This window comes from Pleomorphomonas carboxyditropha, assembly GCF_002770725.1.
Lineage (GTDB): Bacteria > Pseudomonadota > Alphaproteobacteria > Rhizobiales > Pleomorphomonadaceae > Pleomorphomonas > Pleomorphomonas carboxyditropha.
Genome location: NZ_NQVN01000001.1, coordinates 725,140 through 779,358 on the forward strand (window position 1 = coordinate 725,140; position 54,219 = coordinate 779,358).

The window sequence follows — 54,219 nt, forward strand, 5'->3', positions numbered from 1 at the left end:
CGCCGTGCCCTGGAGGATTTGATCATCCAGGCTGCCCGCAGCCCTGACGTCGGCGATATCACGATCCTTGCCCATTCCATGGGGACATGGCTGACAGCGGAGGCTCTGCGTGGGATCGCGATGCGCGAAAAGACGATCCCGGCGAAGGTCCGCAACGTCGTGCTGGCGTCGCCCGATATCGATGTCGACGTCTTCCGCCGTCAGCTCATAGAGATGGGACCGAAGCGGCCGCAGTTCACCATTTTTGCCTCGACGCGCGATCGTGCCCTGGAGGTTTCGAGATGGATCTCTGGTGGCGTCAACCGTGTCGGCGGTATCGATACCACCGCTTATACCGACGTGCTGAAAAGCCTTGGGATCACAGTGATCGATACCAGCACCGTGCGTTCCAAGGACGCCCTCGGTCACAACGCCTTTGCCGATAGTCCGGAAATTATTGGGCTCCTTGGGAAACGTCTGGCTGGGCAATCCCTCGAGGGCGGCCAGGTGACATTGGCCGACCACGTCGGGATGGCGGCAATCGGCACCGTCAATCTGGCCGGGTCCGCAGCGAGGACGGTCGTTGCGGCGCCGATGTCGGTGGTTAGCCCCGAAGCGCGAAAGATCTTCCAGCGGGAACTGTCCGGGGCGTCTGGAGGCCTAGTCAATGGCGAGATCGCCTACTGACCGTAAGCGAGGTTTTGTCCTTCGCTTTTTACGATAAAGGGAAATCGGCAATGAACGTCACTTATGATTTTTCCGGTTATATTGTACGCTTTACTGGCGCTGCCAGCGGTATCGGGCTAGGCGTCGCCCAGGGAGGAAGCGCCGAGTTCGTTCATCTCGATGTGGCCTCACAACGAGAGATGGATGACATCGTCACCAATCTTCTGCCAAGACCGGCGCTCGACCATGGAGCGCCGGAATGAGGCGGCGGCCATGCAGAAAACTGTCGAAGATCGATGACAAACATACCCGACAGCATCAGGTGCTCGGCACGCGGATTCCTCTTGCGGCATTGATTCATGCCGTAGCCGTTGGGGAGCACCTGAACTTTCGCCATGCCGCCGTCGCTCTTGGCGTCAGCCAATCCTCGGTCAGCGAGCGTATTCGCGCATTGGAGGAAACGCTGGGCGTGCGGTTGTTTGAGCGAGGACATCGAGGGGTGCGGCTCACTGAGGCTGGACGCTTCTTTCTCGTGCATGTCGCCGATGGAATCGAGCAGCTCGACTATGCGGTAAAGACCGCCGGCATGATCGGCGGCGGAGCGTGCGGACGCATCCGCATGGGCGTGCCCACGACAATCGCTACCGGCTTTCTGGCGGAGTTGCTGCACCGCTACCGGAAACAGTGGCCAGGCGTGGAGTTGGAACTGTTCGACGGTCGAGCCCGAGACGCGATCTTTCTGGTGCGCGACGGACGGCTCGACGTGGCCTTTGTGGCGGCGATAACCGAAGTCCCCGATTGCCACTCGCGGCCGCTTTGGACAGAATCCCTGTTCGTCGCCATGTCGGACAACGACCCTCGCGCGGATGCGAAAGGCCTGTTCTGGCGCGATCTGTGCGATGATCTCTTCCTGGTTCGCTATGATGGGACCGGACCGCAGGAGCATGACCACATCGCGCGCAGGTTCGCCGAACGGGGCCTTCATCCGAAGGTGCAGCGATGCGACGTGGATCGCTGCATGCTCTTGTCGATGATTGCCGCCGATTATGGGGTTACGCTGGCCAGTGAGGCTACCAGCCGGATCACCATGTCTGGTATCACCTTCATCCCCATTATGGACGAACCGGAGCCGATCACATTCGGGGCCGTATGGTCGCCACACAATAACGGCAAGGCGCTTCGAGGGCTTCTGGACATCGCGCGCAAGCAAGCCACGATCTAGGCTGAAGCGGTCCGCCGCGCCTTGGCGAAACCGCGATCCGTGGCGATGAACCGCTCCAGCATCGGCACAATCAGCTTCACGGGATCGGTCACAGGTTGACCGGTCTCGCGGGCCAGCACCTCGGCATAGTCGGCAAGGCTGCGATGGAGTTCGGCAGGCAACTCCACCGTGATCTTCACGGGCTTGTCGTCGGGCAATGGCCCCAGCTTCAGTTTCGTCATCATCAACCTCCTGTATTCTCGAATATCAGGTCGCGTGTCACAATGACCCTGACTGGGAAACCCGGCCGGATGGTCAACGTCGGTGCGACCTGCAACTGGCGCTGGATGATCTGCTGACCGGCCTGATTGATGGTGTCCTGCGCGCCGTCGCGAATGGCCCGGATCAGGCGGTCCTCGTCGTCGGTCGCCAGCTCCGTGCCGACGGAAAGCAAGGTCGAAAGCCCAGCCGCTTTCATCAGATCCCACCAGTGATAATCGACGCCATCCTCAAGCCCGGCATAGCCGGACGCATCCGCGCCAGGCTGGCGCTCGAGAACGATGGAGCGGCCGCCCGGCAGGATCAGGCGATTCCAGACCAGCAGCACCCTGCGCTGGCCGAAGGTCACGCCGTCATCGTATTGGCCGATGATGCGCGTGCCCTGCGGGATAAGGAGAAGGCTGCCGGTCGGACTGTCGTAGACATTCTCCGTGACCTGGGCCGTGATCTGCCCCGGCAGGTCCGAGCGGATGCCGGTGATAAGCGCGGCCGGTATGACGGCCCCAGCCTGAAGGATATAGGGCGATGCCGGCGGCACGACGCGATCGGGCGCGACAGTGCGCCGATCGACGGGGCCATTGAGGAAGGTCGCGTGCCGGTTCTGCGTGCCGGTCGCGCCGGTCTGCCCGGAGAGACCCAGGTCGGCCATGCCGGGTGGAGCGGCGCTAGCAGGGGTCCCCGTGCCTGGTGCGGTCTGGAAGAAGACACGGCTTACGCGCGCGGCTTCTTCCTCGGCGAGACGGCGCTGCTCCTCGGGATCGACGGCTGGCGTCGTCATGACGGGCGGCGCAACCGGCTGTCCCCTGTTCTGCGCGTCGAGGATCGGTCGGCCGAGGTCGCCGGGCAACGCGGGGCCGAGTATTGGCCCGGTATAGTCGCGCGGCAGACCGGCGAGGCCGTCCGCCGTGGGCCGGTTCTCGGTCGAATAGAGTTCTTTGCCGCCCGGTCCCGCATCGCGGGTCTGGAGCGCGTAGATCAGCGTCCCACCGATGCCGAGAAACGCGACCGCGCCGACGCCAGCGAGCATCTTGCGGGACAGGCGCGTGACGCGCGGGGCTTCCGCGCGAAGCCGCATCGGTGCGGCATTGGTTTCAGTGTCGGTCATTACGATGGCCTCCCGTCCGTGCGGACAATCCTGACGGTCTGTTGCTGCTTGCCGCCGCCAAGGCGCAGCTCGGCCGCGCCGAACAGACGGTCCACGATCAGGACGTTTTGATGGATGCGGCTGTTGGCGATCTGCGCCTCGCCGTCCGCGCCAAGCACGAAGATCGGCGGCATTTCGCCCTGCACGATGCCGCGCGGAAACTCGACATAGACCCTGCGGCCGTCGTCATAGACCGCGACGGGCTTCCACGGCGGATTGTCGCCGGTCAGGCCATAGCGGTAGTCGCGCGTTGCGACGGCCGGAATGATCGGCGTGGTGGGCACGGCCTGGCGCTGGCTGGCCGGTGGCTGCGGATAGGCCCAGGCGACGGAAGGCATATAAGGCTTCTCGCCGGATCGCAGCTCGAGCAAGTAGGTGCGTCGGTCGGTCGTCACGACAAGATTGGTCGTAATGTCCGGCCGGCTCGGCTTCACGAGGATATGGACGCGGCGCGTGACACCAGAACCGGATTCCGTGTCGCCGATAATCCAGCGGGCCGTGTCGCCGGCCGCAATCGGCCCCGCGCCGGTCAGACTCTCGCCCGGCTCAAGCGCAATGTCGGTGATCTGGCCGGGCGCGGCATAGACCTGATAGAGCGCGCCTTCGCTCCACGGATAAATCTGGATGGCGTTGTAATAGCCTTCACGGCGCGGCTGCACGCGGGCGGCGGCATTGGCGTTCTCGACGCGGCCTGTCGCGGTGCTGGCGGTCTGGCCACCGCGCGCAACGGTCCAGGCGGGCGGAATATGGATCGGCCGCGGCCGGTCGTCGGTAACGGCCGCGGGGATAGCCGGCAGCGGCGGCACGTTGGCGTCATAGCTGATCTGCGGCGGCTTGTAGGTCGCGCAACCGGCCAGTGCGGTCGCGGACAGCATGACGGCGGCAAGCGCGGGTTTATGGAAAGCCTTGCTCATTGGCTCATTTCCCGCGACCACGAAATTGCGTTGACGTAGATTCCGAGCGGATTGCTCTTGAGCCGGTCGACGTCGCGAGGCGGCTGGAGTACGATGGTCAGGATCGCGGTCCATCGCTCTGTCGAGGCGAGCTTGCCGTCTTCATAGTGCTGTTCGGTCCAGGCGATGCGGAAGCTGTCGGGCGAGGCGCGAATGACGCTCGACACCTCGACGGAAATCTGTTGTTTGCCGACTTTCGTGAACGGGTCGTTTGCCCTCGCGTAGTCATTGAGCGCCGCCGCGCCGCGATCCGTCGTCCACTCATAGGCGCGAAGCCAGTTCTGACGGACAATGATGGGGTCGGACGGAATGCTTCTGACCTGCTCGATAAAGCGGGCAAGGTGCCACGCCACTTGCGGGTCGGTCGGGCGATAGTCGGCCGTTGCCGGCGCGATGGCCTGCGCCTGGCCGAGCCGGTCAACCTGCACAACCCAAGGCACGACGGTTCCCCGCGCGGTCTGCCAGACAAGCGCGGACGCGAGGCCAGCCGAAAGGATGAGAGAGCCGAACGCCATATAGCGCCAGTTACGCGCCTGGACGCGGGCCGAGCCGATACGCTCGTCCCAAACCTGCGCGGCCTTCTGATAAGGCGTTTCGGATTGCGGGGTCTTGCCGTAATGCACGGCGGGTCGCTTGAAGATGCTCATGTGCGGTCGCTTTCAGAGAGGTTGACGGAAGAACCGGAGGCGTGGCTGTCGCCGGAGCGGACGGCGTGCGCGGCGGTCTGAACGGCATGGGCTGTCTGGCCGCCCTGTCGCATCCGCTGCGCCCAGCCAGGCGATGCGCCAGCGGCCGGCGCGGATGCCGACGTGCTGCCGGCTGATCCTGCGGGCGGCGTGCCGCCCGTCGCGCCGAATCCGGCCTTCACGCCTTCGGAGAAACTGGATTTGACGCTTGCTGCCGCCCGGCGAAGCGGTGACGTGGCCGCGCTGCCTGCGGCACGTGCGACGCCGCCCAGGCCGGATGCGACGCCTGCCGCGCCGGACTGACCGAACGAACCAAGGCTATAGGCTGCGGATGCTGCGCCGGCTGCGGTTGCGCCGCCGCGCACGGCGGCTGCGCCTGCCTTCGCGGCAAGTCCGGCCGCGCCGCCTGTGGCAAGTGCTGCGCCGCCAACAGCAAGTCCGGTGCCGACTGCTGCGCCCGCGCCAAGCTGCGGACCTCCGCTGACAAGGCCGGAAGCAATGCCGGGGCCGAAGATGCCCAGGCCGACGAGCGACAATGCAGCGAGCACGACGGCCATGGCGTCGTCGATGCTCGGCGTCTGGCCGCCGAAACCAGCCGTGAATTGCGAGAACAGCGTCGAGCCGATGCCGACAATGACGGCGAGCACCAGAACCTTGATGCCGCTGGAAATCACGTTGCCAAGCACGCGCTCGGCCACGAAGGCGGTCTTGCCGAACAGGCCGAACGGGATCAGCACAAAGCCCGCCAGCGTGCTCAATTTGAACTCGATCAGCGTCACGAAAAGCTGGATGGCGAGGATGAAGAAGGCGAGGATGACGAGCGCCCAGGCGAACAGCAGGCACGCGATCTGAATGAAGTTCTCGAAGAACGCAACCCAGCCCATAAGATCGGAAATGGAATCGAGCAGAGGCCGTGCGGCATCGAGGCCGGTTTGCGCGACCTTGCCCGGCCGCATCAAATCCTGCGCGGTGAAGCCCGTGCCGGATGCTTTCAGGCCCAGGCCGGCAAAGCTGTCGAAAACGATCTTCGCAAGGTTGTTCCAGTTGCCGATGAGATAGGCGAAGACGCCGACGAACAGCGTCTTCTTCACCAGCCGCGCAATAATGTCGTCGTCCGCGCTCCAGCTCCAGAACAGAGCCGCTAAGGTCACGTCGATGACGATGAGCGTGGTCGCGATGAACGCGACCTCGCCGCCGAGCAACCCAAAACCGGAGTCGATGTAGCGGGTGAAGGTGCCGAGGAAATTGTCGATGACGCCAGCGCCGCCCATGCGTCACCGCCCTTCGCTGGTGTTGGAAGCGGGCGCGGCCGGCGCGCGCGTGCGGCCGAGAAAGCGGTCGCGAGTTTCGGCCCATACGCGCAGGCATTCCGCGTCGCTGGCGGCCGTTGCCCCAAGCTGCTGGCACCGGCGCCGCCCTTCGCGCAGCGGGTCGCGGTCGGGCTGGAGAAGACGCGGCGGCGATGCCGGCGCGTCCTCCTTGCGGGTCATTTCGATGGCCGTCGCCGTGATCGCGATGGCCACGAATACGATAGCGCCCAGCCGGGCCAGCATCTTGCCGTCCATGGCTGCGCCCTCAATTGCCGTTATTGAACATCTGCGCGTTGCCGGGCGTGTAGCCGCTGCCGGGCGTAAGGAAGCGGCGGCGTTGCTCGCGGCCCTGTTCGGCCGCCGCCGTCCGTTCGGCTTCGGTCAGCGCGCCCGCCCGGCCGTTGGCTGCAAGAAGCGCCACAAGGTCGGAAAGCTGCTGCGATTGCAGGGCAAGGATTTGATTGCCCGCTTGCGTTGCCTGGAGAGCGCCGGTTGCCGACTGGCTGCGGCCGACAAGCTCCGACATTTGCGTGCGGTTGCTGTCGATGTTGCCAACGACACCGGCCTGAACGCGCATGGCGTCCTGCAAGCCGCCGACCGTGTTTTTCCAGCGGGCGCGGGCGTCAGCGACGAGTTGCTGGTTGCTCGCCGACATGGATACGTTGCCGTATTGCTGCTGGAACGCCTGGTCGATCTGCTGGACGTTGAAGGCGATGTTCTGCGCCTGGTTCAAAAGCTGCTGCGTCTTCTGAACCGATTGCTGAATCTGCTGGAGCGCCGAATATGGCAGGCTCGCCAGATTGCGCGCCTGGTTGATGAGCATCTGCGCTTCGTTCTGGAGGCTGGTGATCTGGTGGGTGATTTGCTCCAGCGAGCGCGCGGCGGTCAGCACGTTTTGCGCATAATTCGACGGGTCGAACACGATGATGGCGTGCGCGGGCGTCGCGATCATCGACGACACGACTAGCGGCGCGGCGAGCATGGTCGCGGCCATGAAGACGGCGCGCGAGCTGAAAGGGCGAATGGTCATGATTGGGTCTCCTTTTCGGTTTGGGGGATGAGCGTCGGGAAGCCGGGGAGAAGATCGACGGCCCAGCCCACTTCGCGGGCCGCGAGCCACGCGGCGAGGAAACCGTCGCGGCCGTGATCGGCCACGATCTGCGCAATGAGCGTCTGGTCGGTTTTCGAGGATGCGGCGCAGAGCGAGAGGCCGACTTCGGACAGGCCCAGTTCGAAGAGGCGATTACCCCTGCGGCTTTGGCAGTAGTAATCCCGCTTCGGCGTCGCCCTTGCGAGGATTTCTATCTGCCGGTCATTCAGGCCAAATCGCCGATAGATGGTCGTGATCTGCGGCTCGATGGCGCGTTCGTTCGGCAAGAGCAGCCGCGTCGGGCAGCTTTCGATGATGGCCGGCGCGATAGCTGAATTGTCGATGTCGGACAGGCTTTGCGTGGCGAAGATAACGCTGGCGTTCTTCTTGCGCAGCGTTTTGAGCCATTCGCGGAGCTGGCCGGCGAACCCCTCGTCGTCGAGCGCAAGCCAGCCTTCATCTATGATGAGAAGCGTCGGCCGCCCGTCGAGCCTGTCGCCGATGCGGTGAAACAGATAAGCCAGCACGGCGGGCGCAGCCCCGGTGCCGACAAGCCCCTCGATCTCGAACGCCTGCACGTCGGCCGCGCCCAGGTGCTCGGCCTCGGCGTCGAGCAGCCGGCCATAAGGACCGCCGACGCAATACGGGCGAAGGGCTTGTTTGAGGTCGTTGGATTGCAACAGCACCGCAAGGCCGGTGATGGTGCGTTCTCCGACCGGCGCGGAGGCAAGCGATGTCAGCGCCGTCCAGATGTGTTCCTTCACCTCCGGGGTGATCGTGACGCCTTCGCGCATGAGGATGGCCACGATCCAGTCGGTCGCCCAGGCGCGTTCATAGGTATCGTCGATCCGGGCAAGCGGCTGGAGCGATACGGAAACGTCCGAACCTTCGGTCAACCCGCCGCCCAGGTCGTGCCAGTCGCCGCCCATGGCGAGCGACGCGGCACGGATGCTGCCGCCGAAATCGAAGGCGAACACTTGGCTGCGGTCGTAACGGCGGAACTGCAAGGCCATGAGCGCGAGCAACACGCTCTTGCCTGCGCCTGTGGGACCGACGACGAGGGTGTGGCCCACGTCGCCGACATGAAGGGAAAACCGGAACGGGGTGGAGCCTTCGGTCTTTGCATAAAGCAGAGGGGGCGCACCGAAATGCTCGTCCCGTTCCGGCCCCGCCCACACCGCTGAAAGCGGGATCATGTGGGCGAGATTCAAGGTGCTGATAGGTGGCTGCCGGACGTTCGCGTAGGCGTGGCCAGGAAGCGAACCAAGCCATGCGTCAACCGCGTTGACCGTCTCCACCATGGCGGTGAAGTCGCGGCCCTGGATGACCTTTTCGGCCATCCGCAATTTCTCGTCGGCAATCCGGGGATCGGCGTCCCATACCGTGATGGTGGCCGTGACGTAGGCCATGCCCGCCACGTCGGCCCCCAGCTCCTGCAAGGCCATGTCGGCGTCGGCTGCCTTGTTGGCGGCATCCGTATCGACGAGAACGGACGCCTCATTCGTCATGACCTCCTTCAAGATCGCGGCGATGCTCTTGCGCTTGGCGAACCATTGGCGGCGGATGCGGGTCAGCAGCTTGGTCGCGTCGGTCTTGTCGAGCAGGACCGCGCGCGTGCTCCAGCGATACGGGAAGGCCAGCCGGTTCAAATCGTCGAGCAGGCCGGGCGTCGTCGCGGTCGGAAATCCGATGACGGTCAGGACGCGGAGATTCTGGTCGCCCAAGCGCGGCTCCAGCCCTCCGGTCAACGGCTGGTCGGCGAGCAGCGCGTCGAGATAGATCGGCGTTTCGGGAACGCGGACGCGATGCTGGTTGGTCGAAACTGTTGAGTGCAAATAAGTCAGCGTGGCGCTGTCGCTCAACCAACCGCACTCCGGCATGAAGCCGTCGAGCAGCGCCAGCACGCGGTCGGTGCGGTCGATGAAACCGCGCATGACTTCATGGGGGTCGACGCCCGATTGCTCGCGGCCCTCGTAAAGCCACGTCTCGGCGCGGGCGGCTTCCTCGGCCGGGGGCATGTAGAGAAAGGTCAAGAAATAGCCCGACACGAAATGCGCGCCGGCTTCCTCGAACGCGGCCTTGCGCTCGGCGTCGAGCAGCCCGGATGCCGGATCGGGAAAGGTGCTGTCGGGATAGGTCGCGGCTTCGCTGCGCTGCGCCTCCACGAAAATCGCCCAGCCCGATCCGAGACGGCGGAAGGCGTTGTTGATACGGCCGGCGACGGCGACCAGTTCGGCCGCGACGGCGGAATCCAGATCGGGACCGCGAAACTTCGCCGTCCTCTGAAAACTCCCATCCTTGTTCAAGACGACGCCAGGGCCGACAAGCGCGGCCCAGGGCAGATAGTCGGCAAGGCGACTGGCGGTGCGGCGATATTCGGCGAGGTTCATCATGGACGCGCCCTCACGCTGAAAGGTTCGCGGGGATGCGAAGATGCCGCCGCCCGACTTCGACGAATTGGGGATCGCGCTTCGCCGCCCATACGGACGCGAAATGACCGACCGCCCATATGGCGAGGCCGACCAGCCAGAGGCGCAGGCCGAGGCCCACGGCCCCGGCCAGCGTCCCGTTCATGATGGCGATGGAGCGCGGTGCGCCGCCGAGCAGAATATGCTCGGTCAGCGCCCGGTGGACCGGGACAGTGAAGCCCGGCACCGCGTCGAGCTGTTCGAAACCGCCCGCCATCAGACGAGCGCCCCGCCGCCGAACGAGAAGAACGACAGGAAGAAGCTCGATGCCGCGAAGGCGATGGACAGACCGAAGACGATCTGGATGAGTCGGCGAAAGCCGCCCGAGGTATCGCCGAAGGCCAGTGCGAGGCCGGTTGCGATGATAACGATTACGGCGATGATTTTTGCGACCGGCCCCTCGATGGATTCGAGGATGGATTGCAGCGGTGCTTCCCACGGCATTGAGGAGCCGGACGCATGGGCGGCCGGTGCGAACATGGTGCTGATGGTGAGCGTGGTTACGGCGGTCGCAACGAGGCGATAGCCGCGCGAAAGCGTGTGGATCATGAAGGGTCTCCTGTGCTGGGGTTGGTGGCTGGGGTGATGCGGTAGTCGCCGTCCGGGCCGAGCCCTTCGACGCGGGCGAGTTCGGCCAGCCGGCGCGCGGAACCGCGCCCGGAGAGGACGGCAACAAGGTCGATGGTCTCCGCGATCAGGGCGCGCGGGACCGTGACGACGGCCTCTTGAATGAGCTGTTCAAGGCGGCGGAGCGCGCCGATGCCGGAGCCGGCGTGAATGGTGCCAAGCCCGCCCGGATGGCCGGTGCCCCACGCTTTCAGAAGGTCGAGGGCTTCCGCGCCGCGCACCTCACCGATGGGAATGCGGTCGGGGCGCAGGCGCAGCGAAGACCGGACCAAATCCGATAGCGTCGCCACGCCGTCTTTCGTCCGCATGGAGACGAGGTTTTCGGCGCGGCATTGCAGCTCGCGCGTATCCTCGATGATGACGACGCGATCCGACCCCTTCGCCACCTCGGCGAGCAGCGCGTTGGTGAGCGTGGTCTTGCCGGTCGATGTCCCGCCCGCCACGAGGATGTTGGCGCGGGACGCGACGGCCGCGCGCAGCGTCGCGGCCTGGTCGGCGGTCATGATGCCTGCGGCCACATAGTCGTCGAGCGTGAACACCGCGACGGCGGGCTTGCGGATGGCGAAGGTCGGGCCGATGACCACGGGCGGCAATAGCCCCTCGAACCGCTCGCCGCTCTCGGGCAGCTCGGCCGAGACGCGAGGGCTGCGGGCATGAACCTCCGCGCCGACATGGTGGGCGACCAGGCGCACGATGCGTTCGCCATCAGCGGCGGACATCATCTCACCCGTATCGGCCAGCCCTTCGGACAGCCGGTCCACCCAAATCCGGCCGTCTGGATTCAGCATGACCTCGACCACGGCCGGGTCTTCGAGATACCGCGCGATGGCCGCGCCGAGCGCGGTGCGCAGCATCCGCGCGCCGCGCTGGATCGCTTCCGGTTTGTGGTGAGTGGCAGTCATATCGGCCCCGTTTCCTGACGGGGCGCAACAGATGGTCCCCGCAACGGGGTCGATTAAAAGAGCCTGAAATCGGGCCTATTCAACAACTATCGAAGAGGGTGCGGTGATCGGCGGCCATCGGCGGCGAATAGGATGGATTGAATATTCAGGTATGGTCTCGATCCGTCTCGCACTGATCTTGCGATGGACGATCTTGAAGCGAATCGACATCGCGCGACAGCTCTTTGAGGAATCTGTCGCCGGTCGCCAGACGCCGGCCGAGCGACTGCATGAAGCCCTCGAACCGTTCGGCTCCCTTCGCGCGGGCGGAGGCTTGCGCGCTCTCCGGCAGCGGCGGCGTGGAGGCAAGCCAGATGCGGATGAACAGCGAGACGGTCTCGCCGAGCACGGCGAGATCTTCGTCGAGCGTGTCGATCTGACGGCCGAGCTTGTCGAGGCGGCGCGACATGGCCGCTTCCAGCCGATCCGACGTGTCGCCGGACAGGAAGGATGCGACGGCGGCCTCGACGATGGCGGACTTGGACACTTGCCGGCGCAGCGCCAGCGCCTCGACCTGGGCGAGCAAGTCCGGGTCGAAATAGACGTTCATGCGGGTTCGGCTGGTCATCGGCGTGTCCTTCAAAGCTCGATGCCGTCGCCGGGGTCGAGCGAGGCTTGCCGCGCCACCGTCCGCATACGCGAACGCATGGCGCGAGCCTTGGCCGCGTCAACGTCCGGTTCGTCGTCCAGCAAATCGAACTCCTGGTCGGGCGGGTGTGGCAGCGCAACGATTTCCTCATGCTCGGGCAATTCCGGCTCGCGGCGGATGCCGGCATTGTCAGGATCGCCCTCGCTCCCACTGTTTGCGGTCGTGTGCGTGGCCTTTGCTGCCGTCACTACGCGGCTCGACCAGTCGTCGGATGATGGGTTTGGCGCGGACGGAACGGATGCCAGATCGGGCGGCGGTAGGAGGCGTTCCTGAAACCGTGCGTCCTCGAAGTAGCGCGCCTTCTTTGCCCGGATCGGCGGCGTGCCGGCGACCATGACGATTTCCTCGGTCGGCGGAAGCTGCATGATCTCTCCGGGCGTCATGAGCGGCCGGGCAGTCTCCTGTCGCGAGACCATGAGATGCCCTAACCACGGCGCGAGTCGGTGCCCAGCGTAGTTGGTGGAATCTCGTAGCTCGGTCGCGGTGCCGAGCGCATCGCTGATCCGTTTCGCCGTGCGCTCATCGTTGGTGGCGAAGGCGACGCGGACATGGCAGTTGTCGAGGATCGAGTTATTCGGCCCATAAGCGCGTTCGATCTGGTTGAGCGACTGCGCGATCAAAAAGCTCTTGAGGCCGTAACCGGCCATGAAGGCCAGCGCGGATTCAAAGAAGTCGAGACGACCGAGCGTCGGAAACTCGTCGAGCATCAAGAGCAGGCGATGACGCTTGCCGGACGTATGCAATTCCTCGGTCAGCCTGCGCCCGATCTGGTTGAGGATGAGCCGGATGAGAGGCTTGGTGCGGTTGATGTCGGAGGGCGGCACAACGAGGTAGAGCGTGACCGGCTCCAGGGTGCCGACCAGATCGGCGATGCGCCAGTCGCAGCGTGCCGTTACACGGGCCACGACAGGATCGCGATATAAGCCCAGGAACGACATGGCCGTGCTCAACACGCCCGACCGCTCGTTCTCGGACTTGTTCAGCAGTTCTCGCGCCGACGACGCGATGACGGGATGGACGCCGGCTTCTCCGAGATGCGGCGTGTCCATCATCGCGCGTAAGGTGGCTTCCACCGGACGGCGTGGATCGGACAGGAAGTTGGCGACGCCTGCCAGCGTCTTGTCCTTCTCCGCGTAGAGGACATGCAGGATCGCGCCGACAAGCAGCGAATGCGATGTCTTTTCCCAGTGGTTTCGTTTGTCGAGGCTGCCTTCGGGATCGACCAATATGTCTGCGATATTCTGCACGTCGCGGACTTCCCATTCACCCTGCCGCACCTCCAGCAGCGGGTTGTAGGCCGAGGATTTGGCGTTGGTCGGATCGAACAACAGGACGCGGCCGTGCTTCGCCCGGAAGCCTGCTGTCAGAGTCCAGTTCTCGCCCTTGATGTCGTGGACGATGGCCGAGCCCGGCCATGTCAATAAGGTGGGAACGACCAAGCCGACACCCTTGCCGCTGCGCGTCGGCGCGAAACATAGGACGTGTTCCGGCCCGTCGTGGCGCAGGTAGTCGCAGTCGTAGCGGCCGAGCACGATGCCATCGGGGCCGAGCAATCCGGCGGTGCGGATTTCCCTGTCCTCCGCCCATCGCGCCGAACCATAGGTCGCGACGTTTCGGGCTTCCCGCGCCCGAATGATCGACATGAGGATGGCGGCGGCTATGGCCGTGAGGCCGCCCGACGCCGCGATGCCGCCGCCCTCGACAAAGATCGAAGGCGCATAGGCGTCGAAAGCATACCACCACCAGAACAGTGCAGGCGGATAGTAGATCGGCCAGCCGGCCAACTCGAACCATGGATTGCCGAGTTGGGATTGAAAGCCGAGCCGCCAGGCGGTCCATTGCGTCGCCGCCCACGTCGTCACCACAACGATGGTGAAAACCACGGCGATCTGACCCCATAGGATTCGGCCTCCGCGCATACGGACTCCAGTCGGCAAAAGAGACGGAGCCGATCAGAGAGTAGGCAAAATCGGGACAGGCAACAGGAAAGATGATGCGGGAGGGCTGCCGGATACTATCGGCGGCAAATAGGACGGGTTGCGTCAGGGCAGCCGCCCGCGCTGGTGTCTTACAAGGATGGTCGAAACGAATCGCGGAGAAATTCAGCCGGTGCGGACTTGCCGGGCCATTTCGCTGGCAAGGGTGAGCAGGTTTCGGAGGGCCGCGCCTTGATTGAACGGCGACCAGATGGCCGAGAATGCAACTGGCTCGGGCTCATCCGTGATGGACAAGAAAACAACGCCTGATGTTTGCAGAAGCGACGTTGCCGCACCCGTGACGGTGATGCCGAAGCCTTGTCCGACCATCGACAGCAGCGTGCCGCGCTCGACATCGAAACGAAGGATCGACGGCGCCGACCAGCGCCCGGCGAGGCGCAGCACGATATGGTCATGCACCTGCGGCCCGGTGCCGCCATAGCGGACGAGGAAGGTCTCACCTGCAAGGTCGGCCCATGTGACGGTGGACTGTCCGGCGAGTGGATGCCGCTCCGGCAGCGCGGCCAGAAGCGGTTCGGTCCAGATTCGCCGGGCATGGCAATCGGGCAGTTCGGGCCTGCCGGCTACGAACACGATGTCCAGCCGGTCGGCGCGAAGCTGCATGACGGCATCGCGGGCCGTGCCTTCCGTGATCTCGACTTCGATGCCTGGATGCTCGGTGCGGTATCGCTCGATCAACTCTGCGAGGAAGCTACCGGGGATGAAGGCATGAACGCCGAGGCGCAGGCGGCCGCACTCCCCCGATGCCGCCATGCCAGCCGTTTTCACGGCATGGTCGATTTGATCGACGCCCACCGCTACATGCTCGACGAAGCGGCGACCGGCTTCCGTCAGCCGGACGCCTCGCGCATGGCGCTCGAACAACAGGACACCAAGGTCTTCCTCCAGCGCCTTTACGCGGGTGCTGACGCTCGACAGGCTGACGCCGAGCGCATGGGCCGCATGGCGAAAATTCAAATGCTCGGCGACGGCGAGCGTCTGTATCAGCGATGGCAGGTTGATGCGTGAGCCGAGCATAGATGCCCGACCAGTTGTGCGAAGATGACGGGGTTGCTGAGAGCCGATGACCAACTCTTCCGAACTCCCTCATCTCAAGACACTGAGGTTGGCCATCGGCACACTCGCCTAGCGCTTCTTGCCGCGTTGGACCGTGGCGGCAATGCAGTCGGCAATGCGACCCGCTAACGCGGCGGGAAAATCATGGGCCATACCCTCAAAGAGCACGAGTTCAGCGCCGGGAATCGCCGCAGCAGTAGCTTGGCCTCCACTCACGTCGCATATCGTGTCCTTTGTTCCGTGAATGACAAGAGTCGGGACAGCTACGCCACGCAGCATTTCAGTTCGATCCCCGGATGCGACAGTTGCAACCGATTGGCGTGCAGTGGCGAGTATGTCATGGTCACGATCCCATGCCTGCCCTGTGATATTTGCAATCTCCTGCGGCGGGGTCGGATAAGCTGGCGATCTAACCTTAGGCGCCCTACGAATAGCCTGTTCGATAGCTTCTTCCCGAGTGGTTGGCGGCGAGTCGGTAAAAAGGGCCTGTGCTTCAGGATGCATCAGACCGACACCTTTGCCTCCCGTGCTGAACATCATCGAAGTAAGTGTGCGAACACGAGCTGGATGCTCGATGGCCATGGTCTGTGCAATTGCTGCGCCCATGGATGCTCCGACTACGTGCGCCGCTTCTATGCCAAGAAAATCGAGTAGTCCGACAGCATCGGCAGCCATATCGGATAGCGTGTAGGAGACAGAGGAAAGGTCTCCGGCAAACGCCGCTGCGAGATCGGGCTTCGGCGCGTCGTGCAGATGAGTCGAATGACCGGAGTCCCGATTGTCAAAACGGATGACATGAAATCCACGGGAGACCAATTCATCTAGAAATCTGGTGGGCCAGTGCACAAGCTGTCCGGCAAGTCCCATGATGAGTAGAACCGCAGGGTCGCCTGCGTTTCCTCGCTGCTCATAGGCGATGTCTATGTGCGCCGGGCCTACAGCCTTAGCAATCTGTTCGTTCAACATTCCTCATTAGTCCTACGGTTCGAGTTTAGTGGTGAGATGCTTATCCAAGGCCGCCAAGGCGCGATCTAGATAGCGAATGAGATCGGGGGTCCAACCCGCAAGGTCTCTAGGAGGGTCGGCTATTCGTAACCGTGCTAGAGCGCTAAGAACCTCTGCATCACCGTCCGCGAAAGACTTCATCAGCGAACGCGCCTGCGAAGCGAGCGCGATTGTTCGCTTACTCGACGGACGCTCACCGCCGCTCATGCAGGCGCGGAGTTGGTCTGCTAGAATCCGCCACTGCGATTCGACATCGCTATCGTTCGCTTTCTTCTTCCGTCGGCGTGCATGGACATGCCTCTCTACGCAAGACATCGCGTCTAATGTTGCGAGCAAGTCGTCAGCGCTAACTTGCTTCCCCGACTGTGTGATGCTGCGAAGTCGATCACGCAGGCGTACAATGCGATCGACTTCCAACTCTACTCGGTTCAAGTGTGTTCGCAGGAGATCGGCAAGTATGGAGCCGTCCTCAATCGCCTTCTTGATTTCTTCAAGCGACATTCCGAGCCCGCGAAGTGCACGGATTCGGTAAAGTCGCTCGACACCGGCTTCGTCGTATAGGCGATGATCGCCGCTGGTGCGCTCGGCTGCGGCAAGCAGTCCGGCTTCCTCATAGTGATGCAAGGCGCGGACGGTCGTGCCCGTGGCGCTTGCCAATTCGCCAACGCGCCATCGACGACTCCGCATGCATGCCCTCCAATCGCTTTGGACGTTGGGCAGGATACAACCTCACGTCACGTGAGGTTCAAGCCTTTTTTTGAGTGGCTAGGGAGGGGCAAGTCTCTACCTAAAGTGCCAAGCCCCGAGCTTTCCCGAGCTGCCAGGACACTGATCCGCCCTGCACGACGCCCATGACCTCCCGGCCAAGCTGGCGGTCGATGACCGGCCGCCACGGGATAAGGGTGAACTCGTGGCTCTTCTCCACGACGGCGAACTTGCCGCTGGATAGCTGCACGGTGCCGGTGAACTTGCCGCTCACGCTCTCGCCGTCCGTGGCGGCACGGAACGGCAGCGCCTTGCTCGCGGCGATCTCCGCGCCGACGCTTGCAACCTCGCGCTCGCGCAGGGTGGCGAGAAGATTGCGTCGGTAGAAGATGCGGCCGTCTCGACTGCGGGTCGCGTCGCCCTGTTCGATATGATGTTCCCGGCGCTGGTTCATGGCCTCGCGCACCTGTTGCCCGAAGCCGGCGGGAGCGAGATCCGATGCGTCAGGCGTAACCAGCCGCCGGTCGAGCCAGGTCGCACCATCGGACCCGATCTGGCTTTCCAGATTGAATGTCGAGATGACGCGAATGCTGGCCTGCCGATTGCGACCGGCATCATATGCGGCGGCGCGGCTCTCAAAATCTTCGGGGATACGCCACTGGTCGGCGTCGATCCGTTCGACGATCCCGGCCCGACGCAGCGCCTCCAGCCGGCGGACATGGGCATCGACAAAGCCCTCATAGTCGCCGCCCGGAACGCGCCCCTCGAACTTCGCATGCTCCAGATGGCGGCTCGGGCGATAGACGCCATCCTCGACAATGGCGGCAATGGTCCGGTCGGACGGGCGCTGCGTGGTGTCGGCCGGGCCGATCTCAACGATGCTGCCGATCCGCGCGTCTTCGACGCGGGCCGGGTCGATGCCGGCGAAATGATGCGTGCGGCCGTCGATCCCATCCACCACGACGGTCAGGTTCTCGCCCAATTCGTCAGTCAGATACTTATCCACGACGCGGCCCACGATTGGCGTCTGGGGCGACCCGTCATGGATATGGAAGGTCATGGGATCGCGCTCCAGGCCATCGGCCTTCAACGCCTTGTGCATGTTGCGGATGATGTCGCCGCGCTCGCCCAGTCCGCGCAGGGTCGATTCCATCTGTTCGCTCAACTCCCAGACGCCGGGCGCGTGTTCCGTGGCGAGGCCCATCTGCTCCAGCTTGCCCAGGCGGCGCAGTCGCAGCGTCCGGTCGAACTGGCGGCGTGGGTCCTCGGGTTCGCGGCGCAGATCGAGGAAGCGGTCTTCGGCTTCCTCGGTCATCGCCCGGTCGATGCGGGTGAAACGGTCCTGATCGATCTCGGCCGAGAGTTTGCGGGTCTGCTCGATCTCGGTCACTGGGCCGAGCTCGAGCGTCGCAAGCTCGCTCGCGCGCTCGCGGATGCCGTTGGCGAGATAGTCGCCGTTGACGACAAGGTTCTCGCCGAGGTCGTCCTTGCCGCGCACGATGACATGCACATGGGGATGGCCGGTGTTGTAGTGGTTGACCGCGATCCAATCGAGCTTCGTACCAAGGTCGGCCTCGATCTGGCGCATGAGATCGCGGGTGTGCGCGGTCAGATCGGTCAGGTCCGCGCCGTCCTCCGGCGAGACGATGAACCGGAACTGGTGCCGGTCCTCCTTGCCGCGATCGAGGAAGGCGTCGCCATCGGCGCGGTCCTCGGTCGCCGAATAAAGCTGGCCGCGCTCGCCGTCGCGCGAGGTGCCGTCGCGCTGAATGTAGCGCAGATGGGCGGCAGCCTTGCCGTTCTTCCCAGCCTGCTGGACGTAGCGGGTTTTGACGACGACGCGGCGTATTCCCGGCGCGCTGTGCCGCCAGCCGCCCGACAAGGTGCGGGCGCGAACGAAGGCCGCGCCACGGCCTCGCCGGACGCCAGGACCGCCGGACGCTTGCGCGGCCTTGCCACCCTTGGCGGTGGATTTCGCGGCCGTGCGTGAGCCGAGACGCGGCGCGTATTCGGGATGGGTATTGCTGTGCTGGCGCGCGAGCTTCTTCGCCTGGGTCAGGAAGCTCTTGGCCTTGCCCGCCTTCGGCGTGTCGGATCGGATGCGACCGGGCTTGGGCCGGAAGCGGTTCTCGTCGTCGGCGTTCATGGCTGCGCCTCCGGCCAAAACCCCGGGAAATCGCGCGATCGGCGGCCATGGTGCCAGTATAAACCAAGCAAAGCCAAGGCTTTGCGCAAGATCACGGCTCGCGCCATCCAAAAACAGGGTGCCGCTCGCGGCTCCCCTAACCAGTGTGCAGACAACAACAATTTCGAGAACATTGGCGACGTGGTGCCATGTTCCTTTATCTTGCCCTCCGCTCCTTCGATCCCTTCTGCCCTTTCGGCCCGGTATGCCGCTAAGCGCAAACCTGCCTGCCTGCACACCGGAACGAGCGCCGCCGAACGCGGGAACGCCACCTTCATGGCGTATCCCCGACGCTCGCGCGGGCAACAAAAATGCTGCCGTCTTGCGGCTCCGTAGCGGTCTGATCGCGCACCGGAACGGTCGCGCGAGCATCACCGGATTGCGTCTCGGACAACGGCATGATGGCGGCCCAGCTGTCATTCGGGCGCACGATAAAGAGCGGTGCTTCGCGCCAGTCGGGCGGCGGTGCAGCCTGGCGAGCTGGTGCATCGGACGCCGCCACGCCGCCAAGGATCGGCGCAAGCGTCGCGACATAGGCGCGGGTTTCGGCGGGCAGCGGGCGGCCGGTCGAACGGTGCTCGTCATAACGGCCGGGACCAGCGTTATAAGCGGCGAGCATGGCCGGGACGTTGCCGTAGCGATCCCACATTTCACGCATGTAGGCCGTGCCTGCTAGGATGTTGTCACGCGGTTGGTAGGGATCGCGGCCGAGCCGATAGCGGACGCGCAAGCTGGCCCATGTGTCGGGCATAACCTGCATCAATCCCATCGCCCCGGCTGACGAAACCGCGCGCACGTCGCCCGCGCTCTCGGCGCGCAGCACGGCGCGAATCCAGCGTTCGGGGATGCCGAACCGCTGCGACGCCTCCGCGATGTGGTCCGCATGGGGATCGGCGGCAATCAGGAGCGCGACCGACGCGGATTGCGCGACCACGACGCCCGATCCCATGCAGACGAAAAGCGCCCCGGCGAGCAACAGAAAGGCACAACGCCATGCCGCCCTGTCTCCACCACGACGCCAGCCTGCCAGCGTGCTCGCTTCGGTAAAGGGTGCGCGCGAAGCGCCGGCCGGGGGCCGCCCTTGACCTTCGCTGCGCGCGCCGGCCGTCTGGTCGTCGAGCGGGACGAAGGGATGAGACGGATTTCCCGCGAACAAAGGGATGGGAGGAACGCGCACCGATCAGCTCCGGTCCTCGCGCGCCTTCGGTCGTTTCCACGCCAGCCGGAAGGTGCGCCCCTCGTCGTCGGCCTGGAACAGCGCCGGGCGAAACAGCGCGGGGAAAAGTGGGCTGTCGATCTCCAGGGCGATGTAGTCTCCGGCGCGTTCGCCGACACGTTTCCACGCGCCGCCAATGTCGGGGCCGTCCTCGTCGTCGAGGTGGATGCGATAGGCCGGCGCATTGTCGGCGTCGCTCGGTTCGGTTTCGACAAGCGTGATTGCCTCGTCGATTCCGAACAGCCTGACGCGGCCGGCGTAGCCGTTGGCGGTAGGTTCAAAGATATTGGCAGGCATTGTCAGTCTCCTTGTTGGTGGGGGAAGCGCGAAGTCAGTGCGTCGGCGCGCGCCACTCGTAGCGGCCGACGCCTTCCTCATCGGTCCAGAGCGGGACTGCCCGACCGATGACGGAAGCTGTGGGGATGGGTCCGAAGTAGCGGCCGTCGAGGCTGTCGCGGACCTCCCAATTCAGGAGGAAAATTTCGCCGGGAGCGACGGTGCGGCAGCCCTGCCAGACGGGCAGATCGCGGCCGATCCGGTCGCGCTCCAGCGCCTCGGCCATCTCGATCCCGTCAACCGTGATCGCGCGGCCGGCGCGGCAAACCCGCTGCCCTGGCAGGCCGACGACGCGCTTCAACAGAGGCACACCGCGCCCGACATAGCCGCGCCCGACCATAAAGGTGGCGAGCGGGCCGGGTGGCATGACGGCGACAAGATCGGGCACCTCGATCCGGGCGGCCGGCTCGACGGTGTAGAAGCCGACCGGCGCGCTGGCGGTTGCGTTCCAGATGAGTTTCGTCGGCGTCTCGACCGCGCTTGCGGTGGCGATGCCGAGAACGGCCAGCGCCGTGACGGCGACATAGCGGCGGCGCGTCACGGGTCGATTCTCCGACGCCCGATCCATGCCGCATGTCGCTCCGGCGTGTAGTCGCTCGGCTCCAGATTGGCAGTCAGGCGGTTGTGCGCGTGCCGCCAGTAGTCCGGCGATACGTCGACCGGATTGAGGCCGAGCGCTTCCACGGCGTCGATGACGGCAAGCGCGCGCTGCACCTTCGGCCAGCCGTCGAGCCGCAACAGGATGTCGCCGCCTGGCCGGACGAAGGGCAACGTCTGGAACGGCTCGCCGCGACCGATAGCGCGCACGATGTCGAGCCGGGAAATGATCGTGCCGTGCTCGCCAGCCGCCCAGCGGACGAAGGCGAAGACGCTGTTCGGCGCGAAGCCGACGACGCTGCGGCGGCGGTCGATGATCTGTTCGTAGCTCTTGCGGCCGAACCGTATCCACTGCTCGACCTTGCGCTTATCGAAGGTCAGCTCGACGAGTGTGGTGAATGGCGCGGGTCCGTCCAGCAGCGGACGCCCGTGCATGCGGCGGGGAGCACTGCCGGTCATGTCGGATCTCCTTCGGAGTGTGAAAACTCACGCGCGAGAAGGCCGCGCAGCATGTCGGTGACGGTGATGCCGCGCCGGAAGGCCGCGACCTTGATGCGGCCGCGTAGCCCCGGCGTGATGTCGATGGTCAGGCGGGCGGTGAACGCTTCGCCGGCGGCTTTGCTGTCCGGCGGCGCGTCGGCCGCCTTGATCCAGCTTTCGGGATCGCGCGGACGCGAGGCGAAGCGAGACTTTCCGGGCGCACGGGTCATGGCGCGGTCCTCCCGATGCGCAGCCGGCCAATCTCGGTGGCCAGCGCCGCGATCTCGCGTGCGGCGGGGCTGTCGCCATCGATCTCGCTGGCAAGCCGGCCGGACCGCGCGGCGTCGGCGAAGACGACGCGCTGGCCGATGGTCGTGGCGAGCAAAGGCGGGTCGTGTTCGGCCAACGTCTCGGCCGTCTCGCGAGCGATGACGGTGCGTGCGCCGCAACGGTTGAGGATGAACCGCGCCGCCAACTCGGGCCGATAGATCCGCGCGTCCCTGAGCAGCGCCAGCATCTCGGCCGAGGCCCAGCCGTCGAAGGGGGACGGCTGCACCGGGATCAGCACCAGATCGGCGGCGAGCAGCGCCGAGCGCATGAGACCGGCGACGCGGGGAGGCCCGTCGATGACGACGACATCGGCGTCACGCGCCAGCTCCGGGGCTTCGCGGTGCAAGGTGTCACGGGCTAGGCCGATGACACTGAACAGCCTCGGCAGGCCCTCATGGCTGCGCGTCTGCGACCAGTCGAGCGCGGAGCCTTGCGGGTCGGCGTCGATCAGGATGACGCGCCGTCCCTGAGCGGCCCAGGCTCCGGCGAGATGGAGCGCCAGCGTGGTCTTGCCGACGCCGCCCTTCTGGTTGAGGAGCGCGACGATCATGGCGCACCTCGCCGGGTGGCACCGGCACCACGGATCGCGTGCGCGCGCGTCAAAGAAGAAGAGTTAGATTCTCTGTTAGATTCTTCTATAGAGTCCCGCGCGAAATTTGCGCCTAATGTCCCGATACTGCGTGCGCCTAATGTCCCGATAGGATTCACATGCTTGTCCACAGGCACTGTGAATTGTTTTTCAGGGAGAAAGCGCAGCAATTCACGCCCGTCCTCCCATTCGATCTGAAGGCAATAGCCGGGTAGCGGCTGGCGGTTCGCGATCCGGCGCAAGTCGAGCGCGAAGTCGGACGGCCGTGCCGCGCTGCCGGATTTTTGGTGAAGGTGGGAAATCTCGAACGCCCAGCCCTCGGGCTGGCGACCGGCGTGCTTGCGGGCGACGCGATATAGCCAGCGCTCGATGCCGCCGGTCAGCCGGAAATAGGCCGGGTCGATGGTGAGCACCAGCGAGCGGTCGATGACGCTGTTGTAGAACCATTCCGGCAGGACGAATTCCATGCCTTCGACGCGGCCGCCGCGCGTCGTCATCTCCTCCCATTCGTTGATCCAGGAGAATTGACGGCGACGCCAATGCTTGCCGTTGCGGATGGTGGTGGCGATGACGGTGGATTGCAGGCGCGCGAGCGCCGCCTTGAGCAACAGATAGTCGCGGTTGCCCGTCGCCCGCCCAACGGCGCGCAGGAGCTGATAGGGCATGAAACGAAAGAAGCGCGACGTGCGGAAGCCGTTGTTCTCGGCTGCGACAATCTGCGAGGCGGCCCAGATCAGGACATCGGCATCCCAGATCGTCGCCATGCCGTGCTCGGGCATGGCGAGCACCTGCACCTCGACATCGGCCGCTCGGTAGAGGATTGGCGCGGTGCGCGGCCGCTTCGCCAGCGAGAAGAAGGGCCGTTCCATCAAGTCGCGCTGGTCGCGCGGCGCGGCGTCGCCGGTCGCGACCACGAAGGGGTCAAGGCGCGTGCGTTCGCTGGCGTCGCTTGGCTGCGCCGGGACATGATCGTCGTCGCGCAGCATTCAGAGTTCATCCCGCTCTGCGGGTGTCAGCGGGCGCGCGGGAAAGACCGTGCCGGCGCTCTTGTCGCGGGTGGATTTGCGCGTGCCGATTGCGCTCCAGGCTTCGAGATCGCGCACGGCGTAGAGGACGCGGCCGCCGATCTTGCGATAGAGCGGTCCGGTGCCATAGGTCCGGTGTTTCTCAAGGGTGCGGAGCGAAATACCGAGAAAGCGCGCGGCCTCCTTGGTGCGTAGAAGTCGCGGTGGTAGGTCCGCGTTGCGAATGGCCATGGGATCACCTCGGATTCGTCAGACAGGCGGCTGTCGGAAGCGACAGCGGGCTGTGGCGAACCGTGGCGGAGGACCGGCGGCCTGTAGCGTGCCGCATTTAAGCCTATGCGCTGGCGGCACCCCTGCTAGGGCGACTATCAGGCCGAAAAAGCCGAGAGATTTCAGCGTGTGATTGCGCGTTGCGCGGAATTGGTCGAGACAATCGCGCGCGGGTCGGCTAAATGTGCCAACGGAGCAGACGCGCTGCTCCGGGGGCGTAGTAACCCCTGACTAGCGGTTGGTGCCGGCCGTGACGGCACCACACTCCTTGACCCTATGGTCGGGGAGCCTGTGGCGTATACAACAGGCTCTCCGAGCTAAAGGCCATGGGGCCGTCTAGTCACGGTTACTAACTCCCCGATCACCAGGAGTCAGAGAGTCTTATCTGCGGGGGCGTACCGCAGGCGCTCTCCTGAAGGAAGGGGAATGACGATGCGGGTTCCCGTTGAACTTGATCCCGATGTGGATGACGTGGCGCCGACGGGCGATGGGATCACCACATATGACGAGCGGCATTTCGTGACCTATCTGCGGCTCCTCGACGCCAAAGCTGAGGATGCGGAGTGGAAGGAAGTAGCTAAGATCGTGCTCCACCGCGATCCGGTCGCGGAGGAACTGCGCAGCTATCGGTGCTGGCAAAGCCATCTCGAACGTGCGCAATGGCTCTCGCGCGAGGGCTACAAGCGGATACTGGAACAGGCAGCCGCCAACAAGGCGTGATGCCGTGGGGCTATCGCTTGCCGACTTTGACCGGATAGTGCAGCAGGAGCCGATAGCCGCCGCGCATCATCCTGATGCCATGCGCGACGAGGCGACGCGCCTTGTTCTTGCTCGGGTCACTTTCAAAATCCTCCTTGGTGCCGCGGAAACCGAGCAGGACTTCCGCGATAGTTCGGTAGCTCTCGCCTCGCAGGTTCGCATCCAGCGCGCGCAGGGACAGGATGTGCCATTCCCGGAGTTGCTCGGGCAGGATACCGATGGGCAGGCCAGGTGGTCGCCGGGCCAGGGATCGCCAGAGCCGCCGCGTGGCGTGGATGCGAAGCTCCAGAAATGAATCCAACGGCAAAGTCACGGCATAGAAAGCCGCCGTATTCGGCACCGCATCGGACAGCCAGAACTGGTGAGTGATGTCGTCTATCTGCCACACGCCGTGCCAGCCATCGGCCGCGCGGCGCAGGTTAAGGCCGGCGAGATGGGCGAGCGTGACCATCGGCTCAGTCTCTGCGTCCTCTTGTTCGGCAGGCGAGAGCTTGATCGCTTGTGGCTGGAGGCGTGGAGACCAGAACAGGGATAGTTGATCAGGCGATGCGTCGGGGTCGCTCGGGAAATCGCAACCCCCAGCGTTGCGCAAATCTCTCCAACTGCCTTGCACCGGGTTTTCCGGTCAGGGCGATGGTCTGGAAATCATGCCGATATTCGTCATTGCGACGAAGATATTCCCAAGCGAAACCGGCAGCGGGAAGATGTCTGATGTCCCCATAGGCTGCCGGTGAACGCCAGTCGATGCGTAGCATGGCGTTTCCTCCGAATCGTGGGCATCCAGAAGAGGCCCGAAAGGGAAGCCTGCCGGATTTGGGGAGCTAACTGTAGTTGCTTTGATACGGAACCTTGTTCGAGTAACCCGATCAGTTTATTAGTTATTTTCTTCTTAACCGTGCTTAGCCTGCTTCGCGAGCCGGGCATAGCCCGGCGAGCGGCGGCTATGTTTTGGGCATGGCCGCGCCGCCGATCCGCAAAGCCGGATCGGCGGAAAAATGGTGGAAGCGCAAAGCCTGAAAAGCGGAAAGCCGTAGAGCCGGTTTTCCGGCTCTACGGCATGACGGTCATCGCGTCTTCAATCGCTGCATGCCCTCGGCCAGCGTCCAGAGCGCGCGATTGAGGGTCACATTCTGGTCGATGCCGTTGATGGGGCGGGTCTGGCTGCGGCGGATGCGGCCTTCGGCATTGCGCCGCTGCCCATGCAAGCCGCCTCTTATCATGTTCTCCTGAATGGTGTTGTAGGTCATCCAGAGGCTTTGTCCGGCATCCTCGCGGCGGCGCGGCTGGATGATCTGATCAGGGCGGACGGGGCTTTCCTCTTCGCCGTAGCGGGCGACAAGGCTGGCCTCGGCCAGAACGCGGCGCTCATCTTCGCCAAGCTGGATTTCCTTCATGGTTTCGCTGGCGTTGATCAGGCGCGGGAAGTCCTCGGCAACGGTATAGACGCCTTCGATAATGTCATGCTGGATATTGCCCTTGTGGGGGACGCGAACGTCCTCAAACCGCTCGCCCGCCACAAGGCTGTTGGTGCAGACGAAACGCAACATCCCGGCAAACATCTGGTAGCTGCTGGTTCCGTCATGGGAATTGACGATGATGACTTCCGCCGCCTCCTGCTTGCCAATGCCGTCATCGCGGCGCAGGCGCAGCATATGTTTGGCGTGGCCGTGGCGGCTGCCGTCACGCGGAACGGACTGCACGGCGAAGAACGGGAACCATCCTTCCCGCCGCAACCCCTCCACGATGTCGATGGTGGGGACATAGACGTAACGCTCCGAGCGGCTGTCATGCGCCTCGCGGGCGAAGATGGACGGGACGTGTCGGTAAAGAGCTTCGTTGTCGAGCGCTTCCCGCCCGGTGATCTGATGGGAATTGCGGCCGAACCGGGTGGCAAGGTGATGATAGGTCATGATCTTGATCCTTATGGGTCTGGGTTGGAGCGCAGCGCTGCGCTGCAACCCTGGCCGTCGCCGAGACCGGGGGGTGCAAGGCGCAAGGGGGCCGTGACGGAGGGGGATCACCCGGCCTGCACGGAACGAGGAACGAAGTGGAGGAAGGCTGGGGATACCGTCACGGCTCCCTTGCGCCGCGCCAGGGGGCGGCGCCCCCAAGCAACAGCCCGGCCAGAGTGAAGCGGTAGCCGGGGAGAAGATCCGATCGGGATACGTCAAGTCTGAAAACCGGAGAGCCGTGAATCCCGATCTCCGTATTCCCTGACAGGCGGCGGCCATGAGCAAAAAAGAAGCCCCGCTCGGGTGAGCGGGGCTGTTCCGGGGGCCGGTCTTAGTCGCCGTTGCGGCGGGACCAGATGAGGTTGTGACCGCTTCCGTCTTCGGCTTCGACCAGGCTGGCGTAGATCGGCGCCGGGAAGCTCGGATCGTCCAGCTTGACGGAGAGGTATTCGCGCTGCGTCTCGCGGGCGATCTTCTTCCAGGCCGCGCCGAACTCGGTGGCGCCGGCGAAGATGCGGAAGTCGGGGCCGCGCTCGCTGTCGCCCTCGGTGGCGGTGAACTTGGCCTTGACGTTGAGGGTCAGGGTCTTGACCGAGCCAGCGAAGCCCGCGCCGTTTTCGTTCTTGGTGAAGGTGCCGATGGTCGCCATTGTCGTATTCCTTTTCCTGTCGGGTCGCACCATTGCGACCTCGATGGTGGTCGTGAAACCGGGGACGATCGGCCCCGCACCCCTCGGGGCTGGAACGGAGTGGAGGGCGGCCGGCGACGGCTTTTTTGCCTCGCGATGCAAAGCCGAAGGCGGCGGAAAAAAGTTGGCGACGGACGTTGCGGGAAGACGAGCGAGACGCCGCTTCAGCGGCGGCGGTCTTCGGTCAGACCGTGCCAATCGAGGACGCGGATGGAGCGCCCAAACAGGTAATCAAGGGGAATACGGCAATGGCGCCCGTCCCGCGCCTCGCCGGGATCGGGGATGCTTGCGTGGTTCTGTGGCCGCCGTCTTCCCTGACCCGACCGGCAAGGCCGTTCGCCTATCGCCAGCGGGGGCGACAGCGGGTGCGGCTTCGGCTGACCTTCGCCGATGCTGCCGTATCCGGTATGGCCGAAACATCGCGTGCGGGACGTCTGCCATGCCTGTGCCAAGCGGATGATCCGAGCTTCCCAGCGCTGATCCGGCTGCCAGTCGATGCGGACGGACAGCCCAACCCCATCATAGGCTTGCCATGGCGACCATGACCGGCCTTCCGATACAGCCTTGCTCAACCGGATGGGGCTATCTGCGAAATGGCCGACGCCACCCTTCGCGTTATGGGATTGAAGCCGAATGGCGGAAACGCGCCGACGGCGTGGTTCCGGCGAAGCCGAAAGCCCGGCCCGAAGGGCAACGCCCAAACCTTATCGACATTTCCATGTATTGACACTGTAGATACGTTCACCCATATTGCGGTCATGGCAAAAACTCGTCTCGCCCCTTCCGAATCTACCCGCTCCGCGTCTCCTGCCGTCGCGGCCCGCGCATCTACGTCCGAGGCCAAGGGCAGCATCAACTTGCGGATCGAGACCGACACCCGCCAGCTCATCGACGATGCGGCGGCGGTCCTCGGCAAGACGCGCACCGAGTTCATGGTGGAGAGCGCGAGGCGACAGGCGGTCGATGTGCTGCTCGACCAGCGCCTGTTCACACTCGATCCGGAACGCTACGACGCCTTCATGCGGGCGCTCGACAATCCGCCTGCACCGGGGCCTAAGCTCAAGGCTCTGCTACGCCGGACCCCGGCATGGCAGAAATAGACGAAGCGGCGGACGATCCCGAATTGCCGCTATCGCCTCCTGTTCCCCTGGCTGCTGAACACGATCTTTCCGAGTTCGACTGCGGCGAGCCGGTGCTGAATGACTGGCTGCGTCATCGGGCCTTGAAGAACGAAAGCCGGTTCTCGCGCACATACGTCGTGTGCGAGGGCAATCGGGTCGTCGGCTATTTCTGCATTTCAGCGGGATCGGTCGAACGGGGAGCGGCTCCCGGTAAGGTGAGGCGCAACGCCCCGGACGTGATTCCGGTTTCGATCATCGGTCGGCTGGCTGTCAGTCTTGACCATGCGCGCAAGGGTCTCGGCGCGGACCTGCTTTCGGACGCATTGCGCCGGATCGCGCTGGCCTCGCAAAGCATCGGCATTGGGGCTGTGATGGTCCAGGCCAAGGACGATGCCGCCAGACGCTTCTATCTGCGCTGCGCGGAGTTCATCGAATATCCCGAGGACAGCCGGACGCTGTTCCTGCCTATCGAAACGGTGGTCGCGGGCTTCGGCTAGGTGCCCCTCTATCTGGCGGGCTGGCCGACGCCGCTCGCCAGCCGCGCCAAGGCGGACATGCCCGCGAAACCGCCTCCGACGACACAGAAGATTTGCCGCCAGATGTCGGACGGCACGGCTTCCTTGGTGACGCCATGGACCAGCGCATAGCCCGCAACGGCAGCGGGGGCGGCGAAGATCAGCGCGACGATCAGGCGGACGATGGGAATGCGAATCGTCTCGAACAGCACCGCCAGAACGCCGAAGGCAATGCCTGCGGCGAACAGGCCGACCAGTCCCGCGCCGATCAGGCCGGAGCCGGTCTGGTAGGCGAATTGCGCGGCGGTCAGACCAAGCATGAAAGGCAGCGCATAGACGGCGAGCGTATAAGCGATGACACAAAGAAGCGCGACCAGCGCTACGCTCATGAACATGACTGCGACCATGATCTTTACCTTTGTCCTACTGCACCGCCTTTCGTGCAATCGTTACGAAAACTGCTGCGCGCTCTAAAGGTGCCTCTATGTCCTTCATCTGTCGAGGTCATCCGGCCGCGCGGGGTAGCCGCGCGGCCGGATTTTTTTCCAATTGAAGGCCGGGACCGCTGACGCGATCCCGGCCGGTGCTTCATTCCGCCGCGACGGTGAAAGGCTCGTCCTCCACGGTTTCGGCGTTGTCGGCCTCCGGCAGAACTTCGGCCTCCATGGCGGGTGCCTCCTGCTGCGCGTCGGCCAGCCACGCAGGCCGCTCGGTGCGCAACAGAGGCGGAAGCCATCCGGTTCCGGCCAGAAGCCGTTCGGCGGCTTCGGCCATCTCCGGCTTCTTCTTGCCCGCGATACGCTCGGCTGCCTCGTCGCCAAGGGGTTCGCGCACGGCGGCGAGGATATGAGCCTTGGTCACGCGACCGAGATAGGCCCGCACGGTGGGCGTCCAGTGCGCCGTCATGTCAAGCGCAACCGCCGTCGCCAGCCTGTCCGCCGTTTCGTGGGCGCGGCGCTTGTGCTGCTCCCACGGCACCTTGACCGCATTGACGGTCTGCGCGGCGCAATGGGCGAACAGCGCCATGACGCTGGCATGGTCCAGCCCGGCAATGAAGCCCCAAAGGTCCGACACGTCGCGCGGCATGTCCGCCGCCCATCCGGCATGACGATCCGCCAGCGCCTTCGCCGCTGCCGTGTCCTCGATCCCATCCGCATGCCCGCCAAGGCTGGCGCTGATCGGACGGATTTCGAGGCAATGCGCTTCCCCGCTACCACGATAGAAGGTCTGCGCGGCGAGCGCATGGGTGACAGCGATCAAGGCCATGTCCGGCTGCTCACCAAGGGCGAGACGCAGGCCAAGCGTCCGGTGGGCGGTCAGGTCGCGGATGAGAAGGTCGGAAATCGGCTTGCCGTCTTCCTCCGCTTCCTCGTCCTCGATGTCGAGCGCGGAAACATGGTTCCCGTCCTCGTCATACTCGCCGTCCTCTCCGATGATCTCGCCATCGCCGTTAACGCGAACGCCGTCGATGATGGTTTCGCCGTCCGCGCCTTCTTCTTCCTCCGGTTCCGGGGCCTCGTCCTCGGGTCGGATGAAACCGCGCTCGATGCGGACGGCGCCGTCATGGTTCAGAACCACGAAAACCCCGCCGCGCCCGATCTCGTCGGGATCATAGGCATGGCGCAGCCCGTCGATGCGCTCGATCTCGGCTTCAAGCTCCGCAAGGCGCTGATCCACCTCGGGCGGCAGGTCCTCGTCCGCGTCCTGCCATTCCGCCGACAGGTGCTCAAGTTCCTCTTGCGCGGCATCGTAGGCGGCTTCCTGCTCCTCGGATAGCTCCACCCCCTGCGGATAGGTGCGGCGCATGCCATGGGCGTGGGGCCAGTCGATATAGGCCGAAACCCATTTCCATCCCTCGGCCTCCTGAACCTCGGCGGCGATCCGTTCCAGCTTGTCGAGGGCAAGCCGGTCCAGAAGCGCTGCATCCTCGTAGAAGCCGCCGCGATCCTCGGTGAACAGGTCGCGGATGATGTAGCCGCCCGCCTCGGTATAGGCTTCCGGCCCGACAAACACCGCGCGCCGATCCGAAGCCGCCACGTTGCTCGCGGTCAGATCGCGGCGGATGATCCACGGTTCCTTGTTATAGGACAGGTTTTCGTAAACCTGTTCCTGCCGGTCGTGATCGTCGGTGATGGCGAACGCCTGCAACTGGTCCATGGTCAGCCCGCCGTCGCGGTAAATCTGAATGAGCTTGGGGCTGACGGCTCCAAGGCGAAGCCGCTGCTTCACCACATGCGCGCTCGTGCCGAACCGGGCCGCAATTTCCTCCGCGCCCCATCCGCGATCTTCGGAAAGCTCGCGGAACTTCTCGAACTCGTCGGCAGGGTGAAGGTTTTCGCGGTTGACGTTCTCGTCAAGGCTGATCTCGGCGGCATCATTCGCCGTGTCGATGACGCAGCGGACCGGCTCGGTCTTTTTGATCTCCTTGCGCTTGGCGCGCAGAAGCTGCGCCAGCCTGCGGCCTTCTCCGACGCTGACCAGATAGAAACCGGTCGGCTCGCCTTCCGCGTCAAGCTCCGGCTCCACCACAAGGTTTTGCAGGATACCCTTGGCGGCGATGCTCGCCGCCTTCCCCTCGATAGACGCCTCGCTGTGCGGGGTCTTCCGGGCGTTCTTCGGGTGCTTCTTGAGCTTGTTGAGCGGGATGAAAACCGTTTCGCCATGTTCGGGAACGGTCGTGATCTGTGCATTGTTCGTCATGATCTTGATCCTTTTGGCTTGGGTTGGAGCGCAGCGCTGCGCTGCAACCCTGGCCGTCGCCGAGACCGGGGGGTGCAAGGCGCAAGGGTGGACGGGCGGAGGGGGATCACCCGGCCTGCACGAAGCGGATCGAAGTCATGACGAAGGTGCGAGAGCAGGCATCCGCGCGGAAGGCTGGGGATACCGCCCGGCCGCCCTTGTGCCGCGCCAGGGGGCAGCGCCCCCAAGCGCTCGCCCGGCCAAAGCGAAGTGGAGGCCCGGCACAAGAATCGGATCAGGAGGTGAGAGGTCTGAAAGCCGGAAGTCCTGACTTCCTGATCGCAGCTTCATCTTGCGAGAGAAGAGAGTAGAATGTGAGCATCATCGGGTGATCGGCAGTGCGGCTTTGCCATGACCGAGGAACGGAACCGGGAGATTTTGAAGCGTCGTCGAGCTGGCGAGACCTTCGCCGCAATCGCGCGCGACCATAGTGTGTCCGTCCCACGCGTCCGCCAGATATTCGAACGCGAGGAAAGAAAGGATCTACGTCGGAAAGAGCTGGCGGAGGCCGACCGCCGTGCCGATCAGCCGAATCTGCTTCATCTCGACCCCTGGGTGCGGCAACTCTTGGCCGAGTTCTGCGGCAAGGCGGAGTTCACGCCGGATGATGTCGAGAGACGGGGCTTCTGGCGAAGCAACTTCTCCTGCGAGGAGCCGGTCTGGCGCGCGATCGTGAAATGGATGGCGCTCGCCGGCAAACAGCCGGCGAAACTGCCCTTTAGATGGACGATCGAGGAATGGCAGGAGCACGATTTCGGAGATGTGCCCAAGCGCCCCTGAGCCGAAGCGTCTCACGCGCCTGCGGGGAAACGCGGGTCGGATACTTGGGCGCGAGGAAGGAACGGGCGCTTATTCGGGTTTGCAGAAGAGCGCCCGGAACAGGTGCTCCGATCGCTCAATGCCCTCATCGGTCAATATGACGGATTTCGCCTTGCTGATCGGATTGCTGATATATCCCTTTTCATGCAGCCGGTTCATGGCATCCCAATCGAAGCCCTTCCATGAGCGGCCATCTCGGTCGAGTGAGAGGAAAAGCAACGCAAGGATTGCATCGTCTATTTTTTCTTTGTCGATCTCCATGATTCGATACCCGCTGCGTTCCATGGTGCGGTTGGTCGGTGAGAGAGCGGCCGCACCATGATGACCATCAACATTCATGCCTACGTCTATTTTATAGGGTCATGGAGGGCTATGGAGTAGACATAGTTCTCATCGCTATCCCGCATGGCCCGCCAAACACCGCCGATTGCCCTCGATAGCCCGATATTTCCGCCGCTGCGCTCCCAACGGACGGCACTGAAAACTCCTATTTTACGCTATATCTCGATATATCTTGAAGTTATGGCAGCAATCGACCCATCGCGGTCATTTAGAAGTTCCATCTCGCCGGTCGAAAGCAGCCATTTTTATGAGGACGCTACGTCTTTGATGAAATCCTCGCGTCTTGTGGTGCATCAACTCGGTAACCATCGAAGTAGCTTCCACCGTGATTAGCCAATTCCTGATCTGTCAGTGACAGGAGTGCGGTCTTGTTGCCTTGCACGGCGTCTGTGAACGCTTCGGCCGCGATGATCGCGAGTTTGGGATCATGCCGCTGCAAGAGACGGGGGCCCCACTTTCCTTTCCCGGTCCATTGATTGCGCCCGAGCAGAATGAGATCGATCAGGCGGGGATAGAGTTGCGCCGCAATGGCAGCAATTTCGTTGGTGGGTCTTTCGGCACGAAGATCATCGGCAAGATCGCTCAGAACATATCGCATGGTGTCATACTGCATCCCAGTCAGCGGCTTGGGTCCCCGACCAAGGATACTTCGTGCATGTTGCTGCATGGCATTGGCATGCCCCGACGCGTTGCCGACAATCACGCCATTCGCAACCATGTCGACGATTACCGGTGCGCCGCCCTCTATGTCCTTTTCGATGAAGTAGGCCAGTGTCTCCGCATCGTGCACGAAAGCTTCAATGGGGAAGCCATCCAAGACGAAGGATTCTCGCCACGCTTGTTCCAGCTTCGGATAGACGACGACCAGATCGATGTCGGAGAAATCGTTTCCTTCACCGCGCATGATCGAGCCCGCCACAAACAAGTGCGATGCTCCATTGAACCGCGTAGCAAAGCATTTCCGCGCTGCCGATAACGCGGCGTCGATGCGTCGTTGTTGGTGCCGCATGCTGTCGTCCTCCTCGACGTGCGACGCGGCAGGCACAAAAAAACCCGCTCGCATCCGGCGGGTTGATCATTCTCGTCTGAAGCGGCTCTAGCTCATGACGTGACCAAGCACCGCGTGGCGGTGGTAGTGGAGGTCGAAACTGAGAGCATCCCATTCATGAGCACACGCTATCGCTTAAGCCGGAATTGTCAATCACTCCCCAGAGCTACCATGCCTGCTTTCCGAGAGGACTCCATGAAACCGGCGGGCGGGAGCCGGAGCCCCCGCGCGCCGTTGGCTCAATTGGCCTTGGCGTAGAGCTTTCGCGCGATTTCGAGGATTTCCTCGGGGTGATAGTCGGGGATGAAGGCGCTGGCGACACCCTCGGCCTCGTATTGCGGGCCACCCGTCGGCGGGCCGTCGATGATCTCCAGCGGTCCGGAGCCGTCGAGCGCCTCGCCCTGCCAGATATCGCCGATCTCGCGATAGTCGTCCGGGCTGAAGCGGTAGAGCCGCCGGTGCATGCCCTCGGCGAGGAAGGGCTGGCTTTCCGGGATCTCGACGCCCTCGATATTGGGGATCGGCAGCATCTTCTTCATGTCGACGCCGGTCAGCTTTTCGAGCGCCAGCGCATAGGCATGGGCATGCACGCCGCCGCGCGTGAACAGATAGCCGAGCATGTGGCGCGCGGCGGGGTTCTTGGTCATCTCGTAGACGCGCAGCTTCACGGTGCGCGCGCCGTTCTCCAGGAAGAAGTTGTGCAGCAGATCGAGAACGAGATTACCGGAGTTGAAGATGTAGTCGCCGCGCCACGGCTGTCCAAGCGCATTCGTCGCCATCACGCCATGCGGGCCGTTGATGTGAAAATTCGGGCCGGCACCGGCCGCGCCTCCGAACAGGTCCTTGAAAATGGCGTCGCCCTTCGACACGTCTCCCTTGGGCTCGGCGCCGTGCAGCAGCCCGTTCACCGCCGCCCCCACCAGCTCGATATGGCCGAGCTCTTCCGTCGCGATATTGGCGATCAGGGCGTAGAACGGCCTCAGCTTCTCGCGCTGCCGGAAATTGAAGCTCTGGTACATGTAGGTGTTGAGCGTCGTCATCTCGCCGAAACGGCCGCCCATCAGCTCGTTGACGGCGGCGGCGGCCGACGGATCGGGCTCCTTCGGCAGCGGCATCTCGACCTGAAGCTTGTCGATTCTCAGGAACATGGCGCACCTCCTTAATCACGCTGTTGCGCCCGAAAATCTTGACTCCTTTCATCAAGAAATGGAAAGATATGGTTGCTATTCCTTCGATAGGCGTTGCCTATCATTGAGACTGGAGCAGCCCTTGTCCTTCAGCGGTCTGTCGCTTCGCGATCTGGAATATCTCGACGCGGTCGCGCGGCAGCGCCACTTCGGGCGCGCCGCCGCCGAGTGCGGCGTGTCGCAACCGGCCCTGAGCGCCCAGATCAAGAAGCTCGAGGCGATCATCGGCGTGACCGTGTTCGAGCGGTCTCCGCGGCGCGTGCTGATCACCGCCAAGGGCGAGGAAGTGCTCGTCCGCACGCGCAACATCCTGCGGGAGGCCCGCGCGCTGCTCAACGAGGGGCGCGAGCGCCCGCCGCTGGCCGGCCCGCTTCGGATCGGAGCGCTGCCCACGCTCGGCCCCTATCTCCTGCCCAGCCTGATCGAGCCTTTCAGGCGGGAGTGGCCGGACGTCGAGTTGCTGATTTCCGAGGACCTCACCGACGCGTTGCTGAAAGGCGTCAAGTCGGGCGAGTTCGACGCGGTGCTTCTCTGCCGCTACGCGGACGACGGCGGAATCCTCGTTCAGCATCTCTTCTTCGAGCCGTTCCTGATCCTGCATGCGCGCGACCGGCATGTCGAATGGCCGATCGAGGGGCTGTCGGCCCAGGTCATCCTGCTGCGCGAAGGCCATTGCCTGCGCGACCAGGTGCACGAAGCCTGCGGTCAGGACGTCGCCTATTGCGGGCGCCGGGCGCAAAGCCTGGAGATGCTGCGCTCCATGGTCGCGGTCGGCGAGGGATGCTCCCTCGTGCCGGCCCTGGCGGCGCAGTCGCTGGATCGTCCCGACGGCCTCACTCGCTGCGCCGCCATACCGGACCCGGCGATCGGCCGCGATGTGGTGCTTGCCACCCGCCGCTCGGACGGCCGCACCCGCGAGCTTGCCGCCATCCGGGCGCTGATCGGCGGCATCGCCGCCAACCTCTTGTCGGACGCGCCGCGGTGACGCTTGGCGCCGTAAACATCTTTGATTATATTGAAGGCAACAAAAGGTTCATCATGTCTCGACCTACGGCCATGACGGTCCGCATCAGCGGTACCTTGAGCGATTTCGTGGCAGCGAACGTTGGTGAGAACGGCTCCTACGAGAATATCAGCGAGTATGTTCGTGATCTGATCCGTCGCGACAAGGAGCGAGTGGAGAAGGAATCGTTTGACCGGTTGAAAGCCGAGCTCCCCCATGCTTTCGCAGCACCAGAATCCGCATACAGGCCGCTAACTGCGGCCGAAGTCATCGCGCGGAACCGGATTTAGCTGGATGGCCGTCTGTCGGATGGTGACATCGGCATCGTCACCATCCTGCGTGAGCGCGTGCACCAGATCGATCGCTTTTGCGAGGATTTCGGTTTGTGAGGCTGCGCTAGAACGCATCCGGTCGGCCACTCCCGACGCTGCGATGTCTACTCGGTGATTTCGGGCTCGACGAGTTTTGCGAGCTTGTGCAGGGAGTCCTGCCAGCCAAGATAGCAGGCCTCGGCGGGGATCACGTCGGGCACGCCCTGCTGCTCGATGTTCACTTCCGTACCGACGGACACGGCCTTCAGGTTCACGGTGACCTTCATCTCGCCCGGCAGGCCGGCGTCGTCGAAGCTGTCGGTGTAGACGAGGCGCTCGCCTGGGACGAGCTCCAGATAGGTTCCGCCGAAAGAGTGGCTGTGGCCGGTGGTGAAGTTCCGGAACGACATGCGGTGATGGCCGCCGACCTTGGCGTCCAGCTCATGAACGGTGCAGACGAACCCATATGGCGGAAGCCAGCTCGCAACCGCATCGGCTTCGAGGAACGCGCGATAGAGCTTCTCCGGCTTGGCGGCGACGACGCGATGCAGACGGATCGTGCTGGGCATGGATCTTCTCCCTGTGGTTCGGTTGCCTTCGGCGGGCAGCCATTGGCTGCCTGGATACGATAACGACGAACGGACGTGCGGGATCCGGCATCGCACCGGGCTGAATGGATCCGCTATTGCCGCGGATATTCGAGCTGCATGGCGACCACGTTGCTGGTGCGCGCTCCATAGCGGGCGGCGATCGCGTCGAGCGCATGGTCGAGAGCGTTGGCCGGCTTCCGGTCGGGAAATGTCGGCACGCGCCGGTCGGCCGGCCAGTCTATGCCGGATCGGTCGGGAATGATACGGATGCCGTTGCAGCTCTCCACCGCACCCGGCGAGGCGGCGTAGGTCGTCGCATTCGATCGATAGGTTCGCGACCAGGCATCGGCGACCAGGGCAAGCGATACCTCGTCCATGCCCGGCTCGAGACGGACGCCGAGTTCCTCCCGGTTCCAGACGGCGAGCCTGTTGGCGAAAACGGTCGTCGCAAACGGACGGGTGAGCCCGAACGCGCCGCTTGCATGCCGCGTATCCCACGTTTCGAGGCCGAGGTCGCGTGCGACCACCTCCGCCCTGGCCCGGCCGGCGATCGCCTCGATTAGCGTCAGCATCATCGGCATGGACGCGGTGATGCCGGTCGTCGTCGTCACGCCGGCGTCCGAGACCAGGCGCCGGTCCGCCACGTATTCGATCGTCGGGCTGCGCTTCAGCATCTCGTCGAGATAGTACCAATGGGTCGTCGCGCGCTTGCCGTCCAGCAGTCCGGCGGCGGCGACGACTTTCGCGCCGGCGCATATGCCGATGATCGTCGCCCCCTTTCTCGCCTGGTCTCGGAGCCAGGCGATCGCCGCCGGATCGTCGTCGCGGCTCATGGCCGGCACGATGACATAGTCCGCTCCTTCGGGGTGCGCCGCGTCGAACGCCGCGATGGTCGCATCGGGTTGCACGACGAGCGCCGGGAAAAGCCGCACCGGTCCCGGCCCGGTCGCGAGCGACACCACGTCGGCGACATTGGCGCGTTTCAGGACGCCGTAGGGCAGCAGATAGTCGGTCGTCTCGGTGGCATCGTTGAGGCCGACGATGGCGGCCAGCGGCCGCTGGCGCTTCGGCGGCTTCAGCGCGGCGAGCGTGGCCGCGATCTCCTCCTGCGGAACGGGCGGCGGGATCGAGGCGACCGGGGCAGGCGGCAACGTGGCGAGCCACACGCCGAAACCCGCCGCGGAGAGGGCGGCCAGCCCGAGAACGCCCCACACTATGGACCGAGGGTTCATGGCTTCCTCACGATAGCGGTCGTCTTCCGACGGTCGATGCAGGATAGCGAGACGGCCGGCTGGCAGGAATGACAAAAGGTGGCTATTTTCTGCCAAATGCATCACGTCGCCTTCATCGTCTATCCGGGTTTCGAACTGCTCGACGTCTCGGGACCGGCATCGGTCTTCAACGGCGCCAATCGCGCCCTGCGCCAGCGCAGGAAGCCGGCGTTCTACAAGGTCGTGCTCGCGTCGGCCCAAGGCGGTGCCGTCGAAAGCAGCAGCGGCATTGCGCTGGAAACACGTCCGATCGCCGACCTCCGGCCGGATGAAGCGCAGACGCTTTTGGTCGCGGGAGCCGAGCGGGAACCCCTCCTGCCGGCAATGGCCGATCCGGCCTTGCGGGCAACCCTCCCGGCGCTGGCCGGGAAGGCCGAGCGGTTCGGCTCGGTCTGCTCCGGCGGCTTCGTCCTGGCCGCGCTCGGGCTGCTCGACGGCCGCCGCGTCGCGACGCACTGGGATGCCTGCAAACCGCTGGCCGAGGCCTTTCCGAAGATCTCGGTCGATCCCGAAGCCCTCTACGTGGTCGACGGCGCGCTCTGGACCTCGGCCGGGGTGACCACCGGCATCGACATGGCGCTGGCGATGATCACGCACGACCTCGATGCGTCGATCGCCGGCGAGGTCGCCAAGCGGCTGGTGCTCTATGCCCGGAGGCCCGGCTACCAGTCGCAGTTCAGCCCGGTTCTCCAGGCGCAGGCAAAAGGCGACAGCCCTTTTGCCGAGCTGATCGGCTGGATGCAGACGAACCTCGACGCAGCCCTGGACGTGCCGTCGCTGGCAGCCCGCGCCGGGCTGTCCGAACGCACCTTCCATCGCAAGTTCGTGGCGGCGACCGGCGAGACGCCGGCCCGCTTCGTCGAGATCCTCCGGCTCGACGCCGCGCGCCTGCTGCTCTCGCGGGGCGGTTCGCTGAAATCGGTCGCGGCGCAAGTGGGGCTTTTCCCGCCCGCGCGCCTCGCGGAGGCCTTCGAGCGCCGCTTCGGCGTCGCCCCGCGACTGTTCCGCGACATGCACGCGGAACTGTAGGCGCTGAAAGGCAACTTCGGGCATAAAGCCGGAAATCGCTATTGCGGGCTTCGGTACGTGCGTGGTCAAACCCTTAGTCCGTCACGGGAGCTAAAGCGGTCAGTCCTGTCCGAGCACTTTCATGCGTTCTTTATGTGCGTCGATACGCCGGCGCCGGGCCCGTTCAAGGACGTAGCCCATCAAGACGAATAGCGCGCCGGGAAGGCCGAACTCTATGCCGGATTCCAACATGAACGCGCTCCCCCCTTGCGGGTCGGAAATGAAGGCGCTTACAGCTCGCCCATTTGTAAACAGGGTATAGAATCCTCCGACTACCAGAGCGCAGATAAGGAATATTAGCGGTATGGCGACTATAAATCCTGCAATAGCATTCAATCTTCTTGTCATGGAAACTATAAGTAGGAAGCCTATTACAATGATAATGGCGTTTATCGCCAGGTAATTTCTCATCATATACATATAATAGTCTTGCATTTGCAGTTTTCCTATATGAGTATGGGAGTATTCTATACAACTTATGAAATACAGAAAGATGATTTTTTTACTTACATTGGTCAGATCACGTAATGGGCGTTTTTATGAGGTCCGGACCGGTATTCCGAGCAACGCCTCGTCCGGAAGAAGTGAGCCGACTTGCATCCAGATCGGTAAATAAGGGGGCAATCAAAAACCCGGCATACGTCGGCACTTCGTCCGTTGCCAGCAGCGCGAAGGCAGGTCAATAAACCATGTGGTGAGCCGTGTATTCACTGCTCGAAGGTTGATGAGGAACCATGCCGGCTGATTTTCCAAGCTTATGTTGGTCTCGACCGGCGACGGACCTATTGCGGACCGTCGCCGGAGATGTTGTCCGCTCAGCCGTTTTCCAGCATGTAGCCGACGTAGCGCTTGGAATCGATCGGATCGAAGCCGAGGCGAGCTCGCAATTTCTTGCGTAGCTTGCTGATGTGACTCTCGATCACGCTCTCCTCGACCTCTTCGTTGCAGAAGCCATAAACGAAGCCAAAGATCTTTTCCTTGGTAACGCGCTTGTTCTGGTTGCGAACCAGGTATTCCAGAATCCGGCGTTCGCGGCGCGGCAGCACAAAGGGCTCGCCGTTCACTTCCGGGTCGCGGCCGTCGAAGAAGACGCGCATCGACCCGATGATCTTGCAATCGTCGGTCTGGCTGCCGGCCCGGCGCTGGATGGCGCCGGCCCGGGCAATAATCTCTCGGACGTGAACCGGCTGTCGGACGACGTCATCGACGCCGACGGCAAACAGATTCAACGTCTGCTCGAGGCTGGGAACATCGCTGAAGGCAATCAGAGGAGCACCGCATCTCTCACGGATGATTTTCGGCACCGACTGACGATCTTCGCAACTGCCCAGCAGAAAGCCCTCGATGGTTAACAGGTCGCTGTCAGGTGCGGCCCCCATCCAGTCGCGGAACTCCGGCGATCGGAAGCCGATCGAGGAAACCCCTTCCCGTTCAAATCCTGACGTGTATCCGGAAGTAACAATCTTCCGGTCATCAATGATGACGAACATAGCTCACATTCCCCGTCAATCGACCTTTTTTTGTATTGATCAACGTCGGAGTAAGCTAGGTTGAGAAATGTAGTTCGGTCAACTTGTTGCAGCATGTATCTGGCATGCTTCTGAGTTTGTCATTATGTATATGGAAACGCTACCATTCGAATTTGTATGACAAACGCCGCAATTAAGTATCGAAAAATTCCATAAAATTATGCAATATTTTCAATGTAGTTCATTTTGTATTCATAATGTGATTCATGTATACGCCGATCGGTTTTCCGGTCAAGCCTGTCGCGCGATCCGTCTGGGGATTTACTTATTTCTCAGCTCGGCTTCCGGCCGCAAAAAGCGGCCGAGTTGGCTGTCCATTCACCGAAGCCGGCGCGCACCATGTTGCCGATAACAAGGCAGACGTATTGTTTCTGTGCCGGATTGTTGTTCGGTCCCGCGTGATAGCGGGCGACGGCCATGGTCCAGGTGTCGTGACGGTCGTGGAGCTCGTTGAGGAAGCGGGCAGCGTATTGGACGTTCTTGTGCGGATCGAACATCTCGGTCACCGAGGCGAAGCGTCCACCATGGTAATGGTGGTTGATCTGCATGCAGCCGAGATCGATGAGCCTGACGCCGCGTGCCCGTTCCGTTTCGAAGCGGTCGAGAGCATCGGAAAGACTTGAAGCCACATAGGGCTTGCCGGCAATGTTCATAGCCAAGGGCTGCAGGCCTTTCTTTCCCCCGCTCTCGGTCATGCCGACGGCATAGAGGACGCCGAGCGGAATGCCGAATTCGTCGGCGGCCGCCCGCATCTCACGCTCGCAGATGGTCAGTTCCTCGGCTGCCGCGCGGGCGAGGGAGCTACAGATAAAGATCGCCGCTAGAACCGCCAGCGCTGCTTTCTTCATGGATTGCTCCTTCCATCGGCTGCGAACGGGCAGGCATCTTGCCGCCACCGCTCGCGGGATCGTTTGAGCCTCGATCGCCGCCCGTCTGTGAGCCGGTCTGGCCGGACGACGCCTGGGTGCCGCTCCGGTTATCGCCGGTCATCTGGCCGGCGTCGGGTGCAGTCGAGGTGGTAATGGCGATGACGTCGGCCGTGTAGCCGGCCCCCCTCAGTGTCCGCGTCAACATGTCGCGGTCCTTGGCCAGGAGATCGGCGGTTTCCTGGCGGGAAGCCACCACTTCGAGTTCCAGCGACTTGTCGACGAGCCGCATCTTGAGCACGACAGCCCCGAGGTCTTCCGGTTCGAGCTTGATATGCAGCACCTTGAGCGGTCCGGCGGAATGCCGCGATGGCTCGGCCGCCTGTGACGCGGTTTCCGCTGGGGCTGGTTCGGCAACCGTAACCAGCTCTTCACCAACGGCCGTGGCGATCTGCTGTATGGGCGACAGGCGTGCCACCGGTTCGAAATGCGTCTCGCGGGTAACGATCGACATCTTGATGGGGGCAAGATCCGTCGTTTCCGGTTCGGTGGCGGTGGTGTCGCTCGCCCGGTCCAGTAGCGAAGACAACGCAGCAAAGGGATCTACTGCGTCGCCGGCCGCGGGATCGACCGCGTTGCTGCGAGCGAGGTCGAGGCTGGTGGTGGTGGGCAGCTCGACGCTCGACGGCCGACCGAGGCGGTCAGCGAGGTGAACAGGCTTCTCCGGCGAGGTGACCGGCATGTCGCCATCTTCCGTAGGGGGCGAAACGAGCGCCGAGAGATCCATGGGCGCGACAGGCTGTGCCGGATGGTCGGACGCGCCGCTTCCGAAAATGGTCTGCCAGGCAAGCACCGGCTCGGTGCCTGCCGAGGGCTCCGTGCCTTGCAAAGCATCACCAGCCTCCGGCATTGCGTTCGCCTTGTCATCCTTGGACCCGGCTCGGTTGCGAATGCCCGGCAGGTCATGCTTGGCGGCAGCGCCAGGAAGCGCTTTTGCTTCCTTGTCGGATGCGCCGCAGGCGGTTTTCTCGTGATTGCCGAGCTGCTTCAACAGGGAGCGGAAAGCGGCCTGCCGGCTGTCGCCATCCTTTGGTGCGGCTTTGCTGACGGTCTTGTCGCCCGATTTGTCGGGGAGCGAGGCTGCGAGCGGAGTATCTATCCTGGTCATGGGCCGTTTGCCTTTTCGAGGAGGTCATCTGCGATCGAAAGGTCCGTTTCGGCGGTGCGCATGGTGCCGGTTACCCAGTTGTCACCGCGCTTTGTATCGGCAGCGACGACGGTCACCGGCTCAAGTGGGATTGGCGCCACGGGCCTCTCGCCGACGGCGGCAGCAACTGCGATGGCAGCATCCAGAAGGTCGGCGTCACGCCGGCCGAGCTGACGGTGATTGAGGCTGGTCAGGCGCTTTTGTACCTCGTCGATGTCCTTGCCGACGGTGATCGATGCCGCTGCGTCGTAAAGGCTGGCTCGCATGGCGTCACCGCCGCCCAATGGCGCCAGCTTCGCCGCGTCGGCCGCTGCCGAACGCGCCGTGCCGAGCTTGCCATGTACGACGGCGGCCTGGGCGAGCTGAAGGAACAGCGCTCGCTGGTTCTCCGGATCGGAAGACTTCAGGATCGCCTCAAGGCGAGGAAAGCGATCGTCACCATCGGCAATGCCGAGCCTGGCGATGGCCGTGGCAAAGCGCTGGCGAAAATCCTCAGCATAGATGGAGGTGCCGAAACGGCGCAGATACTGGCGAGACAGAAACTCGAAACGATCGAGATTGCCGGTCTGCGCAACCAGGAACACCTCGCGGCGCAAGGCTGCCTCTTCCACCAGGGTGCCGGGCATCAGCAGGCGAGCATCGTCGAGCAGGTGGATGGCCTTATTGAGATCCTCGCGGGCGACAAGACCGGCCTGAACCAGAGCCACCTGCCCCCCAAGCGACATGGGCAGGGTGCGAGCGTCAAGCGGCAGCAACCGTTTGCGGGCCTCGTCTTCCCGGTTTTCGATATAGGCGAGCGCCCCGGCGGCGAGATCGGCATCGACGGCGATTGGCGGCGTCAGGGCGAGGAGGCCGCGCATCAGTCTGGGGCTGCCACCGGAAAGCGTGAAGGTGACAGCCGCGCGTGCATTGCGCCCGTCGCGCCAGACGGCGGGATCGTCGGCCAGGAACTTTTCCTCCATGACCCGGAGCAACTCGCGCTGAGCGGCAACGGCGGTGGCGTTGCCGGTGGCGATCTGCGCTTGCAACGTCTGAAGTGCGCGCACCATTTCGAAGGGAGCAATGTCATCGGCCGTCAGGTCAGCGGCGGCGACGGGGCCGGTGGCCAGCAGAGAAACGAGGAGAAGGACGCGGCAGATCATGTTGGCGTCTCCCGGATCAGGATCTCGATGCGGCGGTTCTCCGGCGCTTCGGGGTCGCTGGCGTTTTTCAACCAATGATCCGCATAGCCCTCGATCTTCTCGAAGCGCGCTTCGGGCACGCCGCCACGGACCAGCATGTAATAGGCCATGTGGGCACGTGCGGTGGACAGGCGCCAGTTGTCATAGTCCTTGCTGTGGAACGGCCGGGCATCGGTATGGCCGCGCACGACGATCCTGCCGGGCCGCTCTTCGATGAGTTTTCCGATGGCGTCGATGGTGCGGATGAGTTCGGGTTCCGGTTCGGCCGAGCCGACGGCGAACATGCCGAATTTCCGTTCGTCCATCAGCGTCACCAGGAGCCCCTCTGGAGCGGCACTGACTTCGATGCCCGGTGTTGGACCGATGTTGCCGACGGCGGTCTGGATGTCGCGGCCGAGCGCTTTCGCGTCGGCGCCTCCCTTGGTCCCGGCGACCACAACCGAAGCCGGAGGCGGAGCGGATACAGGCTTCTCCGAGTCGATATCCATCGGTTTTTCGGAGCCGACAACCGCCGGTTTGTCCGGCTCGCTGACAGTCGACGATTTATCCGGTTTGCTGACGGCCGGCGAGGTCCGGTCAGGCGTGGACGGTTTGGCCACGGCTTGACTGTCTTTGGTCTCGGCAGGAGAGGCTGTAGGCGTCTGAGGCGCCGCCGCCACGGCTTCCGCGGGTTTTTCCAGACTGTCGACGGGCGGCTTGGCGATGGGAATGGGTGGGATGGTTTGTTTGGCCTCGATCTTTGCGACGGCGGCGGGCGGCGCTTCGGCCGGCGTATCAGAGGCTTTATCGGCCACGATATCGCTGCCGCCGGTCTCGTCGCCATCCTGCGGTACCGGTTTGTGCGACATTTTCCAATAGACCGGGTCGAAGGGATCTCGCTGGGCATTGCCGCCATTCAGGCCTGGTTCGCCTGACTGGCCGAGCGTCTCGAAGGCACCGACATTGTCGGCTGACTGATCGGGTTCCGAGCCGGCGACCAGGGCGGCCAATACCGCATAGGGATCTTCGAACAGCGCAGCCTCCGAGTAGCGCGGCTTTCGCTCGTTCGGTCTGTCGAGCGTCTGGCTATATCCCTCAAGGGTGTCGTCGACGCTTTTGACGGACGACCGCTGGTCCTTGCCGCTGGGATCCCCCTCTTTTTCCGTTTCGAGGGGGTCGCGCAGGCCTTTCTTGTCGACGGTCGCCTCCGCAAGCTTGATCGGATTGAAGTAGCTGGCGACCGCCTCGCGTGTCTTCTGATCCGTTGCGTTGATCAGCCACATCACCAGAAAGAAAGCCATCATCGCCGTCATGAAGTCGGCGTAAGCGATCTTCCAGACGCCGTGTTGGGGCGCCTCGGTTCTGCGATGCAGCGACCGACGGACGAAAATGATTTCCTGGGGCTCGGCACTCATGGTGCTTACTCTTCAATGGGAAGGAGACGTGCAACCCATTCCCGGAGGCGGGTTTCGATCAGTGTCTCGCCCGCCGTCACGACGATATCGGAGCGGTCATCGGGGCGAAAAGTGATGGCAGCGGCGTGTTGGTCCAGTCTTTCGGCCAATCGATCGAGCAGGTCGGCTGGACCTGTGATCTCAAGGGACGGCGCGGTGCCGTCGGACAACAGACGCTCGATGCAGTCGTTAAGGTCGGCGACCGATCGGTCGACCATTCGTTCGACGAGAAACGGCCTGAGGGCGCGGGCCGCCGCGACGCCGAGCTGTTCGCCAAGCGATACGAACCGCCCGTCGATAGCCGCCGCGATCCGTTCGGACTGCTCTTCGACCCAGGCTTTCCGAGAAGCCTCGTGTTCGGCTTGCAGCGTTCTTGCCTGTTCGGCGAGTGCCTCGGTCAATTGCCACTCGGCGTCGGCTCGCTCTTCAGCTCTTACAGCGGCAACCGCCTCAGCCACCCGGCGCTCGATTTCTTCGGCAATGGAGTAGCCGAGTGGTTCGATCGGCGGTTCGGCTTCAAGCTTCACCGGCGGCGGATCTGGCCTTTCGAGATCGAAGATGGCGAGGACGTCGATGGCCGAGCGGAGCATCAGGCAGCCTCCTCTTCACTCATCCACTGCCGGAGGATGCTGGCTGCCTGTTCCTCGTCCATCTCGACGAGCTGTTCCAGCACCTTGAGCGGCGAGTTGCGCATGCGGGCGTTCATGTCTTCGATCAGGTGCTGCATGTTCCCGGCACCTTCGCCGCTTGGAAGCGCCGCCTGGCTGGCACCGGCGAGGGAGGCAACCGCCTCGCTGGAAGCGTCGGCCAGCGCAGCCGTTGCTTCCGTCTCCTCGGTCTTGGTCTCGAGACGCGGAAGAAGAGCGTTCATCGCCGGCCGCAGGCCGAACCAGATGAGCAGCAATGCGACGGCAAGGATGGCGACCGCGTTAACGACGGTTCCAGCCTGACGCAGCAACACGTCCTTGAAGGTCAGCGGCGGTACCGGCTGCATGTCGGCATAATTGTCAGTGAAGTCGACGGCCGTCACCTGGATGTGGTCGCCACGACCTTGGTTAAGGCCCGCGGCAGAGGCAGCGAGGTTGCTCATTTCCTTCACGCGGGCGTCGATCGCCTCGGCGGTGGGGTTTTCACCGAGCGACTGGGCGATACGGGCGCGGTTGACTATGAGGGCAACCGACAGCGATTTCACCTGATAGCCGTCACTGATCACTTCCTTGGTGGTAGTGGAGATCTCGTAGTTGGTCAGCTCTTCGCGGCGCTGGTTTTCCTCGGTGGAGTGATCGCCGCCGTCGGCAGATTGGACGGTCTCCTCCGGCAGATTTTGTTCGACCGTGGTCGGTGGATTCTGACTGGAGTTTTGCGAATTGCCGCTCTCTCGCACGGTGCGTACCGAGCGTTCGACACGCGATTCCGGATCGAACAGGGTCTGGTTGGTGTGCGTGCGGTCGGTGTTGAGCTCGGCGGCGACGCTGATCTGGAAATTCTCCGAACCGAGGTAGGGCGTCAGCGCATGACGAATGTTGGCCTCGATGCCGGTGGCCACGGTGCGCTCCAGGCGGTTGGTCTTGCTGCCGGGCAGCGTCGTTGCGTCCTCACCGGAGGCGAGCACGCTGCCTTCGGTATCGAGGACGGTAATGTGATCGACTCCAAGTCCGGGTACGCCGCCGGCGACCAATTGGCGGATCGCCTCGGCCATCCGCACGTCGTCAGGCACGTCGGTCCGGATGATCACCGAGGCCGACGGTGGCTGCTGGTCGCGGCGGAAGGATCCGCGATCGGGCAGGACGATATGGACTCGGGCCGCCTTGACACCCTTCATGGTCTGGATGGTGCGGGCGAGTTCGCCTTCGAGTGCCCGTACGCGCGTCACCTCCTGCATGAAGGACGTGAGACCGAGAGAACCGAGCTCGTTGAACAACTCGTAGCCGGCGGCAGCGCTCCGCGGCAGCCCTTTCTCGGCCAGCAGCATGCGCGCCTGCGAGGTCTGGGCCGGCGTTACGTAGACGGTGCCGCCATCGGCGCTGACATCGAAGGAAATGCCGGCATCAGTCAGTGCCGAACCGATCCGCGACGCGTCACCGTTCTCAAGGCCGGTATAAAGCACGGTGAATTGCGGGCGGCTCAGGTAATAGGCCGAGCCGGCGACCAGCGCCATCATGGTGACTGCGACCATCGCAAGCGCGGCGAGTCGCCGCGGCCCGAGGTCGAGGAGGTTGATCCAGAGGGTTTCGGCGTGTTCGCGAGCGGTCATCTGTCGATCTCGATGCGGTCCGTTGCGTCAGGGGGCGAAGCCGGCGAGCGGCTGGGTCGTCTAGGACTCAGTGTCGTTCGGCAAACTTGCGCGAGCATTGCCTCTAAAGAAAAAACCACGCCCCGGAGGGCGTGGCTTCCTTGCGACTTCGAGCGGGTGGTGTTCGCTCAGCCGCGGAACAGCGACAGAATGTTCTGGCTGTTGGAGTTGGCGATCGACAGCGCCTGGATGCCGAGCTGCTGCTGAGTCTGCAGCGCCTGGAGGCGCGTCGATTCAGCGTTCATGTCGGCGTCAACGAGCTGGCCGACACCGCGGTCGATGGCATCGGTGAGCGCCTTCACGAAGTCCTTCTGCGTGTCGAGACGGGTCTTGAGGGCGCCGAGGTTGGAGGCGGCGTCGGTCAGGCCGTTCAACTGCGTGTTGACAGCAGTGATAAGCTTCGTCAGGTCACCCTGGCGGTCGGCTTCGGTCGCGGCTGTCAGAGCGGAGATGTCGATCTTGGCGATCGAGTTATCGGAGCTCGCGCCGGCCGTGGTCAGGCCGACGATGGAAGCCTTGTCCATGATGCCAGTGGCGCCAGCGGCGGCCGTATCATACAGCAGGCTGCCCGCGATGTCGTAGTTGACGGTCTCGATCGTGATGGCCGAGCCAACGCGCGAGAAGGATGCCACCAACTGCTTCTGGGTACCAGCGGCCGGATCGGCGGCCAGCCAGTTCTCGCTGTTGAACACCGAGGACGAGGCAACCGACTGGATCTGGTCGAGGCGGGTCTTGATTTCTTTCTGGATCTTGCCCAGGTCGACGCCCGGCTCCTTGGCGGAAACCAGCAGCTTGCCGATCTCGGTCAGCTGATCAACCGTCGATGTGAGAGCGGTGTACTGCACGTCGACAGTCGCAGCGGCAAGACCAAGGCTGTCCTGCACGGCCGACAGCGACTTGTTGTCGGAGCGCATGGTCGTGGCGATCGACCAGTAGGCGGCGCCATCGGAGGCGGTCGAGATACGCATACCCGTGGAAATGCGGTTCTGCGTCGTGTCGAGCGACTTGCTGGTGTTCGAGAGGGTCTGGAGGGCGGTCATTGCCGCAGCATTGGTCAGAAGGCTGGCCATTTTCGTATGTCCCTTTTGTGGATTAGTGAGATGGGACATTCCGGGTTTTCACCGGGATGGCAGGAGCGGCATCATGCCCTTGGATCCTCTTGGTTCGCTGAGCGATCCAACCTGCCATGGCTTCACTCTGGCCGATGAGGCTTGCGCGAAGCTGACGCGCCGCGAGGTGGCTTTTGGACCGCTTTCCAGGGCGGAAATGCTTGTGCCGAAATGCAAAAGCCCGCTCCGAGAGTGGAGCGGGCCTTACTGGCCGAAAACGAATCTGGCTAGAAGAACGAACGGACCAAGCCGCCGATCAGCATGTTCCATCCATCGATCAGCACGAAAAACAGAACCTTGAAGGGGAGCGACAGCACGGTCGGCGGCAACATCATCATGCCCATGGACATGGTGAGCGTCGCCACGATCATGTCGATCACCAGGAAGGGCAGGGCGATCAGGAAGCCGATTTCAAAACCGCGCCGAAGTTCGGAGATCATGAAGGCAGGGATCAATACCCTGAGTGGTGTCACACCGCCGTCCGACTTGATACCGAGATGCTCGGCGGCGAGGTCGTCGAACAGCTTTAGATCCTTGTCTCGGACGCGCTGGGCCATGAAGTCGCGGAAAGGGTTCGAGATCTTTTCGAAAGCGACCTCTTCGGAAATCTCGTTGCGGGTCAGTGGCAGCACGCCGTCGGTCCAGGCCCGGTCGAAAGTCGGTGCCATGACGTAGAAGGTCATGAAAAGCGCCAAGCTGATCAGGATCAGGTTGGCCGGCGTCGTTTGCAGACCGATACCCGAGCGCAGGAAGGACAGGGCGACGACGATGCGGGTGAAGCTCGTCACCATGATCAACAGGCCAGGCGCCACCGACAGGACCGTCAGGAGCGCAACCAGTTGGACAATGCGACCGGAAGCCGTTCCCTCGCCAGAGGGGATCAGCGAACTGAGGTCGGGAATCCCGGCGTCGAGACCGGGGATCTGGGCGAGTGCCGGCGCGCTCATGACGAGCAAGGGAGCGATCGACAGAAGACCGACGAGCAGAGGTTTCTTCACTGGACGACCAGACTTTCGATGATGAGATCCTTCACATCGCCTCCCGAACGGATGGCAACGCGATCCTTGAGGTCTTCGCGCAAGTGCTGAAGCTGTGTGGCGCCATCGAGCTGCCCGATCTTCAGCGTCTTCAGAAAGGCGAGGAGATCTTCCGAGATTTTCGCAGAGATGATCTCAGAGTTGGGCATTTCGTCCGCGAAGACGATCGCGGCGTCGAGACGCAACCACACGTTGGCAGGCTCGGTGAGATTGGTGACGATCGGCTTCAGGCGATAGAGCCGGGATGTCCGTGGATCGCTTTCGCCGGTCGTGACCGTGCCCTGCTGTTTGGCAGCGTCGGCGATCTGGGCGTAGTGGACGAGATGGGTGCCGAGGCCGAGGCCGGCTGCCATAGCCAGCACCGTCAGGAAGAGTGCCGGCTTCAGCACGAGGCCGCGTTCGGGCCGCGGCAGTCGGCGCACCTCGGTATCGACCTCGGGTGGTGCCGGCTCGCGGGTAGGGGGGGACGGAAGCTTGACCATGCTGTCTCTCAGAAGGGAGCTACGCGATCGTAAAGCTGATGGAGAACACCTGGCTGCTGCACTTCGGTCAGCCGGCCACGGCCACCATAGGAAATGCGTGCCTCGGCAATCTTCTCGTAGGGCACGACGTTGTTGCCGGAAATGTCCCGCTGACGAACGATGCCCTGGATATTGACGACCCGCATCTCGAAGTTGACACGCATTTCCTGCGAACCGGAGATGATCAGGTTGCCGTTGGGCAGAACGCTGGTGACCACGGCCGCGAGCGTCACGTTGATCTCTTCGGAGCGTTCGACGGCGCCTTTGCCTGTCGAGCGGGAGTCCGAATTGACGCTGCCGTCGAAGCTGGCGTCCGAGCCGTCGCCGTCGACGGAAAAGCCGAAGCCGGCGCCGATGCCGGCGCTGGACACGCGGGAACGCTCCGATGAATTGTCGAGCTCGGCCTTGTCGTCCATCCGGATGACGACGGTGAGGACATCGCCGACCTGGTGGGCGCGGGAATCGCGGAAAAGACTTTCCCCGCCACGAACGTAGGTGGAGTTGGGGTCGCGGAACATGACCGGCTCCGGCGCCAGCGCGTTGAGCGGCAGCGCGGCGCCGACCCGCGACATGGTCGGTTCCGTATTGAGGTCGTTGGTCGTATTGCAGCCGGCGAGTGCCAGGCCGGCAATGAGAAGCAGGGCGCGCTTCAAGGGGTATCTCCTTTGGCGGACAGCTCGGTCATGCCGGCGAGTGCGCTGGCGAGCTGGGAGGCGCGGGCGGGCTCCATCTCGTTGAGAATGGCGCTGGAGACGCGCGCGTTGAGCCTTGCGAGCACGGCGGCGGCCATATCGTCGTCAAGGGCGGTGAGCTGGCCGGCTGCGGCCTCCGGCCGCATCTTGGCGTAGATCGCCACCACGTCGTCGCGGGCGGCGGCGAGGAAATCCTCGCGCTTCTTGAGCCAGGCCTCGTATTCGGCCCGCTTCGCCTCGAGGGCGGCGATCCGCTCGGCGAGGCGTTTGTCGAGCGCTTCCAGGGTCGATTTCTGCCAGGCGTAGCGGGCATCGGCGGCGACGTCGCGGATGTTGACGCAATACTGGCGTGCCTCTTCGGTGAGCGCCCGCATTTCGAGACCCGAGTGGCTGGTGGCCGCGGTTTCGACGGGCGATACCGTCTTCGTCTCCGTCTCCGCCGCGATCACCGGGCAAAGCTGGACCGTCATGGCCGTAGCGAGCAGGCGAAACAGAATGCGCCGTCGGATCGACGTCATGCCGAAACCCCTTCAGTGCTTGATTTCATGTCCCGGAGGATCGCACCGCAGTCTTGCGCGGGGCTGGTCGCCGCCGGACGATCTCATATCAATTCGCGGAGATACCGACGCATCCGCTCATCGAGGTCTTTGCCGATGTCTCATCTGCATCGAGGGCATGAGAAACCGGCAAGCGGAATGCCGGGAGGCATTTCGATGCCTTCTGGCATCACTGCACCACCAGGTCCGCCTGGAGCGCGCCGGCGGTCTTCATCGCCTGGACGATGGCGATGACGCCGGTCGGCTTGAGGCCGATCTGGTTGAGGCCGCGCACCAGCGTCTGCAGGTCGGTGCCGCCGACGATGGCGAGCTTGCCGCCGCTTTCGCTGGCGTCGACCATGGTGCGCGGCAGCACCACCGTCTCGCCGTCCGAGAACGGTTCCGGCTGCGAGACCACCGGCGTTTCGGTGACGCGGATGCTGAGGTTGCCGTGGGTGATGGCCACCGTCGAGATGCGCACGTCGGCGCCCATCACCACCGTGCCCGAGCGCTCGTCGATGACGACGCGGGCCGGCGTGTCCGGCCGCACCGGCAGGCCTTCGATCTCGGCGATGAAGCGGGCCGCCGACATGCCGCGCGGCTTGACGAGCGCAACGGTGCGGTAGTCGCGCTCCTCGGCGACGGCGGCGCCATAGCGGCGGCGGCTGTAGCTGTTGATGGCGTCGGTGATGCGGACGGCCGTGCGAAAATCCGGGTTGCGCAACTTGAAGGTCAGCGTGCCGAGACCGTCGAGGCTGGTCTGGAGCTCGCGCTCGATCAAGGCGCCGTTCGGGATGCGGCCGGCGGTCGGGGTGCCCTTCTGGACGCTCTCCGCCATGCCGGCCGCGGTGTAGCCGGTGACGGCGACCGGTCCCTGCGCTACGGCATAGACCTCGCCGTCGGCGCCGGCGAGCTGGGTGATGATCAGCGTGCCGCCCTGCAGCGAGCTGGCGTCGCCGAGCGAGGCGACGTTGACGTCGATGCGCGAGCCGGTGCCGGCAAAGGCCGGCAGCTCGGCGGTGGCGATCACCGCGGCGATGTTGCGGGTGCGGAGCGCGCTGTCGCGCACGTTGACGCCCAGCCGTTCCAGCATCGATTGCAGCGATTGCTCGGAGAAGGCGGCGTTGCGCAGCGTGTCGCCGGTGCCCTGGAGGCCGACGACGAGGCCGTAGCCGACGAGCTGGTTCTCGCGGACGCCTTCGACGGCGGCGATGTCCTTGATGCGTACGTCGCCCGGCGACAGCGCGTGCACCATGGTGTCGGGCGTGCTGGGCGCCCTCGGCTCCGGTCCGCTTCGCGGCACGACCGGCGCCACGGTGGGAGGCGGCGGCAGGGGCGAATTCGGCGCCATGTCGGCGGCGAGCAGCGTCGGTCCGTCCCGGCCGGCAAAGGGCAGGGGACCGTCGACGACGCTGACCACCTCGCCGGTCTGCGGATCGAGGGTAATCGGCATCCGCGAGCCGTCCTGGGCGGCGGCCGGCTGGAGGGCGAGAAAGCCGGCGGCGAGGCCGGCGAGAAGGAGACGCATCAGCTCTTTCCTACGACGATGCTGCCGTCGGCCTGGACGACGCCGACGATGACGGTGCCGGATTCGGTATTGCGGACGCGGATCACCTCGCCGGCGCTGCCGGACTGCATCGGCTCGGCATAGGTGATGATGGTCAGCCCGCCCTCGACGAAGACGAGCCGCACCGGCACGCCGCGCCGCACCAGCTTGGGATTTTCCACGGCGTTGACGGTGATCGGCTGGCCGGGCAGCAACGTGCGCCGCGCCACCTTGCCGACCAGCATCTCGCGACCGGCGATGATCGCTTCGAGAGAGGCGCGCGTCAGGCGGAAGCGCCGCTCCGTCAGCATGTCCTCGGTGATCGGATCGCCGGGGTAGATGGTGATGCCGGGCACCGGCAACGTCGACACCATCTGGGCGCCGGCCGGCAGCGCGGCGGCGAGGAAGGCAAACGTGGCGAGCAGCAGCAGGCGTTTCATGGAAAAGCCTTTCCGGCGTCAGCGCAGCCCGTTCGAGACGGTGCCGGCCATCGAGTCGGCCGCCTGGATGACCTGGGAATTCATCTCGTAGGCGCGCTGGGCGGAGATGAGCTCGGTGATCTCGGTGACGGGATCGACGTTGGAGGCTTCGAGATACTTCTGGTGGATCTTGCCGAAGCCGGGATCGGTCGGGACGCCGACGACCGGCGTGCCGGAGGCGAGCGTCTCGCGATAGAGATTGCCGCCGATCGGTTCGAGGCCGACGTCGTTGGTGAAGTTGGCAAGCGATAGCTGGCCGAGCGACTGCGGCGCCGCCTGGCCGGGCACGGTGGCGAAGATTTCGCCGGATTCGTTGACCGTCAGGTCGGTGGCGTCGGTCGGCACGATGATCGCCGGCTGCACGGCGTAGCCGTCGAGCGTGACCAGTTGGCCGTCGGCGTCCTTGTTGAAGGCACCGGCGCGTGTATAGAGCGTTTCGCCGTTCGGCCCGTCGACCTGGAACCAGCCGCGGCCGTCGATCGCCATGTCGTAGGTGTTGCCGGTGAGCGTCAGGCCGCCCTGCAGATGCAGGTTGCGGATGGCGGCGGCGCGGACGCCCAGCCCCTGCCGCACGCCCTCGGGGATCACCGACT

At 63.9% G+C, this 54,219-nt stretch carries 62 protein-coding genes (2 of these 62 cut by a window edge); 10 read left to right on the plus strand and 52 right to left on the minus strand.

Annotated features, from left to right (window positions below; all coding sequences use genetic code 11):
- The 3 genes in view from CJ014_RS03415 to CJ014_RS03425 are tightly spaced (at most 50 nt apart) and all read left to right on the plus strand, a layout consistent with a single transcriptional unit that may run on beyond the window.
- A protein-coding gene (locus CJ014_RS03415; protein ID WP_100079080.1) for an alpha/beta hydrolase crosses the window boundary here: on the plus strand, positions 1-666 show its 3' portion. It extends 642 nt beyond the left edge of the window; only the last 666 of its 1,308 coding nucleotides appear in the window; the start codon falls outside the window, past its left edge; the stop codon is at positions 664-666.
- Between the two features lie 50 nt (positions 667-716).
- The gene (locus CJ014_RS03420) at positions 717-908 is read left to right on the plus strand and encodes a hypothetical protein (RefSeq protein ID WP_100079081.1); all 192 of its coding nucleotides are present in this window, start codon (positions 717-719) and stop codon (positions 906-908) included.
- Positions 905-1,867: a LysR family transcriptional regulator gene (locus CJ014_RS03425; RefSeq protein ID WP_100079082.1), complete on the plus strand. Its 963-nt coding sequence runs from the start codon at positions 905-907 to the stop codon at positions 1,865-1,867. The genes CJ014_RS03420 and CJ014_RS03425 overlap by 4 nt, the downstream gene beginning before the upstream one ends.
- On the opposite strand, the gene CJ014_RS03430 is transcribed toward CJ014_RS03425, so the two are convergent.
- The 25 genes from CJ014_RS03430 to CJ014_RS03550 form a co-directional block, all read right to left on the minus strand.
- Entirely contained in the window at positions 1,864-2,088 is a 225-nt protein-coding gene (locus tag CJ014_RS03430; RefSeq protein ID WP_100079083.1) for a DUF2274 domain-containing protein, read from the minus strand. The two genes, CJ014_RS03425 and CJ014_RS03430, sit on opposite strands and share 4 nt — an antisense overlap.
- 2 nt (positions 2,089-2,090) lie before the next feature.
- Entirely contained in the window at positions 2,091-3,230 is a 1,140-nt protein-coding gene (locus CJ014_RS03435; RefSeq protein WP_100079084.1) for a TraB/TrbI/VirB10 family type IV secretion system protein, read from the minus strand.
- Entirely contained in the window at positions 3,230-4,183 is a 954-nt protein-coding gene (gene trbG, locus CJ014_RS03440) for a P-type conjugative transfer protein TrbG (protein WP_100079085.1), read from the minus strand. Before trbG ends, CJ014_RS03435 begins: the two co-directional genes overlap by 1 nt.
- The gene (gene trbF / locus CJ014_RS03445) at positions 4,180-4,869 is read right to left on the minus strand and encodes a conjugal transfer protein TrbF (protein WP_100079086.1); all 690 of its coding nucleotides are present in this window, start codon (positions 4,867-4,869) and stop codon (positions 4,180-4,182) included. Before trbF ends, trbG begins: the two co-directional genes overlap by 4 nt.
- Positions 4,866-6,179 carry a P-type conjugative transfer protein TrbL gene (gene trbL / locus CJ014_RS03450; protein WP_100079087.1) on the minus strand — a complete coding sequence of 438 codons (1,314 nt, stop codon included), beginning with the start codon at positions 6,177-6,179 and terminating at the stop codon, positions 4,866-4,868. The genes trbF and trbL overlap by 4 nt, the downstream gene beginning before the upstream one ends.
- Before the next feature lie 3 nt (positions 6,180-6,182).
- Entirely contained in the window at positions 6,183-6,473 is a 291-nt protein-coding gene (gene trbK-alt, locus CJ014_RS03455) for a putative entry exclusion protein TrbK-alt (protein WP_100079088.1), read from the minus strand.
- A 10-nt stretch (positions 6,474-6,483) separates the two neighbouring features.
- Positions 6,484-7,248 (minus strand): P-type conjugative transfer protein TrbJ, encoded by a 765-nt coding sequence (gene trbJ, locus CJ014_RS03460; RefSeq protein WP_100079089.1) that lies wholly within the window; start codon positions 7,246-7,248, stop codon positions 6,484-6,486.
- Positions 7,245-9,701, minus strand: a complete 2,457-nt coding sequence (trbE, locus tag CJ014_RS03465) for a conjugal transfer protein TrbE (RefSeq protein ID WP_100079090.1) — start codon at positions 9,699-9,701, stop codon at positions 7,245-7,247. Before trbE ends, trbJ begins: the two co-directional genes overlap by 4 nt.
- A 10-nt stretch (positions 9,702-9,711) precedes the next feature.
- Positions 9,712-9,993 (minus strand): VirB3 family type IV secretion system protein, encoded by a 282-nt coding sequence (locus CJ014_RS03470; protein ID WP_100079091.1) that lies wholly within the window; start codon positions 9,991-9,993, stop codon positions 9,712-9,714.
- Positions 9,993-10,325, minus strand: a complete 333-nt coding sequence (locus CJ014_RS03475) for a TrbC/VirB2 family type IV secretion system protein (RefSeq protein ID WP_100079092.1) — start codon at positions 10,323-10,325, stop codon at positions 9,993-9,995. The genes CJ014_RS03470 and CJ014_RS03475 overlap by 1 nt, the downstream gene beginning before the upstream one ends.
- Positions 10,322-11,305 (minus strand): P-type conjugative transfer ATPase TrbB, encoded by a 984-nt coding sequence (trbB, locus tag CJ014_RS03480; RefSeq protein ID WP_100079093.1) that lies wholly within the window; start codon positions 11,303-11,305, stop codon positions 10,322-10,324. Before trbB ends, CJ014_RS03475 begins: the two co-directional genes overlap by 4 nt.
- A 145-nt stretch (positions 11,306-11,450) precedes the next feature.
- Positions 11,451-11,912, minus strand: a complete 462-nt coding sequence (locus CJ014_RS03485) for a ribbon-helix-helix domain-containing protein (RefSeq protein WP_100079094.1) — start codon at positions 11,910-11,912, stop codon at positions 11,451-11,453.
- A gap of 11 nt (positions 11,913-11,923) precedes the next feature.
- Complete coding sequence (locus tag CJ014_RS03490) at positions 11,924-13,912, minus strand: conjugal transfer protein TraG (protein WP_100079095.1); 1,989 nt, start codon at positions 13,910-13,912, stop codon at positions 11,924-11,926.
- A gap of 183 nt (positions 13,913-14,095) precedes the next feature.
- Positions 14,096-15,007 carry a LysR family transcriptional regulator gene (locus CJ014_RS03495; protein WP_100079096.1) on the minus strand — a complete coding sequence of 304 codons (912 nt, stop codon included), beginning with the start codon at positions 15,005-15,007 and terminating at the stop codon, positions 14,096-14,098.
- 108 nt (positions 15,008-15,115) lie between these two features.
- Positions 15,116-16,012 (minus strand): alpha/beta fold hydrolase, encoded by an 897-nt coding sequence (locus CJ014_RS03500; protein ID WP_100079097.1) that lies wholly within the window; start codon positions 16,010-16,012, stop codon positions 15,116-15,118.
- Positions 16,013-16,024: 12 nt separating this feature from the next.
- Positions 16,025-16,738 carry a MerR family transcriptional regulator gene (locus CJ014_RS03505; RefSeq protein WP_100079098.1) on the minus strand — a complete coding sequence of 238 codons (714 nt, stop codon included), beginning with the start codon at positions 16,736-16,738 and terminating at the stop codon, positions 16,025-16,027.
- A gap of 100 nt (positions 16,739-16,838) precedes the next feature.
- Positions 16,839-19,313 (minus strand): relaxase/mobilization nuclease domain-containing protein, encoded by a 2,475-nt coding sequence (locus tag CJ014_RS28340; RefSeq protein ID WP_341769962.1) that lies wholly within the window; start codon positions 19,311-19,313, stop codon positions 16,839-16,841.
- The gene (locus CJ014_RS03515) at positions 19,216-20,118 is read right to left on the minus strand and encodes a lytic transglycosylase domain-containing protein (protein WP_100079100.1); all 903 of its coding nucleotides are present in this window, start codon (positions 20,116-20,118) and stop codon (positions 19,216-19,218) included. The genes CJ014_RS28340 and CJ014_RS03515 overlap by 98 nt, the downstream gene beginning before the upstream one ends.
- 3 nt (positions 20,119-20,121) lie before the next feature.
- Positions 20,122-20,454: a DUF736 domain-containing protein gene (locus CJ014_RS03520; protein ID WP_100079101.1), complete on the minus strand. Its 333-nt coding sequence runs from the start codon at positions 20,452-20,454 to the stop codon at positions 20,122-20,124.
- A gap of 34 nt (positions 20,455-20,488) precedes the next feature.
- On the minus strand, positions 20,489-21,034 hold the full coding sequence (locus CJ014_RS03525) for a S26 family signal peptidase (RefSeq protein WP_100079102.1): 546 nt from the start codon (positions 21,032-21,034) through the stop codon (positions 20,489-20,491).
- Complete coding sequence (locus tag CJ014_RS03530; protein ID WP_100079103.1) at positions 21,031-21,549, minus strand: DUF2840 domain-containing protein; 519 nt, start codon at positions 21,547-21,549, stop codon at positions 21,031-21,033. The genes CJ014_RS03525 and CJ014_RS03530 overlap by 4 nt, the downstream gene beginning before the upstream one ends.
- Positions 21,546-21,800, minus strand: coding sequence for a hypothetical protein (locus CJ014_RS03535; RefSeq protein ID WP_100079104.1), 255 nt, complete (start codon positions 21,798-21,800; stop codon positions 21,546-21,548). The genes CJ014_RS03530 and CJ014_RS03535 overlap by 4 nt, the downstream gene beginning before the upstream one ends.
- On the minus strand, positions 21,797-22,450 hold the full coding sequence (parA, locus tag CJ014_RS03540) for a ParA family partition ATPase (RefSeq protein ID WP_100079105.1): 654 nt from the start codon (positions 22,448-22,450) through the stop codon (positions 21,797-21,799). Before parA ends, CJ014_RS03535 begins: the two co-directional genes overlap by 4 nt.
- On the minus strand, positions 22,447-23,475 hold the full coding sequence (locus CJ014_RS03545) for a replication initiator protein A (protein ID WP_100079106.1): 1,029 nt from the start codon (positions 23,473-23,475) through the stop codon (positions 22,447-22,449). The genes parA and CJ014_RS03545 overlap by 4 nt, the downstream gene beginning before the upstream one ends.
- Positions 23,476-23,745, minus strand: a complete 270-nt coding sequence (locus CJ014_RS03550) for a helix-turn-helix transcriptional regulator (RefSeq protein WP_100079107.1) — start codon at positions 23,743-23,745, stop codon at positions 23,476-23,478.
- 471 nt (positions 23,746-24,216) lie between these two features.
- On the opposite strand from CJ014_RS03550, the gene CJ014_RS03555 reads away from it, so the two are divergent.
- Positions 24,217-24,504 carry a DNA -binding domain-containing protein gene (locus CJ014_RS03555; protein WP_100079339.1) on the plus strand — a complete coding sequence of 96 codons (288 nt, stop codon included), beginning with the start codon at positions 24,217-24,219 and terminating at the stop codon, positions 24,502-24,504.
- A gap of 10 nt (positions 24,505-24,514) precedes the next feature.
- Here the strand turns inward: CJ014_RS03555 and CJ014_RS03560 are convergent, their stop codons facing one another.
- The 4 genes from CJ014_RS03560 to CJ014_RS03575 form a co-directional block, all read right to left on the minus strand.
- A complete protein-coding gene (locus CJ014_RS03560) occupies positions 24,515-24,994 on the minus strand; it encodes a DUF2285 domain-containing protein (RefSeq protein ID WP_100079108.1) in 480 nt (159 codons plus the stop codon).
- 88 nt (positions 24,995-25,082) lie between these two features.
- Positions 25,083-25,298, minus strand: coding sequence for a transcriptional regulator domain-containing protein (locus CJ014_RS03565; protein ID WP_100079109.1), 216 nt, complete (start codon positions 25,296-25,298; stop codon positions 25,083-25,085).
- A gap of 309 nt (positions 25,299-25,607) precedes the next feature.
- Positions 25,608-26,453, minus strand: a complete 846-nt coding sequence (locus tag CJ014_RS03570) for a DUF932 domain-containing protein (protein WP_100079110.1) — start codon at positions 26,451-26,453, stop codon at positions 25,608-25,610.
- 373 nt (positions 26,454-26,826) lie between these two features.
- A complete protein-coding gene (locus CJ014_RS03575; RefSeq protein WP_100079111.1) occupies positions 26,827-27,144 on the minus strand; it encodes a DUF736 domain-containing protein in 318 nt (105 codons plus the stop codon).
- A 797-nt stretch (positions 27,145-27,941) separates the two neighbouring features.
- Here CJ014_RS03575 and CJ014_RS03580 point away from each other — a divergent pair.
- Together CJ014_RS03580 and CJ014_RS03585 are read left to right on the plus strand one after the other, a co-directional pair.
- The gene (locus CJ014_RS03580; RefSeq protein ID WP_100079340.1) at positions 27,942-28,283 is read left to right on the plus strand and encodes a type II toxin-antitoxin system TacA family antitoxin; all 342 of its coding nucleotides are present in this window, start codon (positions 27,942-27,944) and stop codon (positions 28,281-28,283) included.
- Positions 28,271-28,801: a GNAT family N-acetyltransferase gene (locus tag CJ014_RS03585; RefSeq protein ID WP_100079112.1), complete on the plus strand. Its 531-nt coding sequence runs from the start codon at positions 28,271-28,273 to the stop codon at positions 28,799-28,801. The genes CJ014_RS03580 and CJ014_RS03585 overlap by 13 nt, the downstream gene beginning before the upstream one ends.
- A gap of 8 nt (positions 28,802-28,809) precedes the next feature.
- Here CJ014_RS03585 and CJ014_RS03590 read toward each other — a convergent pair whose 3' ends face one another.
- Positions 28,810-29,226: a hypothetical protein gene (locus CJ014_RS03590; protein WP_100079113.1), complete on the minus strand. Its 417-nt coding sequence runs from the start codon at positions 29,224-29,226 to the stop codon at positions 28,810-28,812.
- A gap of 181 nt (positions 29,227-29,407) precedes the next feature.
- Positions 29,408-31,519: a ParB/RepB/Spo0J family partition protein gene (locus CJ014_RS03595; protein ID WP_100079114.1), complete on the minus strand. Its 2,112-nt coding sequence runs from the start codon at positions 31,517-31,519 to the stop codon at positions 29,408-29,410.
- 390 nt (positions 31,520-31,909) lie between these two features.
- Here CJ014_RS03595 and CJ014_RS03600 point away from each other — a divergent pair, with 390 nt between their 5' ends.
- On the plus strand, positions 31,910-32,338 hold the full coding sequence (locus CJ014_RS03600; RefSeq protein WP_100079115.1) for a hypothetical protein: 429 nt from the start codon (positions 31,910-31,912) through the stop codon (positions 32,336-32,338).
- A 69-nt stretch (positions 32,339-32,407) separates the two neighbouring features.
- Here the strand turns inward: CJ014_RS03600 and CJ014_RS03605 are convergent, their stop codons facing one another.
- The 3 genes from CJ014_RS03605 to CJ014_RS03615 form a co-directional block, all read right to left on the minus strand.
- Positions 32,408-32,638, minus strand: coding sequence for a DUF6429 family protein (locus tag CJ014_RS03605; protein ID WP_100079116.1), 231 nt, complete (start codon positions 32,636-32,638; stop codon positions 32,408-32,410).
- A 337-nt stretch (positions 32,639-32,975) separates the two neighbouring features.
- The gene (locus tag CJ014_RS03610; protein WP_100079341.1) at positions 32,976-33,728 is read right to left on the minus strand and encodes a nucleotidyltransferase domain-containing protein; all 753 of its coding nucleotides are present in this window, start codon (positions 33,726-33,728) and stop codon (positions 32,976-32,978) included.
- Between the two features lie 278 nt (positions 33,729-34,006).
- The gene (locus CJ014_RS03615) at positions 34,007-34,915 is read right to left on the minus strand and encodes a manganese catalase family protein (RefSeq protein WP_100079117.1); all 909 of its coding nucleotides are present in this window, start codon (positions 34,913-34,915) and stop codon (positions 34,007-34,009) included.
- A gap of 121 nt (positions 34,916-35,036) precedes the next feature.
- On the opposite strand from CJ014_RS03615, the gene CJ014_RS03620 reads away from it, so the two are divergent.
- Entirely contained in the window at positions 35,037-35,939 is a 903-nt protein-coding gene (locus CJ014_RS03620; RefSeq protein WP_165790728.1) for a LysR substrate-binding domain-containing protein, read from the plus strand.
- Positions 35,936-36,247: a ribbon-helix-helix domain-containing protein gene (locus CJ014_RS03625; RefSeq protein ID WP_207765652.1), complete on the plus strand. Its 312-nt coding sequence runs from the start codon at positions 35,936-35,938 to the stop codon at positions 36,245-36,247. Before CJ014_RS03620 ends, CJ014_RS03625 begins: the two co-directional genes overlap by 4 nt.
- Before the next feature lie 146 nt (positions 36,248-36,393).
- Here CJ014_RS03625 and CJ014_RS03635 read toward each other — a convergent pair whose 3' ends face one another.
- Entirely contained in the window at positions 36,394-36,837 is a 444-nt protein-coding gene (locus CJ014_RS03635; protein WP_100079119.1) for an SRPBCC family protein, read from the minus strand.
- Between the two features lie 113 nt (positions 36,838-36,950).
- A complete protein-coding gene (locus tag CJ014_RS03640) occupies positions 36,951-38,090 on the minus strand; it encodes a DJ-1/PfpI family protein (RefSeq protein WP_100079120.1) in 1,140 nt (379 codons plus the stop codon).
- Positions 38,091-38,186: 96 nt separating this feature from the next.
- Here CJ014_RS03640 and CJ014_RS03645 point away from each other — a divergent pair, with 96 nt between their 5' ends.
- The gene (locus CJ014_RS03645; RefSeq protein ID WP_100079121.1) at positions 38,187-39,158 is read left to right on the plus strand and encodes a GlxA family transcriptional regulator; all 972 of its coding nucleotides are present in this window, start codon (positions 38,187-38,189) and stop codon (positions 39,156-39,158) included.
- Positions 39,159-39,257: 99 nt separating this feature from the next.
- Here the strand turns inward: CJ014_RS03645 and CJ014_RS03650 are convergent, their stop codons facing one another.
- From CJ014_RS03650 to flgG, 16 genes are all read right to left on the minus strand, one after another.
- The gene (locus CJ014_RS03650) at positions 39,258-39,632 is read right to left on the minus strand and encodes a hypothetical protein (protein ID WP_100079122.1); all 375 of its coding nucleotides are present in this window, start codon (positions 39,630-39,632) and stop codon (positions 39,258-39,260) included.
- Between the two features lie 380 nt (positions 39,633-40,012).
- Complete coding sequence (locus CJ014_RS03655) at positions 40,013-40,687, minus strand: response regulator transcription factor (protein WP_100079123.1); 675 nt, start codon at positions 40,685-40,687, stop codon at positions 40,013-40,015.
- A 311-nt stretch (positions 40,688-40,998) separates the two neighbouring features.
- Positions 40,999-41,574, minus strand: a complete 576-nt coding sequence (locus tag CJ014_RS03660; protein WP_100079124.1) for a transglycosylase SLT domain-containing protein — start codon at positions 41,572-41,574, stop codon at positions 40,999-41,001.
- Positions 41,528-42,760, minus strand: a complete 1,233-nt coding sequence (gene fliK, locus CJ014_RS03665; RefSeq protein WP_100079125.1) for a flagellar hook-length control protein FliK — start codon at positions 42,758-42,760, stop codon at positions 41,528-41,530. The genes CJ014_RS03660 and fliK overlap by 47 nt, the downstream gene beginning before the upstream one ends.
- Complete coding sequence (locus CJ014_RS03670; protein WP_100079126.1) at positions 42,757-43,941, minus strand: chemotaxis protein; 1,185 nt, start codon at positions 43,939-43,941, stop codon at positions 42,757-42,759. The genes fliK and CJ014_RS03670 overlap by 4 nt, the downstream gene beginning before the upstream one ends.
- Positions 43,938-45,374 carry a MotB family protein gene (locus CJ014_RS03675; protein WP_100079127.1) on the minus strand — a complete coding sequence of 479 codons (1,437 nt, stop codon included), beginning with the start codon at positions 45,372-45,374 and terminating at the stop codon, positions 43,938-43,940. Before CJ014_RS03675 ends, CJ014_RS03670 begins: the two co-directional genes overlap by 4 nt.
- 5 nt (positions 45,375-45,379) lie before the next feature.
- Positions 45,380-46,003 carry a hypothetical protein gene (locus CJ014_RS03680; protein ID WP_100079128.1) on the minus strand — a complete coding sequence of 208 codons (624 nt, stop codon included), beginning with the start codon at positions 46,001-46,003 and terminating at the stop codon, positions 45,380-45,382.
- Positions 46,003-47,667, minus strand: a complete 1,665-nt coding sequence (fliF, locus tag CJ014_RS03685) for a flagellar basal-body MS-ring/collar protein FliF (protein ID WP_100079129.1) — start codon at positions 47,665-47,667, stop codon at positions 46,003-46,005. Before fliF ends, CJ014_RS03680 begins: the two co-directional genes overlap by 1 nt.
- A 167-nt stretch (positions 47,668-47,834) precedes the next feature.
- Complete coding sequence (locus CJ014_RS03690; RefSeq protein ID WP_100079130.1) at positions 47,835-48,776, minus strand: flagellin N-terminal helical domain-containing protein; 942 nt, start codon at positions 48,774-48,776, stop codon at positions 47,835-47,837.
- Positions 48,777-49,042: 266 nt separating this feature from the next.
- A complete protein-coding gene (fliP, locus tag CJ014_RS03695; RefSeq protein ID WP_100079343.1) occupies positions 49,043-49,762 on the minus strand; it encodes a flagellar type III secretion system pore protein FliP in 720 nt (239 codons plus the stop codon).
- A 47-nt stretch (positions 49,763-49,809) separates the two neighbouring features.
- Positions 49,810-50,334, minus strand: a complete 525-nt coding sequence (locus CJ014_RS03700) for a flagellar basal body-associated FliL family protein (protein WP_100079131.1) — start codon at positions 50,332-50,334, stop codon at positions 49,810-49,812.
- Positions 50,335-50,342: 8 nt separating this feature from the next.
- Positions 50,343-51,026: a flagellar basal body L-ring protein FlgH gene (locus CJ014_RS03705; RefSeq protein ID WP_100079132.1), complete on the minus strand. Its 684-nt coding sequence runs from the start codon at positions 51,024-51,026 to the stop codon at positions 50,343-50,345.
- Positions 51,023-51,583: a MotE family protein gene (locus CJ014_RS03710; protein WP_100079133.1), complete on the minus strand. Its 561-nt coding sequence runs from the start codon at positions 51,581-51,583 to the stop codon at positions 51,023-51,025. The genes CJ014_RS03705 and CJ014_RS03710 overlap by 4 nt, the downstream gene beginning before the upstream one ends.
- A 208-nt stretch (positions 51,584-51,791) precedes the next feature.
- Positions 51,792-52,856, minus strand: coding sequence for a flagellar basal body P-ring protein FlgI (flgI, locus tag CJ014_RS03715; RefSeq protein ID WP_100079344.1), 1,065 nt, complete (start codon positions 52,854-52,856; stop codon positions 51,792-51,794).
- 272 nt (positions 52,857-53,128) lie between these two features.
- Positions 53,129-53,587 carry a flagellar basal body P-ring formation chaperone FlgA gene (gene flgA, locus CJ014_RS03720; protein ID WP_100079134.1) on the minus strand — a complete coding sequence of 153 codons (459 nt, stop codon included), beginning with the start codon at positions 53,585-53,587 and terminating at the stop codon, positions 53,129-53,131.
- Positions 53,588-53,605: 18 nt separating this feature from the next.
- Positions 53,606-54,219: the 3' portion of a flagellar basal-body rod protein FlgG gene (flgG, locus tag CJ014_RS03725; RefSeq protein WP_100079135.1), read on the minus strand. Its footprint extends 175 nt past the window's final position; the window shows 614 of its 789 coding nt (coding positions 176-789); its start codon lies off the right edge, out of view — the gene reads right to left on this strand; the stop codon is at positions 53,606-53,608.

Coding starts and splice junctions, on each gene's coding strand:
- CJ014_RS03660 (WP_100079124.1), bottom strand. CDS start 41,574: ATGAAGAAAGCAGCGCTGGCGGTTCTAGCGGCGATCTTTATCTGTAGC.
- CJ014_RS03565 (WP_100079109.1), bottom strand. CDS start 25,298: ATGCTACGCATCGACTGGCGTTCACCGGCAGCCTATGGGGACATCAGA.
- CJ014_RS03470 (WP_100079091.1), bottom strand. CDS start 9,993: ATGGCGGGCGGTTTCGAACAGCTCGACGCGGTGCCGGGCTTCACTGTC.
- CJ014_RS03520 (WP_100079101.1), bottom strand. CDS start 20,454: ATGCCTGCCAATATCTTTGAACCTACCGCCAACGGCTACGCCGGCCGC.
- CJ014_RS03690 (WP_100079130.1), bottom strand. CDS start 48,776: ATGGCCAGCCTTCTGACCAATGCTGCGGCAATGACCGCCCTCCAGACC.
- CJ014_RS03560 (WP_100079108.1), bottom strand. CDS start 24,994: ATGGTCACGCTCGCCCATCTCGCCGGCCTTAACCTGCGCCGCGCGGCC.
- trbB (WP_100079093.1), bottom strand. CDS start 11,305: ATGACTGCCACTCACCACAAACCGGAAGCGATCCAGCGCGGCGCGCGG.
- CJ014_RS03545 (WP_100079106.1), bottom strand. CDS start 23,475: ATGCTGCGCGACGACGATCATGTCCCGGCGCAGCCAAGCGACGCCAGC.
- parA (WP_100079105.1), bottom strand. CDS start 22,450: ATGATCGTCGCGCTCCTCAACCAGAAGGGCGGCGTCGGCAAGACCACG.
- CJ014_RS03700 (WP_100079131.1), bottom strand. CDS start 50,334: ATGGTCAAGCTTCCGTCCCCCCCTACCCGCGAGCCGGCACCACCCGAG.
- CJ014_RS03640 (WP_100079120.1), bottom strand. CDS start 38,090: ATGAACCCTCGGTCCATAGTGTGGGGCGTTCTCGGGCTGGCCGCCCTC.
- CJ014_RS03430 (WP_100079083.1), bottom strand. CDS start 2,088: ATGACGAAACTGAAGCTGGGGCCATTGCCCGACGACAAGCCCGTGAAG.
- CJ014_RS03500 (WP_100079097.1), bottom strand. CDS start 16,012: ATGTTGAACGAACAGATTGCTAAGGCTGTAGGCCCGGCGCACATAGAC.
- trbG (WP_100079085.1), bottom strand. CDS start 4,183: ATGAGCAAGGCTTTCCATAAACCCGCGCTTGCCGCCGTCATGCTGTCC.
- trbE (WP_100079090.1), bottom strand. CDS start 9,701: ATGATGAACCTCGCCGAATATCGCCGCACCGCCAGTCGCCTTGCCGAC.
- CJ014_RS03595 (WP_100079114.1), bottom strand. CDS start 31,519: ATGACGAACAATGCACAGATCACGACCGTTCCCGAACATGGCGAAACG.
- CJ014_RS03435 (WP_100079084.1), bottom strand. CDS start 3,230: ATGACCGACACTGAAACCAATGCCGCACCGATGCGGCTTCGCGCGGAA.
- CJ014_RS03555 (WP_100079339.1), top strand. CDS start 24,217: ATGCGGGTTCCCGTTGAACTTGATCCCGATGTGGATGACGTGGCGCCG.
- CJ014_RS28340 (WP_341769962.1), bottom strand. CDS start 19,313: ATGCTCGCGCGACCGTTCCGGTGCGCGATCAGACCGCTACGGAGCCGC.
- CJ014_RS03535 (WP_100079104.1), bottom strand. CDS start 21,800: ATGACCCGTGCGCCCGGAAAGTCTCGCTTCGCCTCGCGTCCGCGCGAT.
- CJ014_RS03670 (WP_100079126.1), bottom strand. CDS start 43,941: ATGATCTGCCGCGTCCTTCTCCTCGTTTCTCTGCTGGCCACCGGCCCC.
- CJ014_RS03600 (WP_100079115.1), top strand. CDS start 31,910: ATGACCGAGGAACGGAACCGGGAGATTTTGAAGCGTCGTCGAGCTGGC.
- CJ014_RS03605 (WP_100079116.1), bottom strand. CDS start 32,638: ATGGAGATCGACAAAGAAAAAATAGACGATGCAATCCTTGCGTTGCTT.
- CJ014_RS03570 (WP_100079110.1), bottom strand. CDS start 26,453: ATGACCTATCATCACCTTGCCACCCGGTTCGGCCGCAATTCCCATCAG.
- CJ014_RS03550 (WP_100079107.1), bottom strand. CDS start 23,745: ATGGCCATTCGCAACGCGGACCTACCACCGCGACTTCTACGCACCAAG.
- CJ014_RS03485 (WP_100079094.1), bottom strand. CDS start 11,912: ATGACCAGCCGAACCCGCATGAACGTCTATTTCGACCCGGACTTGCTC.
- trbF (WP_100079086.1), bottom strand. CDS start 4,869: ATGAGCATCTTCAAGCGACCCGCCGTGCATTACGGCAAGACCCCGCAA.
- flgI (WP_100079344.1), bottom strand. CDS start 52,856: ATGGTGCACGCGCTGTCGCCGGGCGACGTACGCATCAAGGACATCGCC.
- CJ014_RS03530 (WP_100079103.1), bottom strand. CDS start 21,549: ATGACCGGCAGTGCTCCCCGCCGCATGCACGGGCGTCCGCTGCTGGAC.
- CJ014_RS03420 (WP_100079081.1), top strand. CDS start 717: ATGAACGTCACTTATGATTTTTCCGGTTATATTGTACGCTTTACTGGC.
- flgA (WP_100079134.1), bottom strand. CDS start 53,587: ATGAAACGCCTGCTGCTGCTCGCCACGTTTGCCTTCCTCGCCGCCGCG.
- CJ014_RS03675 (WP_100079127.1), bottom strand. CDS start 45,374: ATGAGTGCCGAGCCCCAGGAAATCATTTTCGTCCGTCGGTCGCTGCAT.
- CJ014_RS03610 (WP_100079341.1), bottom strand. CDS start 33,728: ATGCGGCACCAACAACGACGCATCGACGCCGCGTTATCGGCAGCGCGG.
- trbL (WP_100079087.1), bottom strand. CDS start 6,179: ATGGGCGGCGCTGGCGTCATCGACAATTTCCTCGGCACCTTCACCCGC.
- CJ014_RS03495 (WP_100079096.1), bottom strand. CDS start 15,007: ATGCTCGGCTCACGCATCAACCTGCCATCGCTGATACAGACGCTCGCC.
- trbJ (WP_100079089.1), bottom strand. CDS start 7,248: ATGACCATTCGCCCTTTCAGCTCGCGCGCCGTCTTCATGGCCGCGACC.
- CJ014_RS03505 (WP_100079098.1), bottom strand. CDS start 16,738: ATGCGGAGTCGTCGATGGCGCGTTGGCGAATTGGCAAGCGCCACGGGC.
- CJ014_RS03575 (WP_100079111.1), bottom strand. CDS start 27,144: ATGGCGACCATCGGCACCTTCACCAAGAACGAAAACGGCGCGGGCTTC.
- fliP (WP_100079343.1), bottom strand. CDS start 49,762: ATGAGCGCGCCGGCACTCGCCCAGATCCCCGGTCTCGACGCCGGGATT.
- CJ014_RS03615 (WP_100079117.1), bottom strand. CDS start 34,915: ATGTTCCTGAGAATCGACAAGCTTCAGGTCGAGATGCCGCTGCCGAAG.
- CJ014_RS03655 (WP_100079123.1), bottom strand. CDS start 40,687: ATGTTCGTCATCATTGATGACCGGAAGATTGTTACTTCCGGATACACG.
- CJ014_RS03635 (WP_100079119.1), bottom strand. CDS start 36,837: ATGCCCAGCACGATCCGTCTGCATCGCGTCGTCGCCGCCAAGCCGGAG.
- CJ014_RS03490 (WP_100079095.1), bottom strand. CDS start 13,912: ATGCGCGGAGGCCGAATCCTATGGGGTCAGATCGCCGTGGTTTTCACC.
- fliF (WP_100079129.1), bottom strand. CDS start 47,667: ATGACCGCTCGCGAACACGCCGAAACCCTCTGGATCAACCTCCTCGAC.
- CJ014_RS03590 (WP_100079113.1), bottom strand. CDS start 29,226: ATGGTCGCAGTCATGTTCATGAGCGTAGCGCTGGTCGCGCTTCTTTGT.
- CJ014_RS03680 (WP_100079128.1), bottom strand. CDS start 46,003: ATGCTCCGCTCGGCCATCGACGTCCTCGCCATCTTCGATCTCGAAAGG.
- CJ014_RS03710 (WP_100079133.1), bottom strand. CDS start 51,583: ATGACGTCGATCCGACGGCGCATTCTGTTTCGCCTGCTCGCTACGGCC.
- CJ014_RS03580 (WP_100079340.1), top strand. CDS start 27,942: ATGGCAAAAACTCGTCTCGCCCCTTCCGAATCTACCCGCTCCGCGTCT.
- CJ014_RS03585 (WP_100079112.1), top strand. CDS start 28,271: ATGGCAGAAATAGACGAAGCGGCGGACGATCCCGAATTGCCGCTATCG.
- CJ014_RS03425 (WP_100079082.1), top strand. CDS start 905: ATGAGGCGGCGGCCATGCAGAAAACTGTCGAAGATCGATGACAAACAT.
- CJ014_RS03475 (WP_100079092.1), bottom strand. CDS start 10,325: ATGATCCACACGCTTTCGCGCGGCTATCGCCTCGTTGCGACCGCCGTA.
- fliK (WP_100079125.1), bottom strand. CDS start 42,760: ATGACCAGGATAGATACTCCGCTCGCAGCCTCGCTCCCCGACAAATCG.
- trbK-alt (WP_100079088.1), bottom strand. CDS start 6,473: ATGGACGGCAAGATGCTGGCCCGGCTGGGCGCTATCGTATTCGTGGCC.
- CJ014_RS03645 (WP_100079121.1), top strand. CDS start 38,187: ATGCATCACGTCGCCTTCATCGTCTATCCGGGTTTCGAACTGCTCGAC.
- CJ014_RS03650 (WP_100079122.1), bottom strand. CDS start 39,632: ATGCAAGACTATTATATGTATATGATGAGAAATTACCTGGCGATAAAC.